This window comes from Ancylomarina longa (assembly GCF_003996985.1).
Taxonomy (GTDB): Bacteria; Bacteroidota; Bacteroidia; order Bacteroidales; family Marinifilaceae; genus Ancylomarina_A; species Ancylomarina_A longa.
The window spans coordinates 1-57,671 of the sequence record NZ_RJJX01000023.1 but is presented as its reverse complement, the minus strand read 5'-3'; the positions used below and the strand labels follow the sequence as shown (position 1 = coordinate 57,671).

Sequence of the window (57,671 nt, the reverse complement as noted above, 5' to 3'; positions counted from 1 at the left end):
AATTGACGACCATGAATTAGCTTTTGATATAGTGATGAAATTTTACGAGATTATATGACCAATTTAGAATTGGTTTTAAATATGCAGGCAACGGACATATCGAAAGAAAACAAACAAGGTTTAGACGAAAACGAGATATAGCAAGAAAAGGTGGAAATGAAACGATAACTTTAGACAATAAAATATGCTAAATGAAAACACACACCCTTATTTTAATCCTAATTTTATTTAATCTTTCGTCACTCGCACAAAATAATTTGAACGATTCTATTGCTGCTTTTTTTTCTACAGAGAAAATTACTTTGGATGGAAATCTTGATGAATCGGTCTGGAAGAAAGCAAATATCATTTCCAACTTTACACAAAGGGAGCCCAATTTTGGGAAACCTGCTACCCAAAAAACACAAATTGCAATCTCTTATTCATCCTCTGCAATATATTTTGCAGTCTGGTGTTATCAAAATTCAGCCACAAGCATTTCGGCCAAATCATTACAACGAGATTTTGATTTTGAGGCAGAAGATAATTTACGAATCGCAATAAACCCGTATCATGATGGAAGAACGGGCTATGAATTTGTAGTTAATCCATATGGAGCAAGAACAGACTTATTAATAACATCGAGCGAGGATGCATCTGATGATTGGAATGGAGTGTGGGATGCAGCAGCAGTAATTACCAGTGAAGGTTGGTTTGCCGAAATTGAAATCCCATTTAATACCTTGAAGTTCAAAAATAGCAAACAACAAGTTTGGTCAATCAATTTTGAACGAAATATAAAAAGCACAAATGAGATTGACCGCTGGCAAGGTTGGTCGAGAGATTTTAGTTTGGAAAATTTTTCTGTTGCAGGAACATTAACCGGATTGCAAAATATTGCTTACACTCAAAAATTTGAATTAAAACCTTACTTGCTTGGTGGATGGGATTTGAAAGATGATAAAGTCTCCTATAAAGGGATTGGTAAAGTTGGGGCTGATTTAAATTACAATATCACACCCACATTAAAATTGAATTTAACTGCAAATACCGATTTTGCTCAAGTAGAATCTGATGTTATACAAGTTAATCTTTCACGCTTTAATTTATATTATCCCGAAAAGAGAGATTTTTTTCTTGAAGGGGCAAGTAATTTTGATTTCTATATAGGAAATCGAAACAATGTTTTTTATTCACGCAAAATAGGAATTGAGAATTTTCAGAATGTAAAAGTTTTGGGGGGAGCACGCCTATTTGGAAAGATGGGTAAGAGTAATATTGGTTTTCTTTCTCTGCAAACCGCTGCAAATAAAAGTATTCCAAGTATTAATAATAGTGTTTTTCGTTATAAGTTCGATTTAGGAGAGCAGTCTTACATTGGGGGGATTATCACGTCGAAAATAGGTGGCGATCATCAAAATATTGTTGGCGGATTGGATGGGAATTATGCAACATCTCATTTCTTAAAGGATAAAAATTTGAGTGTTGGTGCATTAATCACTGCAAGTAGCACCGATGGAAAAATGAGGAATAATTCTCTTGCCTGGAGACTCTATTGCGATTATCCCAATGATTTAGTTGATAACTATATCGCAATTTCTTCAACTCAGAAAAACTTTTCACCCGAACTTGGTTTTCTTTTTCGTACAAATTTTGAATCGTTTGCTTGGAATCTGCGCTTCACACCACGATGGTTTAATAAGTTTGGCATTCGAAAAATGCTTCTTAAGCCGTGGGAGTTTGTTATTTACAGATCGCAAGATACGCATGAAATAGAATCATACTTTAACGAAGCACGTCCTTTTGGATTTGTTTTGCAAACAGGTGATTCCTTTGAATTTAATCTTCAACAATCCTACGATAGAATTGATAAGTCTTTTGATTTGACAAGTAATATTTCTGTTGACATCGGAAAATACCATATGCATAAAACTGAATTTCAAATTAATTCGTTTCGAGGAAGAAGATTATATACCGAATTGCTGTACAATTGGGGAACGCTTTACGGAGGGAAAATAAAAACAATGGCTGTTTTATTGGGTGTTAACATTAACAAACATCTTAACCTGTCAGAACAGTATGAATATAATAAAATTAAGATAAACACTATAGCAGATAATATTAAGCAGTTAATATCTACAATAACCTATGCTTTTACAACTAAACTTGATATTTCTTTGCTGGGTCAATACAATTCGGAGGAAGATCTATTGCTTACTAATATACGTGTGCATTGGATCCCTAAAATTGGTAGTGATTTTTATTTTGTTTGGAATAACGGTTACGATCCGGTTAAAAGGGTAGATTATTTAAAACCAACAATAAATAATGGGGCTGCAAAACTCGTTTGGCGATTTTCTTTCTAGAGGAAGGTAAATACTTTCTTTAAAAGTAGATAAGCATTAATAAACTGATAAAATGACCACTTGCTAATAACTATGCCCCGCTGGTGCGCGATTTAATCGCGTTCCGTTTTCTATAATAGAACCAGACGAAAGGATTCGTGCGGTAGCGGTGGTAGACTAAAATAGACAACTTTAGATTCGCAATAATTTAGAAAATGATTTACGATAAAACATATAGCAATACAGAAAATGTTTTTGGAATCCATCCGGAAACTATTTTAGAAAAGTATGTCCATAAACTTGAAAAAACAAGACCTGTTTTAGATATTGGAATTGGACAAGGTAGAAATTCGTTTTTTCTGGCAAAAAAAGGGTTTCAAGTTGATGGGATAGATCTTTCTGAAGTGGCAATTGAAAGTGTATTAAGTATTTCAAAAAAGGAAAAATTCCAAATAAAGACTTATCAGAAAAGTTTCCATGAATTTGTTCCTAAGAGTACTCCCTATTCTGCTATTCTGGTATTTGGATTAATCCAGATATTAGATTGGAAATCTATTCATGCCTTAATTGATAGAATTAATCAATGGACTCAAAAAAATAGCTTGGTATTTATAACTGCCTTTTCCATAAAGGATACCTCTTATAAAAAGTATAGTAAAGAATGGAAGGCAATAGGAAAAAATTCTTTTTGTGATAACAATGAAAATTACAGAACTTTTCTGGAACCAAATGAAATTGTCGAATTATTTAAAAATTATAATTCCATCCATCATTGGGAAGGTTTAGGTCCTGAGCATAAGCATGGAGATAGTCCGATTGAGCAACATCATTTAATTGAATTAGTCCTGGAAAAAAAATAGCAAAGGGATTTTAGTAGGAGAATATCAATGGAGTTGGTTACGGTTCTACCGAATAGACTTAGCTGTAAATAGTTTGTTTGAAAACACAGATAATTTAACCTAAAACTATATAGTTATGCAAAATTTTTTATTTGTAATTAACGATGCTCCTTATGGTACGGAGAAAGCATATAACGCTTTAAGAATGGCGATGACATTACAAAAAGAACATGGGGATAGAGTTGAAGTAAAAATTTTTCTACTTGCTGATGCAGTTACTTGTGGACTTCCAAATCAAAAAACACCAAATGGATACTATAATATTGAAAGAATGTTAAAGGGAGTTATTAGAAATGGTGGTGAAGTAAAAAGTTGCACTGGTTGTTCCGAAGCTCGTGGAATTGACAAATTAGCGTTTATTGAAGGAATAAAACTAAGCAATATGAAAGAGTTTACTCAATGGACTGTTGAATGTGATAAAGTTTTGTCATTCTGATAGCGAATAATAACTGATAATTTGTGAGGTCTAAACCGTCAGGAAGAGAGAATTTTGTTATAGACTTTATTTTAGACATGACGTATGTTCGCTCTTCCATAATATGTAATTAAGGATTTTGAAAATAGGACAATTAAATTACTCTGGAGCATATCCTGTATCTTCGGGAAGGTTTGGTTGTTGCGAAGCCATTACAGCCAATTGGTCGGCACGCTCGTTTCCCGGTATATTGGCATGACCTTTTACCCACACAAATTTCACGTTGTGTTTTTTGTATATCTCCAAAAATCGCATCCACAGGTCGGGATTTTTTTTGCCTTTAAAGCGCTTTTGTACCCAGCCGAATACCCATTTTTTTTCTACAGCATCTACCACATATTTTGAATCGGAATAAATGGTTACCTCACAGCCTGGATTTTTTAAGGCTTCTAAGCCTGCTATTACAGCCATTAATTCCATGCGATTATTGGTTGTGCATTTAAATCCTTGCGAAAGATCTTTGCGGTGTTTTCCCGAAATAAGAACCGTACCATAACCTCCGGGTCCCGGATTTCCACTTGCTGCGCCATCGGTAAACATGGTGATTTTTGCTGTCATATTATCGTTTTGTGGTTTTCAAAATCAAAAGTAAGAAAAATAATTGCTTCGATTAATAGGAAACAAAGCTAGAGTAAAAGAAAAAGGATGCCCGAAAAATACGAACATCCTTTTGTAATATGTAGTGAGTGGTTAATTACTTCACAATAGTCATCTCCTCAATCAGGTTGTGTGCACCTGCATATTTGTCGATGGTAAATAGCACATAGCGAATATCAACACAGATACATCTCTGAAGATTTTCTTCAAAATCAATATCTCCTGACATTGCTTCCGAATTACCATCAAAAGCAGCACCAATCAATTCGCCATTCGCGTTAATAACCGGAGAACCGGAATTACCACCTGTAATGTCGTTATTGGTTAGGAAACAAGTGTTCAATTCACCGTTTTTATTAGCATATTGTCCGAAATCTTTTTTCTGATACAATTCCTTTAATTTAGCAGGAACCACAAATTCGGGATTGTTAGGATCTTCTTTTTCCATTACTCCTTTAAGTGTAGTGAAATGCTTATAGTAAACACCATCTTTAGGAGTGTATCCGCCAACTTTACCAAAGGTCAATCGTAAGGTAGAATTGGCATCAGGAGCCATATTTTTTCCTTTGTTGATTTGAAGTAAACCATCTTCGAAAAGGCGTTGTCCTTTTCGTAGGTCGTCCGCATTTGCGGTTAGAGAAGACATTAGTTTTTTGCTGGCTTTCATAACCGAAATACCAGCCTGGTATAATAAATCATTGTCCAGGATATCAGGGCATGGATTCTCCACAAATTCGTTGAATTTTTCTTCGCTTGCAAATACTGAAGTAACATAAGCTTCCTTCGCAAATTGCTCAAAATTACCTTGATATTTAGTGGCAATAGTGTCAAAAATGGAAGGTCGTTTGTTTGCTGCAATATGATTTGCATATATCTTGTATAAACCAGTCATTAATTTCTGATCGGTAGCAGTATTATAGTCTTTATAAAATCTTTTTGCAGACGCTTTTAATCCTTCAATTGATTTTGCAATGGCTACTGTATCTTTGGCTTCGGCTTTTAATAAAGCATAAAGTCCTTTTGCTCTTGCAGCAAATCCTGGAGCTTCAGCACCTCTTCTTAGTGCTTCATTCAAATACGATACTGCATAAGTAGCATCTTTGCTAGCCTCATATGCTTTGGCAATCGTATTTAAAGCCTTGCCATATTTAGCAGCTCTTTTTGGCTTTTGATTAGCCCAATTTAAATACTCCTTTTCAATTTCTGTTTTGTGAGTAGCGGTATTTAATTTGGTTAATGCTATATTTTGTTCGTGAGAATATTTCCAATAGTTGGCACTACCTGCATATTTCGAAGCATATTGAATACGAACCTTAGGATCTTTCACCATTTCTTCCTTCATCAACTTCAATTTAAGCGACCTGATATCGTAACGATTTTGATTAACGATATTCATGGTTTCTTTTAATCCGAAAGAAGTAAGATAACGATTTGTTGTTCCGGGAAATCCCATTACCATGGCAAAATCATTTTCTTGTACTCCTTTAATTGAAACAGGAAGGTGATGCTTTGGTTTCAATGGAATGTTATTTTCAGAATATTCTGCTGGCTTGCCGTCAGGAGCCGTATAAATACGGAACATAGAGAAATCATCTGTATGGCGTGGCCACATCCAGTTGTCGGTATCGCCACCAAATTTACCCATTGAGGATGGAGGAGCACCAACCAAACGAACATCTTTGTAAATTACATATACAAAAAGGAAGTATTGGTTTCCTGCAAACATGCTTTTTACATTGGCTTTATAATAAGTTCCTTCTTCCGCTTTCTTCTCGATGGCGATTGCTGATTTTTCGATTGCCTTATAGCGTTCCTCTTCAGTCATTCCATCTTTTACATCAGCAAGTACTTTTTTGGTTACATCGGCCATGCGAACCAAAATTGAAGCAGTAATATCTTTATTAGTTAATTCTTCACCTTTGTTATATGCCCAAAAACCATCAGAAAGATAATCGTGCTCTGGAGTTGAATGTGATTGAACAGAACCAAATCCACAATGGTGATTGGTTAAAAACAATCCTTGATCAGAAATAATTTCACCGGTACAAAAATGACGGAATGGTCTGCTTTCTGTTCCCAAACCAACAACTGCGTCTTTCAAACTGGATTTATTGATATTGTAGATATCATCCGGGCTTAATTTTAAACCCATTTTCTGCATTTCGGCAGAATTCTTTTTTAGCAGAGATAAAAGCCACATACCTTCATCCGCTTGCACGTTTGTGAAGCTAAGCAACAGGCTTAATCCCAAAATTAATGATGCAAATTTTCTCATTTCTATCGATTTAATTTTTACGTTAACCCAAGATGAAAATCAATATACCTTGGAGTTTAATTGTAAGTATTTAGTTGAAAAGCAAAGTTAGTATTATTCTTTAATTCTGTTTTGTGTTTAAAAAATATGCTAGATCTTGATTTTGTAATCAGCACATAGTCAGTAGATTGAATGGGTGTTGGATTTGGGTTTATTCGATGAACGTTCTGGTTTTCTCGATATAATTAGCCGTTGAATACAATTTAATGAGCTGATTTCTTATAGTTTTAGCTCTAATTGATCGGGTAATAATCCGAAAGTTTTGCGATGCAAATCTGTAATTCCATATTTTCTTATTGCCATTCGGTGCTTTTTTGTAGGGTATCCTTTATTGGTATCCCAGCCGTAATTGGGATATTTTTGATGCAGTTTTAGCATATAATCATCCCGATAAGTCTTGGCTAAAACTGAAGCTGCTGCAATAGATGCCATTTTGCCATCTCCTTTTATAATACAAGTATGGTCAATGGTTGGGTAAGCCTTGAACCGATTGCCATCAATTAATAGGTGCTGCGGAGTAATTTTTAATTGCTGAATGGCTCGATGCATGGCTAGAAAGGACGCATTTAGAATATTGATTTGGTCAATTTCTGCGGCTGTTACAATCCCAACGGCCCAACTTAAAGCTTCTTTTTCAATTACCTCCCTTAAAGCGTATCTGTTTTTTTCTGATAATTTCTTGGAGTCGTTCAGTATTTCATTGGTGAAATCCGGAGGTAGAATTACTGCGGCTGCAAATACAGATCCAGCCAGACATCCTCTGCCTGCTTCGTCACAACCTGCCTCAATTCTGTCGGCTTGTAAGTAGGATTCTAATAAACTCATATTGGATTAATTTCTCACAAATATAGGTAGTATTAATGGTGAGATATAAATTTAAAGAAAGGTTTTCTGGCATAAAATTGGATGACAGGGAGGGTGGATATTTACTTTTTATATCTAATTTCTCGGGCAGGATCGATAAATTCTGATTTTATACGTCTGGGATTATCGATTATTTCGTAAAATTCATCAAAATAATTTAGCGCTCGTTCTTTTTCATTATCTGCCAGATAAGGACAATTGGTATACAAAGCATAAAGCATCTTCTTTTTCATTCTGAACTCCCGAAAGATGTATTCCAGTTCTTGGGGAGTTCTTTTGTATCCGCGATATAGTCTTTCATGGATGGTTTTAATATTCAGTTTTTCATTAGGAATTGCGTAGGGAGCATTAACCAGACTAGCCCAATCAAAATCGTAGGGTACAGCAATAGTGCGAGAATTAGGAGTTTTGGAAATAAGTTTGATATTGTGAAGGGTGGGAACTCCCCAGTCGGTATTTCCGACCATATATTCAAAAATAGCTAATTTGGTAATCATATTTAGCAAAGTATGATTTTGATGAATTTTTTTATCGTATCTGGCAATCATTCCATTTCTATTGGCCATTTTTTCAAAATCTTCTATGAAAAAAGCAAACTTCACAAGAGATTTCATCTGATTTTTGCTGTCTTTATAAGTTATTTTTGCCAATCGAACACGAAAACTTTCGGGTGTGAATATATTGTATGCCTTATAAATAAGATATTCCTGGATTAGCATTTGTTCATATCTATCATTACGATTTTGACAATGCGTAACCATTTTTAGTTTATCCTGATCATGAAAAATGGAATAGCTGGAACCAGCTTTATTGAATTTTATGCGAATAGGAGGAAAAGCACAAACACTTTTGTCTTTTCTGAAATTTCCACGGGTTTTAAGATCCACAGACATGGTAACAATGGAATCTCTAAGATGATAGGAAAGTCTCCCTTTATGATACTTCCTTTTTCCTCCTGTATCCTTAACTAAATCTTTTAAATCTGTAGTGATCGAAAGCTCAATCAAAGAATCTGATTCGAAAAGATCTGGAGCACGATAAATACTATTCTTAACTGGCTGTTTTGTTTGTCCTATCGCTAAAGTGGTGCAAAACAGAATTAGAATAATTGGTAGGTTCTTTCGTGCCATTTGTCGCAAAAATTAAATTCTTAATCAAGACTTTTATCGCTAAGCTCAGCATCTGTTAAAATAATAGAAGAAGAATCTTCCTTATAGAAAATGGTTAATCTGGTACTATTTTTTGTGAAGTCGATTTGCCCGATTTTAAAGTGATCGATTTCTAATCCTGTTCTGTCTTTAATATCAGCTTTTAGCAAAGCATGCTTGGATGGATGAATCAAATCAAGCCGATCGTAAATGATTGTTCTTCTGGCTTTTTGACGACGCATCCAAACTTTTTCCATTACCCAGGTTGTAACCATTAGGGCAACATTTGTGAAAGCAATATCTGTAAAACTAACGTCCCTTCTGGCTAATGCATTGATTACCGATATGGTAATTACCAAAAAGAGGTAAGTCATTTCGCGGATAGGAATAGTGTCTGTTCTGTAGCGAATGATTCCAAATATTGCAAAAAGGCCTAAAGCGAAACCCAATTGCAAATCAATACTTCCCAACAAAAAACAAAGGAAAAATACCGTGGTACTGATCATGATAAATGTAAATACATAGGATCGCTTACCGGTAGTTTTAAAATACACATAGTTGATAACAAATACGGTAACGACCATATTTAAGCAAAATCGAACAAGCATGTCCAGGATACTACTGGAGGATAGTATGTCGACAGACAAAGTGGATAAGTTTAACAGATGTGTGAGTAATACCATGTTTTTTTTCTTTATCGTAATCGTTCTTTTTCCTTATGTGTAAATATCCTATAATATTTTTGATTCTCAATCAATAATCCCTGGGTAATAAATTGAGGATCTCCAATTGGAACATCCATTGCTATTAATTTGAAAGAATAAAATGGATATACACGAGTTACTGGCGTATGTCCGAATATTATAACAATGGCTTTGTAAAAATCTAAGGTTTTTATAACGTCTTGTAATGATATACGATCGTAATTTGGGGTTCGGGATAAATAACCACGATACCATAACGGACTTTCTGAAGATAAGAATAAATCTACTAATGAAGTGTCTTTTAAAGCCGTATAATTGTTTAAATGATACCTCATTTGTTCGTTTATCGTAGAAATGGACATTTTTTTCTCCAAAAATTTAGGTGAAATTCCACCATGTACAAACAATTGATCACCAATTCGAAGCATGGTATTATTAGAGCGTAACCAGAGTCCTAATACCGAATGTTTGTCAAAAAAATGCCCATATCGATAATGTAGAAAGCGTGCGGCATGCAAATATTTATTTTGAACATATCTGTCGTCAAATAAAAGTGCCATCATTTCATGATTACCAAAAAGAAAATGAACAGCACCACCTTGTTTACGTGCTTCTATTTCGAGCCGATAGATTAACCATAGGCATTCGGGTACCTGATTCCCACGATCAAATATATCGCCGGTAAAAACAACATGTCCTTTTCCAAAAATCCATTTGTTTTGATTGTTTATAACATGATTGTTTTTTAGGATAGATAATAGGGAGGTAAATTCACCGTGGATATCGCCTAAAACTATAATTTTATCAGCAGGTGGGTAAATATTCCGATCGGGATGTATTTTTTTAGGAATAATATAGCGTAGTGTATCCTTGTCGGCAAATCCTTCAAAAACAATGGTGTCATGTTTGAAACGAAAGGATTTTTGAATTTTTTCCGTTGTGTTTTTCAGACTATCATGCTGAATGTAAAAGACATCAACTCGGTTATTGCTGATGTACCTAATGTGTGGGCCTTCTGTATAATTGGAGACCAAAAGTGTGTCTGTCAGATTACTTTCTTTTTGTGCATATATTTTTTCTGATGATAGTGTGATGCATAAAAGGAGGCAGAGAATATAAAGAGGATGTTTCTTTCGCATAAAAAAATCTTATTTAGAGTAGTTGAAGATAAGATTATTTCCGGATTCTCATTTTTGATGAATTTAGGCTTTGAGGAAACATTTTAGGCCTAGATATCTTATTTTTGTTGCAAAAGGAATATTACATGTATAGCAAAGAAGAAGCAAAAGAGTTTCGGATTCGTTTCTGGGATGGATTTAAACGATACTCAAAGAAACAGGGAAGAAAGATGACCTCATGGGTTTTAAGGGGAACACAGGTGAAAGGCACTCAGTTAAAATTTGACTTAAACGACCATGGAGCTTTTGTAATGCTTCAGATTGATAATAAGCTAGATCAGGTGCGTTATCGAATTTTTGATCGTTTTGTAAAGTATAAGCCCGTAATTATGGAAACCTGTGGTGCAGAATTACTTTGGGAAAGAGATTATTTTATAGATGATTTTAAAGAGGTAAGTAGGATATATTTTCGTTTGAAAAAGGCTGATGTTTACAATGAAAAGGATTGGGAGGAGTATTATCAGTTTCTGTTCGGTAAAATGACAATTTTGGAGGAAGCATTTTTGGATGTAAAGGAAGTAGTACAAAGTATGTAAAAAATATTTCATCTATATCTTCGTGATTAACAGGTAGTAGATATAGCGAAGGGCAGATTCTGTGGATGCAGAGCTGAATTTTTATTCCTGAAATTTTGTTTTCGATTAAAAGGCGTTTATCTTTGCAACCGCAAATCGAGAGATATTATTCTTACAATATATTGCGGGGTGGAGCAGTTGGTAGCTCGTTGGGCTCATAACCCAAAGGTCGTTAGTTCGAGTCTGACCCCCGCTACTAAGATTTAAGCTTTGAATTATTCAAAGCTTTTTTTTAACCGGAAGTGATTTGTAAGAAGATTAATAATCAAAAGATATATTGCGGGGTGGAGCAGTTGGTAGCTCGTTGGGCTCATAACCCAAAGGTCATCAGTTCGAGTCTGGTCCCCGCTACTAAGAGAAAAGCTTGGGAACTTCCCAAGCTTTTTTTATTCCCCTATTTTAATTGGCGAGCGAAAATAATTTCCGCTATTTCTATTACCTTTGCGTAAATATTTTAGATTCTTTCATTATGAGTCATTTAAAAGAGAAAACTCCTTTAATTGAGAAATTAAAAAATAAATATAGGCTTACCATTTCCAATGAAGCATCTTTTGATGAAGTCTTATCCATTCGCCTTTCGCGCCTTAATGTATTTACTGTTACAGGGCTTTTTTCTATTGTATTAATCGCTTTAGTTACTTTGTTTATCGCATTTACTCCTCTTCGAGAGTATATTCCTGGTTATCCTGATGGTGAAATGCGTAAAAACATTGAGAATAATGCCGTATTAGTAGATTCTCTCAGTCATGAGTTAGAAAAACGAGATCGTTTTTTTCAGGGAATAAGAAATGTAGTATCGGGAAATGACTTCGATAATATTGCGCAGGATGCTGCTGATTCTATTGTAGATCCACGCTACAAAAACTTGAAATTCACAAAATCTACTACTGATTCTATTTTTAGAGAGGAGCACGAGGCTGATGAGAAATACAATCTGTCTTTAGGAAGTGCGTCTAAAAGAAGAGGATTGTCAAATACTCATTTCTTCCCGCCGATTAAAGGAATGGTATCCAGTCATTTTGATACTAAGCTGGAGCATTACGGGACAGATGTTGTAGGAGGAATGAACGATAGAATTTCTTCCGTATTAGATGGGACGGTTATTTTTGCAGAGTGGACATTAAATACTGGATATGTTATTCAAATCCAACATGCCAATGATTTACTGTCTGTATATAAACACAATTCTGAATTACTTAAAAAAGCAGGAGAACATGTGAAGGCTGGTGAGGCAATTGCTTTACTGGGGAATTCAGGAGAACTGACAACCGGACCTCACCTGCATTTCGAGTTGTGGCGCAATGGCCATCCTTTAAATCCGGAAGATTATATCAAATTTTAAACAAAAAACTCTTTTTAATGAGTAAACACATAGCCATCTTGGGATCGACAGGTTCCATTGGAACGCAAACTTTGGAAGTGGTAGAGGCTAATCCTGATGAATTTATTGTTGATGTTTTAACGGCTAATAATAATACTGATTTATTAATTAAGCAGGCTAAAAAATTTCAACCCGATGTAGTTGTTATTGCTTGCGAAGATAAGTATTCTCAATTATCAGATGCACTGAATGATTTGCCAATAAAAGTTTACGCGGGAATAGATGCTATTGCTCAAGTTGTGCAAATGGGTTCAATTGATGTGGTTGTGACCGCCATGGTTGGATATTCTGGTTTATTACCAACTATAAATGCTATAAAAGCCAGGAAAAATATAGCTCTGGCAAATAAGGAAACGCTGGTAGTTGCAGGAGAAATCATTCAGAAATTAGCTTTGCAATATGGTGTGAGCATTTATCCTGTTGATTCAGAACATTCCGCGATATTCCAATGTCTTATTGGAGAGTTTGAGAATTCTATTGAAAAGATTTATTTAACTGCTTCAGGTGGTCCGTTTCGGGGTAAGGATAAGAAATTTTTAGAGCAAGTAACCTGTTCACAAGCCTTAAAACATCCTAATTGGGATATGGGTGCAAAAATCACAATTGATTCTGCAAGTATGATGAATAAGGGATTTGAGGCCATTGAGGCCAAGTGGTTGTTTGACTTAAGGTCGGATCAAATAGACGTAATCGTGCATTATCAATCCATCGTTCATTCTTTGGTTCAGTTTCAAGATGGATCTATGAAAGCACAAATGGGATTGCCAGATATGAAATTGCCAATTCAATTTGCATTGACTTATCCAAAGAGATTAAAGACAAATTTCCCTCGATTTAATTTTATGGATTATCCTGAATTAAGTTTCGAACCTGCAGATCGGGAAAACTTTAAAAATCTTTCACTAGCCTACGAGGCGATGAATAAAGGAGGTAATTTACCATGTATTGTAAATGCTGCCAATGAAATTATGGTGGATGCATTTCTAAAAGAAAAAGTAGGCTTTTTGCAGATGAGTGACATCATCGAAAGCTGCATGTTCAAGGCAGATTTTATTAAAAATCCCAATTATGAGGATTACGTTTATACGGATAGAGAAGTGCGAAAAATGGCTTATTCTATGTTGTAAAAAATACTTACCTTAGGCATCTTTGAATTTATCAGACTGAGCTGATAAAAAGATCAAATTTATAATCGAAATTGAATGGAAATATTAGTTAAAATAGGACAGTTTTTACTGAGCTTGTCAATATTAGTGGTTTTACATGAGTTGGGGCATTTTACATTTGCCAAAATATTTAAAACCAGAGTGGAGAAATTCTACATGTTCTTTAATCCTGGATTTTCCTTATTTAAATTTAAAAAAGGAGAAACAGAATATGGTATCGGATGGATTCCTTTAGGCGGATATGTGAAAATTTCAGGAATGATAGACGAATCTATGGATAAGGAGCAGATGAAATTGCCTCCTAAACCATATGAATTTAGATCCAAACCAGCATGGCAGCGTTTATTTATCATGATTGGCGGAGTCCTCGTAAATTTTGTGTTGGCTTTTTTGATCTATACATCGGTGCTTTATACCTGGGGAGAACAATATCTTCCAGCAGAAAACGTAAAATACGGCGTTGTTTGCGACTCACTGGCGCAAAGCATCGGCTTACAGAATGGTGATAAAATTGTAGCCTTAGACCATCAGAAGATAAAAAAGTACAAAGAGATTGTACCCAATATCATTTTGAATAATCCGAAGACCATTCAGGTGGTACGTAATAATGAAGAAAAAACGATTGAGGTTCCTACTTCATTTGTGCCTGAGCTGTTAGCTCATAGTAGTAAGGGTTTTAGTATGTCTTCAACCATTAGCTTACGATATCCATTAGATAAATTGTCGGTAGGTAGACTGCAAAAAGATTTCCCTGCAAAAAAAGCGGGTTTTAAAGTTGGAGATAAAATTGCACTAGTAGATAGTTTATCCTTTCAATATTACGATGAATTTCAGTCCTATTTATTGAAACACCGGAGCCAGAAAGTTACAGTTGTTTTAAATCGAAACGGACAAGAAGTAAAGACAAATTTAGAATTGACAGAGGAAGGCAAAATGGGATTTAATGTGCAAGAATCTGAAAAAATATTTGAATTTAAAACCATAAAATATGGCTTCTTAGAATCTATTCCTGCAGGTATTGGAAAAGGTATTCATTCATTAGATTCTTATCTGAAACAATTTAAACTGATCTTTTCTTCTAAAACTAAAGCCTATAAATCTATTGGTGGTTTTATCACTATTGGGAATATTTTTCCAGGAGTTTGGGATTGGCATGTGTTTTGGAATCTTACTGCTTTTTTATCCATTATTTTAGCTATAATGAATATTCTACCAATACCGGCTTTAGACGGTGGTCATGTATTGTTTCTTTTATATGAAATGATTACAGGAAGAAAGCCCGGTGATAAGTTTATGGAATATGCTCAAGTTGCTGGCATGATTATACTCTTTGGTCTTTTGATTTTCGCAAATGCGAATGATATCATCAAATTGTTTTCTAAATAACTAGGGAACAGTTAGGAGTATTTGCCTTTTTAATTTGTTAAAAAATAGTAAATTAGCATTGTTGAACAAAAAAATCAAAAGATATGAACCTGTTTGTATTAGCTGGAATTATTGGCCCTTGGCAGATTGTTATTATTGTTTTCGTAATTGTACTTTTATTTGGTGGTAAAAAAATTCCTGAACTAATGAAAGGATTAGGAGAGGGAATGAAAGAGTTTAAAAAAGCGACAGATACTGACGAAAAAGAAAAAGATAAAAATTCGAAAGAAAAATAATAATCTTAGGCAGGATTTTACCTGCCTTTTTTTTCAATAAATTTGTTGTGTTGCAATATGCTTTGATTTTAGATTCCTTGATTATTTATTGAGTTGGAGAGAATAGTCACAGGGGAATGGTGAATTGCAATCTGGTTAGAAATGATTATCGAGAATTCTGATTCTTTATTGCATATTTGGTTTTGATTTTTTTGTAAAATAACTATCTTCATTTCGTTTAATTTTACGAAATTTAAAAGTATTTTATTGCTGTCTTGTATGAAGAAACATCTACTTTTTATTCTGATCTTCTTTTCATTAACTGCACATGTTTCGGGGCAATTATCATTTCATATCCTTCATAAGGAAAAGCCTGAGAATCCTAATGAAATAAATCAGCGATTGATCTATTTTACTGATGAGATCATGAGTAAAGAATTGCCGGAGAATCAAATTCTTGATGCCAACTTCATCCCGGTATTTTCTGATGATATTTATAAGACAAGATTAGAAAAATTAGATGAACAAACACCAATAAAGTTAGATTTCAAACCTATTGTCCGAAGGTATATAGATGCGTACGCCATAAAGCACCGTGAGAAAACGGGACGAATTATTGAACGGTCAGAATTATATTTCCCCATTTTTGAAGAGTATCTCGATAAATATGATTTGCCATTGGAGCTAAAATATTTAGCTGTGATTGAATCAGCATTGGATCCTAAGGCAAAATCACGTTCTGGAGCTGTTGGCTTATGGCAATTTATGTACAATGCAAGTAAGATGTTCGATCTAAAAATCACATCTTACGTGGATGAACGGATGGATCCTGAAAAATCTACCGAAGCTGCATGTAAATATTTACAATATCTGTATCGTATTTTTGGAGATTGGCAATTGGCTTTAGCTGCTTATAATGGAGGACCGGGAGTTGTTCGGGATGCCATACAACAATCAGGAGGTAAAACAAATTTTTGGGAAATATCTCCTTATCTTCCTCGCCAGACTCAGAATTACGTTCCAGCGTTTATTGCTGTTAATTATATTATGAATTACAGTCGCCAACACAATATCATTGCCGGTAAAAATAATTATCCATATTTTCGGATTTCACCGGTCACAATCGATCATTCTATTTATTTTAAGAGTGTTGCTAAGATTTTGCAATTGCCTTTGGAGTCTGTTCGAGAATTGAACCCGACTTATAAAATGGATTTTATTCCAGAAGGGGAATTGCCAGCCAAATTGGTTTTGCCGATTGAAAAAGTAGGTCAATTTATAGATCATGAAGATGAAATTTATGCAATGAAAAAGGAAGAGAAAAAGTATTTGGATTTGCAAAAAGACTTGACATCTACAAAGGGAAAGTATTGTGTAATTCACCAAGTGAAAGCTGGAGAATATTTTCATAAGATTGCGATGAAATATGGATGCACTATTCACAATATTAAGGAGTGGAATGGAATGGATAGTCAGGATGTCTATGTTGGTCAAAAATTAAAAATATGGGTTTATCCTTCGGATACTTTAGCACAAAAGCCTAAGCGTGACCCTCTTCTTCGAAAGAGTAAATTTTTGCTTTATAAAGTCCAGGATGGAGATAGTCTTCAGTCCATCGCAAATCGATTTAAAGTAAAATCACTAAATGATCTGGTGGATATAAATGGTATGGATAAATCAACTTCCGTGGAACAGGGAATGATTTTAAAGATAGTACAATATGAGTAAAATATTTCAACTCTTATTATTCAAATTATGAAAAAAATAGTTCAAATTATTAGTTTGTGTGCATTAATAGCAATAAGTACACTCTCATGTAAGAAAACCACAAAGGGGTTAAGACCTGTTGTTACAGGAAAATCAGGTGAGGTTTTGGTTCTGGTTAATGATGCCTTATGGGATGGAGCTGTAGGGGATACTTTAAAATCAATATTGCATGAAACTCAACTTGGAATGCCTCAGGATGAACCAGTATTGGATATATTACATATAACGCATAATGCTTTTGGACGAATGTTTAAAACTCATCGTAGTATTTTAGATCTTCGTATATCCTCAAAAATTTCTGAGGATAAAATTTCTGTAAAAGACGACATGTATGCAAAAACACAAGCATTCATGAGAGTTGAAGCAGGAAGTAAGCAAGGAATGATTAAATTACTTGATGAGAATAGAAATAAAATTGTTGGTTACTTTTTATTAGGGGAGAGGAAACGGAAAATTAAAGTTTTCAAGAAAAATGTTGTACAGGAAATTTATGAAAAACTTAAAAAGGATTTCGATTTTACCTTGTCATTTCCTGCTGGCTATGTGATAAATAAAGAGGCTGATAACTTCGTTTGGATTAGTAATGAAACTCCTACTACAAGCCAAGGGATGTTCATATACTCCTACGATTATAAATCAGAAAATGCTTTTACCAAAGAGGAAGTAATAAAAAAGAGAAATTTTTTGCTAAAAGCAAATGTGCCTGGACCTAAAGCAGGTAGTTATATGTCAACAGAAAAGGGATTTCCAATCTCATTTCGTCAATTCGAATTTCAAGGGAATTATGCTTTTGAAACTCGTGGCTTATGGAAGGTGGAGAATGATTTTATGGGAGGTCCATTTGTTAGTATAAGCTTTCTGGATAAAGAAAGCAATCGCGTGATCTGTATGGATTCGTACGTTTATTATCCAAACAATAAGAAGAGGGAGCTATTGCGTGAATTAGAGGCAATTATGTATTCTTATGAAAAGGTAAAATAGTTAGAACTATTTTTTCCTGTATTTAAAATTCAGAGCATGAATGTACCCGATTTCAATAATTTGAGTATTGAAACATATCGAAATCGAAAAGAGATTATTAGGCAAGTTGCTGCTCAAATTGAGAAAGATTTTGCCCAATTTGGTATGGAGGTTCAATTTTCAGGAGAAATGGACTACGCGTACCAGGAGATTTTTTCTCAACTACGAGAACACCTAATATGGTTGTTGGATCGGGATTATCACCGTTTGGTTTTGTTATTGTATCAAATTGATTTGAGTGAGAAACAAATTATGAAAGCAGAACTGTCCTATCCGGATGTGCCACAATCAGATCTTTTAGCTGAACTTGTAATCTTGAGGGAATTGAAAAAAGTTTTAATCAGAAATTATTTCAAGGAAAATCCTGATAAATTGTAAATATAACTGCAGATTTAATCTGCGGTTTTTTTTATTCTTGTTTGAAAAATAGTTTGCGAATTCATTTTACTATTTTTATCGTGACTTACGGTATAGTTTATTTTGTTATAATACTTTAAAAACTAAAATATTATGAATATAAAATTGATAAAATCAGGTTCACTCACAGGCAAGGAAAATGAATTTTATTTTGTCTCGCAATCAAAATATGAACAACTACCAATCTCATCGGAAGAAATGGCTTATTTAAAAGCAAAATTAGATGGTGATGTGGAGATAATTGAATTTAACAGATATTCTCACAAGATTTTTGTACATGTTTCGAAATTACAGGAATGCACAGATAAGAATTTAGAAGGCACAAGACAATTAGGATACAAGCTTCATGGAATATGTCAGGAAAATAGAATTACATCCTTAATTATAAAAGATGAATTTGATTCAGATCAGTTTTTATTAGCCTTAATCGAGGGTTTGGTTTTGTCTAACTACCAATTTATAAAATACCTTAGTGATACTAAGAAAGTAAAGTATTATTTGACTCATCTTCAGCTCGAAAGTAAAACACTAACCAAGAATCAAATTGAGGAACTGGTAGCATTAACAACTGGAGTAAAATATGCTCGTGATTTGGTAAATGAGCCTAATAGTTTTCTTACTGCTAATCGACTAAGTGCAGAGTTTAAACAAATGGGAGTCGATGCAAATTTCGATGTAGATATTTTGGAGAGACAGCAAATTCAAAGTTTAAAAATGGGAGGATTGCTTGCTGTTAACAAAGGCAGTATTGAAGATCCTACTTTTTCAATTTTGGAGTGGAATCCACTGAATAAAGTAAATAGTAAACCTATTGTTTTTGTTGGGAAAGGTATAGTTTATGATACTGGAGGATTGAGTCTTAAGCCAACAAAGGATAGTATGGATTTGATGAAATCGGATATGGGTGGAGCTGCTGCCGTTGCTGGTGCAATGTATGCTATCGCTAAATCAAAAATCCCGGTTCATGTTATCGGATTGGTTCCGGCTACAGATAATCGTCCCGGAGGAAATGCCTATGCTCCTGGTGATATCATCAATATGTTCAACGGTATAAGTGTGGAGGTGCTAAACACCGATGCAGAAGGTCGTTTGGTTTTGGCAGATGCCTTAACCTATGCAAAAAAATATGATCCTGAGTTTGTGATTGATCTTGCAACATTAACAGGTGCAGCAGCTGTAGCTATAGGCAAGTATGGTGTCGTTGCTATGGGTAATGAGAATGGTTTGGAAAAAATGGATAGTTTAAAAAAAGCGGGAAATACTGTTCATGAACGAATCGTTGAATTTCCATTTTGGGAAGAATATGATGAATTGATTAAATCGGATATTGCTGATTTAAAAAATATAGGAACTCGTGATGGAGGTGCGATTACGGCAGGGAAATTTCTGGAACACTTTACCGATTATCCTTGGATACACATTGATATTGCAGGACCTGCATTTTTAAGTGCTAAAGATAATTACCGTGGTAAAGGAGGAACAGGGGTTGGTGTTCGCCTGCTTTTTGAATTTATCAAAAAATATCAATCATAAGGAATAGTTGGAATCATGCTGCCTAATAGCATATTCTTGTTATTTTTGTAATCATTCATAAAGAGCTCTTATTTACACCGAGATTAAATTCTGAAAATTGATGAGTTGATAAATAAGTGGCTGGAATTGAAAATCTAATAATTAGAACATGAAGGATATTAAAATAAAAGTTGGAATAACTCACGGTGATATTAATGGAATAGGTTATGAGGTTATCATGAAAACATTGATGGATAACCGTATCTTTGAATTGTGTACCCCAATTATTTATGGTTCCCCGAAAGTAGCTGCTTACCATAGAAAGGCACTTAATATTGACAACTTTAGTCTCAACAATATAAATGAGGCTAATGAAGCTCATCCTCGACGAGCCAATATCATAAATTGTGTGGATGAAAATATAAAAGTTGAATTAGGGAAATCAACAAAAAGTGCAGGAATGTCTTCATTTCAAGCTTTGGAGTTAGCAGTATCTGATCTTAAAAAAGGTGATATTGATGTGTTGGTTACTGCTCCGATCAATAAAAAGAATATTCAATCTAAAGATTTTGATTTTCCCGGTCATACAGAATATCTGGAGTCTAAGCTGGAATCGGGTAAATCTTTAATGTTATTGATAAGTAATAAATTGAGAGTCGGTGTAGTTGCAGGTCATGTACCCATTTCTAAGGTGCCGGAGAAAATTACCAAAGATAATATCTTGAGTAAGTTGGATGTTCTAAATGATTCTTTACTAAGAGATTTTGGGATTCGCAGACCTCAAATTGCTGTCCTTAGTCTAAATCCGCACGCAGGAGACAATGGTTTAATTGGATCAGAGGAAGAAGAAATTATTATACCTGCGTTAGAGGAGGCCCGCAAAAAGGGAATTATGGCTCTTGGCCCGTTTCCTGCAGATGGATTTTTTGGTTCGGATGCTTACTCGAAATTTGATGCCATCCTTGCGATGTATCACGATCAAGGATTAGCACCTTTTAAAGCTTTGGCCTTTGATTCGGGAGTTAATTTTACAGCAGGGTTATCAAAAATAAGAACTTCTCCCGCTCATGGTACTGCTTATAGTATCGCCGGACTTAATAATGCTTCCGAAAAATCTTTCCGCGAAGCTTTATATTTAGCACTTGATGTTTATCGCAGCAGAGCAGGATATGAGGAGGTGAGTAAAGATCCTTTGAAATTATCTGATACAGCCAAAAATTCATAAGTAGAATATACTAATCGAAAAAGGGCGATTTGATAAAATCGCTCTTTATTTTGTCTCTTAAATATATTTACTGATTTATTTTGAAAATCTATTTTTAAGAGGAGTTCCGATTATTAATATTGCATATTTTTACATATTTTAAGTCTTTCAATTCAGAATCAATCAATTTAGAATTTATGTTCGAATATATTAAAGGAGATTTGGTAGAGCTTAACCCAACTTCAGTAGTGGTTGACAATAATGGGATCGGCTATTTTTTGAATATTTCTCTAAATGCTTACTCAAAATTATCGGGACGTAAGAATGTGATGTTGTTTCTACATCAGGTAGTTCGTGAAGATGCGCATCTTCTGTTTGGATTTGTTGATGCTGCTGAACGCCAGATATTCAGATATTTAATCTCAGTTTCTGGGGTGGGAGTTAATACTGCTCGAGTAATGCTTTCATCTCTTTCTCCTTCCGAAATTCAAACAGCTATTTTGTCCAATAATGTAAAAACTTTGCAAAGTGTGAAGGGGATTGGAGCAAAATCTGCACAAAGAATTATAATTGAATTGAAGGATAAATTGAGTAAGGATTCTGATATTATGGAATTTTCAATTCCACAGGACAATACTACCAAAGATGAAGCGTTATCTGCTTTAGTGATGCTAGGCTTTTCTAAAAATCCAGTCAGTAAAATAGTAGATAAATTATATATGGCCAATCCATCTTCAAGTGTGGAAGATTTAATAAAAATGGCCTTGAAACAATTGTAAAGGATCAACGTAATTGCTTTACTAACCTAAGGTAATCATCAATCATTGAAAAAACTATTAAAATATATAATATCCCTTTGTTTTGTTGTACTGTGCAGCGCTCTTAATAGCGAGTTTTCGTTGTTTGCTCTTAATGGCGATATTGCTAATTTAAATGGTGTAATACAACAAAGAGATACAAGTAGTATCTCTAGAAATTCGAACAGTCGAATTGTTAATAAAAAATCTCCTTTTTATAACGACAATCCAAATGCAAAGAATGATTCTTTGCGATATCCTTTCGATGATGAGAACGAAAATCAGGAATATGGAGCATCACAGAAATCTCCCTTATTTCTAAAGGATCCAAGTAATATTCAATCAACTATTAAATACGATCCGGAAACAGGGAATTATATTTTGGTTAAAAAAATTGGGGAGATGAATTACCGTCGTCCGATTTCTATGACGGTTGAGGAGTATAGAGCATATAACGCCCAAAATTCTATTCGTGACTATTGGATGGAAAGAAGCCGAAATGAAGGTTCTAATTCTGGCAACGAATTGGTGCCGGATTTAAAACTGGGCGGACAATTTGTTGATAAAATTTTTGGAAGCAATACCATAAAGATTAAACCACAGGGATCTGCAGAACTCACTTTCGGTATTAATACAACAAACGTTGAAAATCCAACTCTACCTGAGAATTTGAGGAAAACTACAAGTTTTGATTTTGACGAGAAAATTCAAATGAATGTTACCGGAACGGTTGGGGAGAAATTGAAAATGGATGTGAACTATAATACGGAGGCTACATTCGATTTCGAGAATCAAATGAGATTGGAATATACTGGAGATGAAGATGAGATTATTAAAAAAGTAGAAGCAGGTAATGTTTCTATGCCTATTTCAAATACTTTAATAACGGGTGGTCAAAATTTATTTGGTGTTAAAACACAAATGCAGTTTGGAAAATTATCCGTAACCTCTATTTTTTCTCAACAAAAAGGGGAAACAACGGTTGTGGAAATGGAAAATGGTGCGCAGAAAAATGAGTTTGATATACCAATTGATCAATACGAAGCCAATCGACACTTCTTCTTATCTAAATATTTTTACGATCATTATGATGAGGCACTTAAGAATTTGCCTGTAATCAATTCGGCAGTTTCCATTAATAAGGTTGAAGTTTGGGTAACAAATAAAACCTCAAATTTTCAGGACTCAAGAAATCTTGTTGCTTTTGTTGATTTAGGTGAGGATGCAAGTAATATTTATAATTCTTTGTTTTCGCAGACAGGAACAGGAACATTACCTGATAACGACTTAAATGATGTTTATCAGCAAATGACAATAAATTTTTCTGGTATTCGGGATATTAACCAAGTTACCAGCACACTTTCTCCTTTAACTCCAGGTTTTGTCAGTGGTACTGATTACGAGAAAGTAGAAAATGCAAGGAAATTGTCAGAATCTGAATATACTGTAAATGAAAAACTAGGTTATATTTCTTTAAACCAGGCATTGAATGCGGATGAAGTTTTGGCTGTTGCATATGAATATACTTATCGAGGTCAGGTTTTTCGAGTAGGTGAATTTACATCCGATGGGGTAAGTGCTCCGCAAACTTTGGTCATGAAGTTGTTAAAAGGTACTAATTTGAGTCCTCAAATGCCTACATGGGAGCTGATGATGAAGAATATTTATAATATCGGAGCCTTCCAGGTGAATGCTGATGATTTTGTTTTGAATATCTTATATCAGAATGATAATGCAGGTACTGCAGTTAATTATTTGCCCGAAGGAGATGTTAAGAATGACATCTTACTTAAAGTATTGAATTTAGATCAGTTAAATTCACAGTTGGATCCTGGTGCTGATGGAATGTTCGACTTTATTGATGGAATTACAATATATTCAACGAATGGAAGAATAATATTTCCGGAGATTGAACCATTTGGCAAGTATTTGCGTGGTAAAATTGGTAATAATGTTATTGCTGATAAGTATGTTTTTGAGGAATTGTATAAGAAAACTCAAAATGAGGCTCAGCAAATTGCAGAGAAGAATAAATATTCCTTAAAGGGGAGTTATAAATCTTCAACTAGTTCAGAAATTTCATTGAATGCCCTGAATGTGGAACCTGGTTCGGTAAGTGTAAAAGCAGGTGGACGTGAATTGGTTGAGAATATTGACTATACAGTTGATTACACACTAGGAAGAGTGAAAATTATCAATCAAAGCTTATTGGAATCAAGTACTCCTATTACGATTTCATCAGAAAATAATTCTCTTTTTAATATCCAAACAAAAACTTTACTTGGTGTTCAGATGGATTATCAAATTAACGATGATTTTAATTTGGGTGCAACGGTAATGCATCTTTCCGAACAACCATTAACACAGAAAGTAAATATAGGAGATGAACCTATTTCCAACACAATTTGGGGGTTGAATGGAAGTTATCATACAGAATCGGAGTTTTTAACCCGAATGATAGATAAAATTCCATTTATTGAAACTAAAGAACCTTCCTCAATTTCCGTAGAAGGTGAATTTGCACAATTGGTTCCAGGACACAATAAAGCTATTGGAAGTTCCGGTACAGCTTATATTGATGACTTTGAAGGAACAGAAACATCTATCGATTTAAAAAGCTTAAGTTCTTGGGTACTTGCAAGTACTCCCCAAAATAACGATGCGCAATTTCCCGAAGGAAATTTAAATAATGATTTAGCTTATGGCTATAACAGGGCAAAACTAGCATGGTATGTTATCGATCCACTCTTTTTAAGAAATAATGCTGCTACTCCCGGATATATTAAAGCCGACAAAGATCAGCAATCGAATCATTTTGTGCGGGAAATATTTGAAGAGGAAATTTGGCCCAATAAAGAAAGAGCCTCTGGTGTACCTACCAATATTTCAGTTCTTAATTTGGCCTATTATCCTGAAGAGAAAGGCCCTTATAATTATGATGTTGATGGTGAGCTAGGGATTTCTCAGGGAATGAATGAGGATGGCAGCCTAAAGGTACCTGAATCTCGCTGGGGAGGTATCATGCGTAAAATTGAAACCAATGATTTTGAGGCGGCAAATATTGCTTATATCGAATTTTGGATGATGGATCCCTTCGTTTATGACCCAAATCGAAATGGAGGAGATATCTATTTTGATCTGGGTAATATTTCAGAAGATGTTTTGCGCGATTCCAGAAAATCATTTGAGAATGGATTGCCTATTGATGAGAATGTAACTCTCGTAGATAGCACAAAATGGGGACGTGTACCTTTGGTTCAATCTTTGGTAAATGCATTTGATAATAATACTCAATCCCGAAAATTTCAGGATGTAGGTTTGGATGGATTAGATGATCAAGATGAGCTAAGCTTTTTCAAGGATTACATTCAGGCGATAAGCTTTTCTTCTAATTTAGGAACAGGTTCTGCTGCATACAATATGGCAGTTCAAGATCCATCTAGTGATGATTATCATTATTTTAGAGGTAGTGATTACGATGCCGATGAGGTTAGTATTCTTGAAAGGTATAAAGCTTATAATGGACCGGAAGGAAATTCTCCAACTTCTGACTTGTCTCCGGAAAGTTATCCAACTTCTGCGACAACCTTGCCTGATGTTGAGGACATTAATCACGATAATACCTTGAGTGAAAGTGAGGCTTATTATCAATATAGAGTTCATCTTCAACCTGATGAAATGAAGGTGGGGCAAAATTTTATTGTTGATAAAGTTACAAGTAATGTTGATCTGGCAAATGGCACAAAAGGGAGTGTAAACTGGTATCAATTTAAAATTCCAGTAAGCGAATACGAAGATAAATTTGGAAATATAAACGACTTCACATCTATTCGATTCATTCGGATGTTCATGAAAAATTTTGATGAGGATGTGATAGCCCGTTTTGCTACTCTGGATTTGGTTCGTGATGATTGGAGAAAGTACGAACAAGCAATTAATGAAGATGTTAATAATAGCTTTCCATCTGAAGCTGCTTTCGATATCACAGCCATTAATATTGAAGAAAATGCAAGTAAAGAACCTGTAAATTATGTTTTACCTCCGGGAATCGACAGAGTAGTTGATCCAAGTAATCCACAATTAGTGCAATTGAACGAACAATCTATCTTGCTTAAAATTAACAATTTGGAAGATGGCAAGGGAAAGGGAGCATATAAGACATTAAATATGGATGTTCGAAAGTATGGTAAGTTAAAAATGGATGTTCATGCGGAAGAAATTGATGGTTTTCCTCTTCAGGATGATCAGGTGAATGTGTTTATTCGACTAGGTTCAGATTATCAGGATAATTATTATGAGTATGAGATTCCGCTAAAATTAACACCTCCTGGTGTATATAATGGGGATAATCAGGACGATCGTTTGAGTGTATGGCCAGATGAAAATAGATTTGATTTTAAACTGCATTTATTTCAAACTATAAAGCAATTGCGTAACGATGCAATGCGTGCGGCAGGTTCAACTATTGATTATACCACAGTTTTTGATATGAAGGTTGGTGATTTGTCTAGTAATGCTGATCCTCTGCAGGCGGAGCAAATCGTTCGAATCAAAGGAAATCCAAATCTTGCTAATGTACGCACGGTGATGATCGGAGTAAAAAATCCTGAATCAGATGCTACGGGAATTGATGATCAATTGCCTAAATCTGTTGAAGTTTGGCTGAATGAACTTCGCTTATCCGATTTTGATGAAAATGGTGGTTGGGCTGCAAATCTTAGATTAACAACTAAACTTGCAGACCTTGGGACTGTTACTTGGGCGGGAAGCAAAGTAACCTCAGGTTTTGGAGGAATTGAGGATGGTGTGAATGATCGATCCAAAGATGATATTTTTCAATATGATTTATCGGCTAGCCTGGAATTAGGTAAATTCTTTCCTGAAAAATCAGGAATACGTATTCCCATGTATTATGCTATTTCTGAACAAACTGTAAGTCCGGAATATAATCCTTTGGATCCGGATATTCCTTTAAATGTTGCCTTAGATAATGCTGATTCCAAAGCAGAAAGAGACTCTATCAAAAATATCTCACAGGAATATACCAAACGGAAAAGTTTCAATCTCACCAATGTTAGAATTGAAAAAATTGGTGGAAAATCTAAGTTGATTGATGTTTCCAATTTGGCTTTAACTTATTCCTTTAATGAAACCTATTCACGGGATGTAAATACAGCTCGCGATTTAGAGAAAAATTACAGGGGAGTTTTAAGCTATAATTATACGAACCGTCCGAAAAATGTTCAACCTTTTAAAAAGGTAAAAGCATTTCGCAAACCTATTTTTAAATTGATAAGAGATTTTAACTTTTATTACTTGCCAACACAGCTGTCGTTTCGTTCCGATTTACAAAGATATTATAGGGAAATAGAGAAAAGAAATATTGAAGAACCAGACTTGAAAATAGAACCTACTTTTGATAAAGATTTTATTTGGTATCGTTACTATGATTTAAAGTATAACCTCACAAAAGGGTTGAAATTTGATTTCTCGGCAACCAATACTTCCCGTATTGATGAACCGGATGGGATAGTGGATAAAAACAGAGATAGAGATGCATATAATATATGGAAGGATTCTATTTGGAATAATTTGATGGATGGAGGAAGAAATATAAAGTACCATCACAATTTTAATATTACCTATACGGTACCAATAAATAAAATACCTTGGTTTAACTGGACTTCTATTACAACTAGGTATTCCGGTGCATATGATTGGAATGCTGGTGCAATTACAGCAGATACAATTGAATTGGGTAATACGATACGTAATTCAAATAATGTTCAGATGAATGGGCAATTGAATATGGTGAATTTGTATAATAAAATAGGATTTCTGAAAAAAATTAACCGAAAGTATAGCTCCAGCAGAAAATATAAGAAGAAGACAAAAGCGTATACTACCCTAAATTATGAAGGTACATTGCCAGAACTAAAAAAGGGAATTCCTATTTCAATCTATCATAAATTGATGACGGAAGATATTAAAGTAAAGGTTTACGATAAACAGGGGCGTGAGGTGAAAGTACATGTCAAACCTGTAACTGGCAATCGGGCAAAAATTACATCTGCTAGGAGTGTAAAGGATGTGAGGGTTAGGGTTACCGGTAAAATATCCGAAAAGGAAGGGGTTTTTACACTTATAGGAGAGAATTTTTTAAGAACCTTAATGAGCGTGAGAAATATTTCGATTAACTACTCTGAAATTAATGCAACCACTCTTCCTGGCTATTTACCACAAACCAATTACTTTGGTGGAGAATCTTATAATGGTTCTAAAGCTCCAGGATTTAATTTTCTTACTGGTGGGCAAGATAAGGAGTTTGCTCGTAAGGCAGCTGAAAGAGGTTGGATTACAACGGACCCTACTTTAAATGAACCATTCGCTATGAGTCATACTCAGAACTTCACTTTGCGAAGTACAATTGAACCAGTTAAAGGGCTAAAGATCGATATCACTGCAAACCGGAACTATTCCAGAAATAGAAGTGAATATTATATTTATAATACTGATAATAATCATTTTGATGCGGAAAATCTAGTGAAGTCAGGAAATTTTAGTATGAGTTTTTTGAGTTTAAAATCTGCTTTCTTCACCTTAGGAAATACTGGTGATTATGCTTCCAAATATTTTGATGAGTTTTTGGAAAATAGAAAAACTGAATCTTTAAGATTGGCTCAACAACGCTATGGTGACAATTATGAAAATGAAGCCAGTACCGATGCCGAAGGTTTCTTTAATGGCTATGGCCCCACTTCCCAGGAAGTTCTGATACCTGCTTTTTTAAAGGCTTACGGTAATGGTGGTAAGGGATACAATAAACTATTCCCTGGGATCTCAAGTATGCAACCCAACTGGAGAGTTAACTTCGAAGGTTTGTCGAAGATTCCATTTGTAAGGAGATATTTTAAATCGATAAATTTGAGTCATGCCTACACTTCTACCTATGATGTGGGATCTTACAATACAAATCTAACCTATGAAGAAGGTGACGATGGTTATAGTTTGATTAGAGATATGGCCGATAATTATTTGCCATTGTATGAGGCGAATTCTATATCTATTAACGAGCAGTTTAATCCGCTTATTAATGTGGACATGATTTGGAAAAATAGCTTTTCAACAAGCTTTGAAATTAAACGTACAAGGAATTTAATTTTAAGTCTTACAAATACCCAATTAACAGAGGTAGCATCGAATGAAATGATTTTTGGATTGGGATATCGTTTTGATGATTTCGGGATGATTATTGGATCTGGTTCACGTCAAAAGAAATATAATAGTGATTTAAATTTGCGGGCAGATCTGTCCATTCGCAAAAATAGCACTATTATCCGCAAAATAGTCGATGAAGTAGATCAGCTAACATCAGGACAAAAGGTAGTAACACTAAAGTTTAGTGCAGATTATGTCTTGAGTAATCGATTCAATCTTAGATTGTATTATGATCGGATTGTAAACACGCCTTATGTTTCTTTATCTTACCCTACCAGAACAACAGAATTTGGAGCAAGTGTGAGATTTACCCTTGCAAATTAGAATAGATAATGTGTGGATGGTAGGATTATTGGATTTTTTAAAATTAAGCTGTAAAACATGGTTTTCAATATGGGGTGGTATCTTATAATTGAAAAAAAAATGTAAATTTGAGGCAAATTAATTAACCTCTTTTAAAACAACATACTATCATGAATGTACCTGAAAATTTAAAGTACACTAAAGACCATGAATGGATTCGTGTCGATGGTGATGAAGCATTTATTGGTGTTACTGATTTTGCTCAAGGCGAGCTTGGGGATATCGTATTCATCGAAGTGGAAACAGAAGGTGATGAATTAGATAAGGAAGAAGTTTTCGGAACTATCGAAGCTGTTAAAACTGTTTCTGACTTGTTTATGCCTGTTGGTGGTGAAGTATTGGAATTTAATGAGAAATTAGAAGATGCTCCTGACTTGGTAAACTCTGATCCTTATGGAGAAGGTTGGATTATCAAGGTAAAAGTTGCAGATAATTCTCAATTAGATGAATTATTAAATGCTGAGCAATATAAAGCATTATTGTAATTTTTTATAAGAAATAAATAGTGCCCTTCCAGCTTTGGCTGGAGGGGCTTTTTCATTATAAGAATCTTACGTCTTTAGAATAGAGCAAAAAAAAGCAAGCTGTAACAGCTTGCTTTTTTGGTAAAGTATTGTGTGTTATTACAATTTCTTTTTCACTTCGGTTTCTTCAAATGCTTCTACCATGTCGCCAACTTTTATATCGTTGAATTTTTCGATATTCAAACCACATTCATAACCTTTATTAACTTCTTTGGCATCATCCTTAAATCGTTTCAATGATCCAAGTTCTCCGGTATATATTACAATTCCATCTCGAATTAAGCGGATTCTTGAACTACGCTTAATTTTTCCTTCACGAACAAGACAACCTGCAATAGTACCAACCTTAGTAATGTTGAAAGTTTCTATCACTTCAACAGTTGCAATAATTTCTTCCTTAATTTCAGGAGAAAGCATTCCTTCCATTGCTGATTTTAATTCTTCAATTGCATCGTAAATGATAGAGTATAAGCGAATGTCAATTGCTTCCTTCTCTGCTAGTTTTCGTGCGCCAATAGATGGTCGAACCTGGAATCCAACAATAATAGCGTTTGAAGCAGTTGCAAGCATTACATCAGATTCTGAAATTTGTCCTACTGCCTTGTGAATTATATTTACCTGAATTTCTTCAGTTGAAAGCTTAATTAAGGAATCAGAAAGGGCTTCGATAGATCCATCCACATCACCTTTCACAATAACATTCAATTCTTGGAAATTACCAATAGCAATTCTTCGTCCAATTTCATCCAGAGTAATATGTTTCTGAGTTCGAAGTCCTTGTTCACGTTGTAATTGCTCTCTTTTGTTTGCAATACCACGAGCGTCTTTCTCACTTTCCAGAACATTGAAGTTATCACCTGCTTGAGGGGCTCCATTTAATCCTAGAATCAATGCAGGCTCTGATGGACCTACAGCTTCGATTCTGTTTCCTCTTTCGTTAAACATGGCTTTCACGTGTCCTGTATAACTGCCTGCAAGCAGAATATCTCCCACTTTCAGTGTACCTGCCTGAACTAAAAGGGTGGTAACATATCCACGACCTTTATCTAAGGAGGATTCAACAACAGAACCAATGGCACGTTTATTTGGATTTGCTTTTAGTTCTAAAAGTTCAGCTTCTAAAAGTACTTTCTCCAATAAATCTTCAATGTTCACACCATTTTTGGCTGATATTTCCTGACATTGATATTTTCCACCCCAATCTTCAACAAGATAATTCATGTTGGCAAGAGCTCCTTTTATCCTTTCTGGATCAGCTCCTGGCTTGTCTATTTTATTGATTGCAAAAATAATAGGAACTCCAGCTGCACTAGCGTGATTAATTGCTTCAATTGTTTGAGGCATCACATTATCATCCGCAGCTATTATAATAATTGCAATATCTGTTACCTGTGCACCACGAGCACGCATTGCGGTAAATGCTTCGTGACCTGGTGTATCCAGGAATGTAATCTTTCTTCCATCTTCAAGTGCCACATTGTAAGCTCCAATGTGCTGAGTAATACCTCCAGCTTCTCCTCCAATTACATTGGCATGTCGGATATAGTCAAGTAAGGAAGTTTTACCGTGATCAACATGACCCATCACGGTCACAATTGGAGGACGATCCAAAAGATCTTCTTCCTTATCTATTTCCTCCTCAATAGATTCCTGAAGTTCAACACTTACAAATTCAGCTTTATAGTTAAATTCGTCAGCAACAATAGCAATAGTTTCAGCATCTAACCGCTGGTTGATCGAAACAAATAAACCTAACCCCATACAGGTTGCAATAATGTTTGTTACAGGAACATCCATCATGCTTGCAAGTTCGTTTACTGAAACAAACTCTGTCAGTTTCAAAACATTCTTGTCTGCTGCAATTTGTTCAGCAATTTTCTCTTGTTTGGCACTGGCCATTTCACGTTTTTCACGACGGTGTCTGGCTCCTTTTGATTTACCTCCTTTTGAGGTTAATCTTGCAAGAGTATCTTTAATTTGTTTTTGAACATCTTCTTCGCTAACTTCTTTTTTAACAGCCTTTTTCTTTCTCAGCTTTTTGAATTTGGAAGGAGCGTTACCCGGTTTTTGGCGGTCAGTATGAGGCTTAGCCTGCCCTGGAGTATTAGCTACATTTACTTTCTCACTATCCTTTTTAATTCTTTTGCGTTTTTTACGCTGCTGATGGGCTGCTTTATCCTTATTATCTTTAGAAGGTTTCTTCTCAACTGGAAGTTCAATTTTACCAACTACTGTAGGACCAGATAATTTCTGCCTGGAAGATTTGTAAATTTCTTCTTTAGCATCTGTTTTTCCCGTTGCTGATTGCTCCTGCTTTTGAGGTTTATGAGTTGAGGCTTTCTGCTTTTCTCTTCTCTCTATCTCCTTTTCAGCTTTTGTCTTTTTTGCCGGACGTGTTTTCTGATTTAGGGCATCTAAATCAATTTTACCGACTACCTTAAACTCTTCCTTGCTTTCCTGTTTAGAAGCTGGAGTTTTTTCCTCTTTTTTAGGACCTTTCATTTTAACAGTTTGGTCATCTTGAACAGGCTTCATAGCTGGTTCGGATGGTTTTTCAGTAACTTCTTCTTTGGCTTGAACAGGCTCAACCTTTTTAGGGATTTTAACCTCTTTAACGGGTTTCGTTTCGACAGGTTTTGTTTCCTTAGGTTTTGACTTTTCAACTTTTTCCTGTTTTTCTTCAATTTTAGGTTGATTTGCTTTTGGTTTTAATGCATCCAAATCAATTTTACCAACCACTTTCACAGGATTTTTAACCGGAATTTCTAATTCCGTTTTCTCAACAGTTTCTTCAGGGGTGCTCTCTTCTGAATCGATGGAAATAGTTTCTTTCTTTTCTCTGGTACTTTTTAGATTAACTTTTTCCGATTCTTTTTTCAGATTAATATCTGAGCTATACTCTTTTGCAAGGATATTATATGCGTCCTCTGAAACTTTAGTATTTGGATTTGTATCAATCTGAATACCTTTTTTGTTCAAAAAATCAACAATGGTAGATATCCCAACATTGAATTCTCTTGCTAGTTTACTAAGTCTTATATTTTTATTGACTTTTGCCATATTTTGAAGTTAACTGTTAAAATGTCCTGATTCAATAATAATAGTAAAGAAATAAAAGAACTTGATTATTCGAATTCGGATCTGAAAATATTTAATATTTCATTGATAGTCTCAATTTCAAGATCAGTTCTTTTTTCCAACTCTTCAGGAGAAAGTTCTAATACACTTCGAGCTGTATCGCAACCAATTTTCTTTAACTCATCAATTACCCATGCTTCAATTTCATCAGTAAATTCAGATAAGTTAACATCTTCTTCTCCTTCGTCTGCAACTTTTTCGCGATATACATCTATTTCGTATCCGGTAAGCTGACTGGCTAATTTGATGTTTAAACCACCTTTACCAATAGCAAGTGATACCTCTTCCGGATTTAAATAAACATCAGCCTTGCCTTCATCTTCTAATATTTTAATAGAGGAGACCTTGGCAGGGTTAAGTGCTCTTGTAATAAATAATTGCTTATTGGTTGTGTAATTAATCACATCAATATTCTCGTTTTTTAATTCACGAACAATACCATGAATTCGAGATCCTTTCATTCCCACACAAGCTCCTACGGGATCAATTCTTTCATCGTAGGATTCAACAGCTACTTTTGCTCTTTCACCTGGAATACGAACAATTTTTTTAATGGTAATTAAACCATCAAAAATTTCGGGCACTTCCAATTCAAACAATCTCTCTAAGAATACAGGGGAAGTTCTTGAGATAACAATAAGCGGACTGCTGTTTTTTACTTCAACACGAATTACCACTGCACGAATTGACTCTCCTTTTCGAAAATAATCCGAAGGGATTTGTTCTGTTTTAGGAAGAATTAATTCATTGCCCTCATCGTCGAGCACCAATATTTCTTTCTTCCAGATTTGATATACTTCACCAGTAATAATCTCCCCAACTCTATCTTTGTAGCTATTGAAAATATTATCTTTTTCTAATTCTAAAATCCTTGCAGAAAGATTTTGGCGTAAGGTTAGGATGGAACGTCTTCCGAAATCTTTAAACTTAACTTCGTCAGTAACTTCTTCTCCAACCTCATAATCTTCATCAATCTTTTTGGCTTCAGAAAGGGATATCTGAAGATTGGTGTCTTCTACTTTCCCATCTTCTACTATTTCTCTGTTCCTCCAGATTTCCAGGTCACCCTTGTCTGGATTTATAATAATATCAAAGTTCTCGTCGGTACCATAGTTTTTCAACAGAAGATTTCTGAAAACATCTTCCAATACGCTCATCATGGTAACGCGATCAATATTTTTTAATTCCTTAAATTCTGAAAAGGTCTCAATAAGATTCATGTTATTTCTGCTATTTTACTTGTTAAAAAGTAATAATGTCTTTGGTTGATTTAATTTGATCGAAAGTAAGAGAATGAATCTTCTGAACGATTTGCTTCTTCTTTTTACCTTCCATCTTTATTTTTTCTTCCACCTCAATTTCAATTCCATTCTCACCAATGGTGAGCAATTTACCTTTAAGCTTGATGCCTTCTTTTGTTAGCACTTCTACCTCTTTACCAATATTCTTATGGTATTGTTGAATTACCTGAAAAGGCTGGCCAATTCCTGCTGATGCAACTTGAAGTTCAAAATCTTCAACCTCTCGGTCAAAGTTTTTTTCGATAGCACGGCTTAATTCTATACAAGTACTAATAGGTACTCCATCCATGCTATCAATCATTACTGAAATTGCATTTCCAATTGATACACCAAGATCTACTAAAAACAGATCTGTTCCGGCGATTTCTTTTTCAACAACTTCACGTACAATTTTTTTATCAATCATATACCAGTTGATGTCAATAAAATAGGGGACTTCTTGCCCCCTAAAGTACACGTTTTTCTTACTTTTCGATGCAAAATTAGAGATAAATGTTTTAAAAAACAAATGCCATTGCTCTAAATTATTGTATTCTAATTGCTAAAGAAAATATTTTCTGAATATTTTGACTTTTGCAGCTTATTTGAAAACCAATTAAGCTGGTTTTTACTTGAATATGAATTTTTGGGTATTTCTAGGATAGAATTTCTTTATTGATGGGATCGAAATAGTCTTTTCCACTTGCTTTTTCTATTTTTGGGAATATGAGAAAGTTCAATGATCTGTAAGAAATATTGTTATTCATTTAAAAGAATTGCAACTACTTGCATGAGGTATAGATACATGGAATGAGCGTGTGGAAATTTAATCGATAAAATCACGCTTAGTGAAATGATTAAATTTCGCCTCAAACTGCCAGATGTCAAATAAAAATCAAGTTATAGACACATGAAATATCAATCGGGCTTAAAAAAGAAAATTGTAAATGATCCGGTTCACGGATTTATTCATATTCCTGCTGGCATATCCTATGATCTTGTAGAGCATCGCTTTTTTCAACGTTTGCGTCGAATAAAACAGTTGGGATTAACTTATTTGGTATTTCCTGGTGCATTTCATAATCGTTTTCAACACGCTTTGGGCGCAACCTATTTAATGGGACTTGCCATTGAGGTGTTGCGGTCAAAAGGAAATGAAATAACGGATGCTGAGGCGGAAGCTGTTAATGCCGCAATTCTTTTACATGATATTGGACATGGACCTTTTTCTCATGCATTGGAATATAGTATTGTTAATGGTATTACACATGAGGAAATCTCAGATTTGTTCATGAATCGGCTTAACGATCAGTTTCATGGAAAGTTGGATTTGGCAATTCAGATATTTCAGAATAAATATCCTAAACGATATTTAAATCAGTTGGTGTCGAGTCAGCTGGATATGGATAGATTGGATTATTTACGTAGGGATAGTTTTTTTTCAGGGGTTACAGAAGGAGTAGTTGGTTCTGCAAGAATCATTAAAATGCTGGATGTGAAAGACGATCGTTTGGTCGTTGAGGCGAAAGGAATTTATTCCATCGAAAAATTCCTGATTGCAAGACGTTTGATGTATTGGCAGGTTTATTTGCATAAAACGGTGATCGCTGCAGAGGAAATGATGGTTTATATTTTGAAACGTGCAAAATATTTGGCCGAAAAAGGAGACGAATTATTCGCTACTCCTGCACTGCGTTATTTTTTATATAATAAAATTGGTCTGAAAGAGTTCGAAAACCCGGAGAAGGTATATAATGGTCGCAGTGCACTGGAAGTGTTTGCTGATTTGGATGATGATGATATTATGGTATGCATAAAAGTGTGGGCCGATCATCACGATGGGGTGCTAGCTTATTTGTGTAAGTGTATTCGCGACCGACAACTGTTTAGAATTGAGATGCAGAAAGTCGATTATAGTCCGGAATATGTTGATCAGATTCGGTTGAAAATTAAAAACCATTTTAATTGTTCTGACCATGCATTGGATTTTTTAGTGATTGCCGGTTCTATAAGTAATCATGCTTATCGTTCGGAGGATGATCGTATCAATATCCTGTTTAAAGATGGAACACAAAGTGATATCACTGAAGCTTCGGATATGCTGGATGTTAGCGTTCTGTCCAAAAAGGTGGAAAAATTCTATTTGTGCTATCCAAAAATTACAGTCTAAGTACATTATTACTGGCTTGTAGCAGGAACTTTATTACTTTTTATAGCTTGAAGATCTATCCATGAAAAGGAAAAAAATTTCATGTACATGAAATAATTGTTAGATTTGCAGAAATTTTTTTCTTATTAATCAGGTACATTAGCGTATTTTCGCTCCATTATTAATCCTTTTTTATTTAGGATTATTCTAAATAAAAATAAGCTTTGTTACCTGATAAAAAATTGAATGAATGAATTTTACAGCGCAAGATATAGCAGAATTCTTAAATGGGGAAGTGGATGGTGACGGAAGTGTTGCAGTAAATAGTGTTTCCCGAATTGAAGAAGGAAAACCCGGAACGCTATCCTTTTTAGCAAATCCTAAGTATGAGCATTTTTTATATACAACCCAATCGTCGATTGTATTGGTAAACAAGACTTTTAAGGCAGAGCATGAAATAGCTACTACTTTAATTCGCGTGGAAGATGCTTATCAATCTCTGGCCAGCTTGTTGGAGATGTATGAACAAAGCAAACCGCAGAAAATTGGGATTGAGGAGCCTTCTTATATTAGTAAATCTGCAAAGCTTGGGGAGAAAATTTACATTGGGGCTTTTGCATATATCGGTAGTAATGTGAAGCTTGGCGACAACGTGAAGATATATCCTCATGTTTATGTAGGAGATAATGTGGTAATTGGCGACAATACTACATTAAATTCAGGGGTTAAGATTTACGAAAATTGTAATATTGGAGCGGATTGTATTTTTCATTCAGGAGTTGTGATTGGTGGTGATGGCTTTGGCTTTGCTCCTTCCTCTGCTAATGATTACAAAAAAGTACCTCAGGTTGGTAATGTGGTGATTGAAGATCATGTGGAGATTGGTGCAAATACTTGTGTGGATCGTGCTACTATGGGATCAACAATTATCCGTAAAGGCGTGAAACTGGATAACCTGATTCAGGTGGCGCATAATGTGGAAATCGATGAAAATACGGTGATTGCCTCACAAACAGGAATTGCAGGAAGTGCCAAAATTGGTAAAAACTGTATGATTGGTGGCCAGGTTGGTATTGTAGGACACCTTAGTGTTGCTGATGAAGTGAAAATTGCTGCTCAATCGGGAATAGGCCGTACCATTAAAAAAGAAGGAACCGTCCTGCAAGGCTCGCCAGCATTTGATTATGCACCTTATCAAAAATCATATGTTTTGTTTAAAAATCTTCCTAAGATGAGAGAACAATTATTTGATTTGGAAAAAAGATTAAAAAATCTGGAAGAAGAATAGACCGAAATTTATTTTTGGAATATGATATAGAAATTAGAAAATATTGATGTCGAATTATGGCGGATAAGCAGAGAACTATAGCAAAAGAATTTACGCTTACGGGTAAAGGATTACATACAGGAAAAGAAGTTTCTATCAAGTTTGTACCTGCACCAGAAAATCATGGATATAAATTTAAGAGGGTTGATATGGAAGGTCAACCGGTTTTGGATGCCAGTGCCGAATTTGTAGGAGATACTTCCAGAGGGACAGTATTGCAAAAAGGAGATTTTAAAGTTCAAACCATAGAACATGCACTTTCTGCATTGTACGGAATGGGAATCGACAATTGTATGATAGAATTAGATTCTCCGGAGCCTCCTATTTTGGATGGTAGTGCTAAGTTTTATGTAGATGGCATTGAAGAGGTTGGTATTGTAGAGCAAAATGCTACCAGAGAATATTTCGTTGTAAAAGAGAAAATCACTTATAAAGACGAAACCAAAGGGGTGGAGCTAAGCTTACTTCCTGATGATGAATACTCCTTGAATGTTATGATCGCTTTTGATTCTAAAGTATTGCGGAATCAATTTGCCACTTTAAATAGCATGAAAGATTATAAGAAGGAAATTGCCATGTGTCGTACTTTTGTATTTGTACGAGAGTTGGAATTTCTTTTGAATAACAACTTGGTGAAAGGTGGCGATTTGGATAATGCCATCGTGATCATGGATCAGATGATGGAGCAAAAAGAGCTCGATCGTATAGCTGATTTGTTTGATCATCATCGGGTAGAAGTAAAGGAAGGTATTCTTAGTAATTTGGAATTGTATTTCGACAATGAGTGTGCCCGCCATAAGTTATTGGATGTGATAGGTGATTTTGCACTCTGCGGCAAATTTATAAAAGGAAAGGTTATTGCTTCCTGTCCTGGTCATGGACCGAATACTAAAATGGCAAAATTATTAACCAAACAAATAAAAAAACAAATGGGAAAAGATTCTGTTCCGGCTTACGATCCTAGGAAAGAGCCAGTTTTAAACATTAATCAGGTAATGAAATTATTACCTCACCGCCCTCCATTTTTGTTGGTTGACAAGATTATCGATATTAAGGAGGATGTTATTATAGGAGTCAAGAATGTAAGTATGAATGAGCCATTTTTTGTGGGTCATTTTCCTGAAGAACCAATTATGCCAGGGGTGCTTATTGTTGAAGCAATGGCTCAGTGTGGCGGTATATTGGTATTAAATCAGGTGGAAGATCCTGAAAATTATTCTACTTACTTCCTTACTCAAAACAACATTAAATTTAGAAAGAAAGTTGTGCCTGGAGATACGCTTATCTTGAAGCTATTATTTCTTTCACCAATACGTAGGGGAGTTGCTAACATGCGCGGTTTAGCTTTTGTTGGTGATACCGTTGTTGCCGAAGGTGAGTTTATGGCTCAAATTGTAAAAAATAAATAATTTAATTGTAACTACTGCTACGCAAACATGCCTATACACATGGTTTGCATGTATCGAAAATAAATAGAAAATGAAGCAACCGTTAGCATATGTGCATCCCGAGGCAAAAATCGCAGATAATGTGGTTATCGAGCCTTTCGTAACGATTGATAAAGATGTGGTAATTGAGGAAGGTACCAGAATTGGTTCCAATGCCACAATAATGGAAGGTACCAGAATCGGTAAAAATTGTAATGTTTTTCCTGGTGCTGTAATTGGTGCTGTTCCTCAGGATATGAAATTTAAAGGAGAAAAAACAACTGTTGAAATTGGTAACAATACTACCATTCGCGAATGTGTTACCATTAATCGTGGTACTGCATCTAAAGGTAAAACTATTGTTGGTAGCAATTGTTTGCTGATGGCTTATGTGCATGTTGCCCACGACTGTGTTGTTGGTGATAATTGTATCATTGGTAATGCTACTCAGATAGCTGGCGAGGTAATCATCGATGATTATGCGATTTTGAGTGGTTTGGTTGCAATTCATCAGTTTGTACACATTGGTTCTCACGTGATGGTATCAGGTGGATCATTGGTTCGCAAGGATATTCCTCCATACGTAAAAGCTGGTCGCGAGCCTGTTTCCTATATTGGAGTAAACTCTATTGGTTTGCGTCGTAGAGAATACAGCAACGAAAAAATTCGCGAAATACAGGATGTGTATCGTTACTTGTATCAAAAAGGCATGAATAACTTTAATGCCTTGGAAGCTATTGAGGCAGAAATGCCTGCTTCTCCGGAGCGTGATGATATTATTCTTTTTGTGAAGAATTCGAAACGTGGTATTATGAGAGGATATTTCCCTGAATAATTAAGCAATTAAGAAATATAATAAAAGTGAGATCTTCGAAGGAGGATCTCACTTTTTTTGTATCAATCTGTATTTGGTATGGATTACTCCTTAATCGGATTCCAACCCTGAGCTTGCAGTTCAATTTCCACATTATCGCGGGTAACCAAATAATTTCCTTTCGATGCCTCGGTGATATGGCCGATTACTTTCACATCCTCTATTTTTTCTACTGCATCAAATTTGTCCAATGGTACGGTGAATAGCAATTCATAGTCTTCGCCACCGTTGAGGGAGAAAGTACTGTAGTTCATATTTAATTCTTCGGCCATTTTATGAGTTTCGAAGTCTACCGGAATTTTCTCCTCATAAATCTGGCAACCAACTACTGATTTATCGCATATGTGCATTAAATCTGAAGATAAACCATCCGAGACATCAATCATAGATGTAGGAACAATATTGGCTTCTTTCAGACGTTCGTAAATATCTTTACGGGCTTTGGGTTTTAATTGGCGTTCCAAGATATAATCGTGTCCCGTTAAATCGGGCTGCATATTTGGATTGTTGTCGTAAATTCTTTTTTCACGCTCCAATAATTGTAATCCGGCATAAGCCGCTCCCAGATTACCGCTTACGCAGATCAGGTCGTTTACCTTAGCACCGCTGCGATAGGTCAATTCTTTTTCATCTGCTTCGCCAATGGCAGTAACCGAAATGCATAATCCCGTTAAGGAAGATGTGGTGTCGCCACCAACCAAATCCACTTCATAATTTTCGCAGGCAAGTTGTATTCCTGCATAAATTTCCTCCACAGCTTCGAGGGTAAAACGTTTCGAGATGGCAATGGAAACCGTAACCTGCTTTGGACAAGCATTCATGGCATAAACATCCGAAACATTTACTGCGATGGCTTTGTATCCCAAGTGTTTTAGCGGAGTGTACATTAAATCGAAATGAATGCCTTCCAGCAACAAATCAGTAGTTACTACTGTTTTTTTATTCTGATAATCGATTACTGCAGCATCGTCGCCAACGCCCAGATTGCTGCTGCTATGTTTTAATTTGATATTTTTTGTAAGGTGTTTTATCAATCCGAATTCTCCTAAAGTAGCAATATCGGTTCCTTTTGCCTTGTTATCCTGCATAATATTAGCTCTATGTTTATGGCTGCAAAGGTAGAAAATTTATTAGACCTGAAAGGTTTTTAAAACCAGTCAGTTCTAGACATTAAACTGGCGATTTATATCGGTTGTGTTGCCTAAACCTGAACGATTTTGGTGATTTTAGGTTTAACTATAATATTTTAAGCTTTTTGTTAAAACTTTTGACCAATAAGGTGGTTCGATGTACGTTGTACTGTGGTTCGATACACATTTTTTTTAAAAGTTTTAAGTGGAATCGTGGTTCGATACACGATACAGGGTGGTTCGAAGCATGACATATCGTGCCTCGATACACGCTGTGTCGTGGTTTTTTTAATCAGCATCGTTCTTCGATACTCGATTTTGGTGCTTAAATACTCGATCGAAATTAAAAGATGTGTGAATATTGTGTTTGTAGGGGGGAGTTGTTGTTCTTGAAAATAGGGTGGGCGATAAAAGCGGAACCGATGGGTGTGGGTTCCGCTTTGTTTAGGGTTTTAGTTTTCTTCTTTTGCACCGTTCTTATGATGGGGGAAGAATTTTTTTAATTCATTGTACAGTGGCATGGCTTCCTGATTGTCTTCGTTGGCAAAGTAGCGAACAGAACGATAAAAAGCCATAACATCCTGATAGTTGTCGTTATCCAATAAAATTTTGGTGTCGCTTAGTTTTCGTTGAATCAAATCTAATTTCCGTAGCATTTTCTCGATTTCTTCTCTGGCTACAAAATCTCGTTCAAACTCGTCCATATCAATAAAAGCAGGAAGGTATTTCGGGTTTTCCTGCATAATTAGCTTTCCTTTATTTACCAAAAGCTTGTTGGTTTCGTTAATAGAGCCAAATTCAGAACGCTGCTCGGCAGTTAATCCCGGAGCATATTTATTCGCTAATGATAGCATTGCATCCAGATGTGCATTGTTTTCGCTTAGTTCTTCTGGTTCGAAAACTACTTGAATTAAATCGTTGTTTTTCATTTTGATTAGTTTAAAATGTTAATAAAAAATAGAAATCTATATTAGTTGGTTTTGTATTTCACTTTTGGGTAAAAATATTCTCTTTATAATTTGGTGATGAAATGAATACCGAGTTCAGAAATCACTTCGTTTCCGCCATAAGTGTTAAAATGTAAACCCAGCTTGTGCCTGTTGCTAAGTTTGTAGTTAACGTCAAGCAGAAAAGGATTCCATTCCATAGAATTCCACGTGCTATGTGTAATCCAATAATTTCCATTGTCCTCTGAGGTTTCCTTGATGTCGATTCCGCTTTTATAGCCATAGCCAAAACCGACAGCAATATCGATTTTGCCTTGTTTATGCAGAAGAGCCAAGGGTTTAAATCGTAGATTCAGATCTATTCCTAGCTGACTATTTGCCGATTTCAGAAAATTGGAATTTCCTAATTCGTTTGATTTTCCACCATAGGAAATAGAGGCTGAAAAATCAGGGTAATACCTGTATCCAAAATCGGTTTCGTAATTAGGATGCATTTTGGAATAAGCAACCGCAGGTGAAATTTCTATAAATTTGCCTATCCCGAAGGGTAACTCCATATTAAATCCTACTCCGTCGATTCCTGCATTAAGCATTACACCTGCACCTACTCGTAAATTGGTTTGGATCTTGTTTTCGCTTTGTGCAATACTTGTTGAAATACCTATTGTACTAAGAAGTAGCATTAAGTACAATTTTTTAATATTCATGATTTAGTAGTTTAATTTTAGCTGTGTTTATTGTAATGGAAAATCCAGACTGATCATTATTTGTCGTGGTCGAATTCTATAACTGTTTTCGATAGATGCTATGCTATTACTGTAATAGGAGGTAATGCGTTTATCATCGAAAAGATTGTAACATTTTAATTCAAAAATCATTTTTGTGTGCTTTGGTTTCCAGGTATATTTTATGTTGGCAAAATTTGTTTTGTTATTGCTGTAATCTGATTTGCTGCTGTAATATTCCAGCTCTAAACCAATAGAATGTCCCGATACAGGAAATATGTCGAGATTAAAAAGATGATTGTTGTTGATGAATTTGCTTATGCTTCCCGAAATATGTTGTTGGTTCTGCGAATATTGATATTTATAATCGAAACTCATCCATGTGAATTTGCTGATGCTTAGTCTTGGCTCCAGCAAATAGAAATCATTCTTCACTTTGGTTAATACCGCATTACTTAGCAAGCTGCTTTGGGTGTATTGGTATCTGGCATTAAAAAAAATGGTGGTGCCAAATTCGGAAAATAATTTGCTTCCCTTAAAAAACAATAGGCTGCGCTGACTGTTGTTATCTTGTAACGAGGCACTGATTTTACTGCTGCCATCGGGTGTTATGCTTTGATCTAATAAAATATTTTGCGTGGTGTAAGTTTGGTTGAAGTGAATAGATGCAAACCAACAGGATATCGGGTTGGTATATTTAATTTGAGTGCTGTAGCTGCAATTTTCACGCTCTTCAATCGGGATATCGCGAATGGATAAGCTGCGGTAATTGCTCATCAAATATCCATAGTGTATATCTGTACTGCTACCAAAAGTGTTGATATAACTTGCAGATACATCGGAAGTGAAATATCCGCTTATTTTGTAGTTCAGATAAAATCCGGGATTGAGGATGATTTTGCTCAATGCTTCTGTTTTTTGTAAAGCATGGTCATTTATTTTGTAGTTGACCTGCCTTATCGGGATCTCTAAACTGATATTGAGGTTCGGGGTTTCGTAGCGGAAATTTTCGGTGAAATAGGAGGAAAAATACTTCCATCGCAAATTATTTCGAAACTGGTTCTCCTCTTTTTTCTTATTGTTTATCTCCATAAAGGAGAGGAGCTGTTTGTTTTGATATTCAATGCCGATTTCATTATCGAAACTCCAGCTTTTTTTATTCAGGGTAAAACTTAACGAATTCTTGCTGGTGAAATTCTGTAGTGTGATATGTTGTTGCACATCATCGTAATTTTCTGATCCATTAAGAGTCTCCTGAAAAACACCTGGTTTAATATCTAAACTTTGTGGCGTTTTATTATAGCTCACATCCGATTTAATCGTGACAAGATTTCTGTTTATGGGAAGAATCCATTTCAGATGATTGTTGAGCGCGTTAAATGGTGTTTTGGCGAATTGCTGAATAGCAGAATTTTCATTTTGTACGTTACCTCTACTCTTGTCCCAATGCTTGCTCCAACTTAGTTTGTCCTTTATATATCGCTGCTTAGAGTTATTGGTATAAATCAAATCGCTATTAAATCTGTTCAGCGATAGATTGTTTTTGGTGACTTCGTAGGTAGATATTGTATCCGCAGGTAAGTAATAGTTATTTTGAATTGCTCCCTGCTGTTGTTGATAATCGTTCACATACGAGGTGTTTATTTTAAGGCTTGCATCTTGATTTAGTTTTAGGATGTGATTGTAGGTGAGCAGGTGAATGTTGTTATCCAGATAGCGATTTTTAGCGATGGCGGGAGGAGATAAGGCTATTATGCCAAGAAGCTCTTCTTTGGGCTCATTTTTCATTTCACTGAAATAATGCGGAAGGAGCTGTTCCGCGATATCGTCGCCAATATTATTGCTTTGATAGGAGACAATGGCTTGCTGTTTTTTATTGAAAAACATGGGTGTGAGGTTGGCATCCCATAAAAGAGGTTTTGCACCAATGCCTAGTTTCGCCTTCCCTGCCACACTAAGCTTCTTCTTCAGTCGGATATTTATTGATGTTTTGTCCGAAAAAACCAGCGTGTCGAGCAGTTTTATCGGCTGATGATTTTCTAAAACCTCCACCGTGCGAACAGCTTTGTGAGATAAATTTCTATTCGCAATTCCGTATCGTCCCTCTAGCAAATCGAGCCCTTCGATATAATATTTCTCGATTTTTTTTCCCTGATAGCTGATTGAGCCATTACGCTCTACTTCAAATCCCGGTAGCTTATTAATTACATCTCCTATCGATCGATCGTTTGCTTTCGCAAAGCTTCCCACATTATAAACGATAGTATCCTTCTTACGAAATATAGGATCTGCTTTTACCAATACTTCTTTCAAATCGTGGATTTCAGACTTTAAATCCAAATTAATAGTCTGATTTTTATTGCATATAAATAAGCTTGTGTCGGCATAGTTTACCGAACTGGTAGTAATGCAAAGTGAGTCGAGAGAAGTTTTCAGCTGAAGCTGAAAACTTCCATCAAGCTGGGAAATTGCAAACGCCAGAAGTGCGTTCTTGTTTCCTGCCGGATGTGCTAATACACATATTCCGCTTACTTCTTTTTTGTTGTGAAATAATTTGCCTTTTATAGTGCTCTGTCCGAGCACACAGAAGGGTTGTAATAAGAGGATGAGGATTGCTATTTTATTCAATTTATTGGAGTTCTATGGGATTATTCTCGTTTAGTATTCGCTTGGTTGTTTTTTCTACTTTGTCGGGATCGTTGGCAAACCACATTTTTGCTAATTCAATTACTCTTAATTGGTAACTCCGAAGTGCTTTTTTTAATTGCTTTGGAGTCATTTTAATAGTTTTCTCATTTTTTACAATCATGTCAAACTTTTGTTTTTGTATGTTTTTCAGTTCAAAAACGTGAGTGTTTTGAAGATCGCCAATTTTAATGATGAGACCAGGTAACCCAAAGAATTTATAAGGACCATAGGGCATAGGAATTTCAGGAGTGTACCATGCAGTATAATTACGCCCGTGAAAGCTTGTGTGCGCGTTTTTGCAATAATAACCATTAATCGTATCTGTTTCGTTTCCTAGTTTCCAGTTAAGCTGAACATTCTCTACGCTTGCCCAAGTTCCTTCGGTTGTAGATTCAATTGTTTTTATTTCAGGAGTGTTGTGTTTTTGGAGGATATGATAGTTAGGACCTGGAGAATAATACTGTGTGAAACCTGCCGAAACCTTTTCTTCCGAAACAAGCCCTTTTGATTTTAAATAGAGAAGGGAGTCGATATAGTAATTAAATTCGCTTTCGAAATAGCTGTTTTTCGATCCAATCTGCAGGAACATATAAGCTGTTCGTTCCGATTCCTTACGTAAGGAGTCTAAAGTGTATTGATAACTGTAAGTGCATTTGTATATCGAAGTATCCAGCACTGTAAATTCACTATTATTACTATCTGTTACTTTGATTTTGTTTTGTGCTTGTGTTGAAATTATAGCAAGAAGAATTAGACTAACTAAAAGGAGGTGTCTCATAAGTGAATAATTATTTATTAATACATAGGTTCGGAATTGCTGACAGCACTACTGTGCCAGTAAAAAACTTCATTCGGTAAATTCTGTAGTGAATTTATCAGGGTAATGGGAGCTAGGTTTAATCTTAAATGGAAAGTTTCGGTTGGTAATGATATTTTCAATTTCTACAAAATTTAAAGATTAATAAATAAAATAACTTTAATTTTGCCCTTGTCTCCTCGAACGAGATCTTGGGCTTTGAGTTTTGAATGCGCATTATTTATAAACTCGAATACTAAGTTATGAAAACCCACCGCCACAATTCGGCGATGGGTTTATTTTTATTAAGTCTAATTTGGAGAGCTGGAAAGTTTGCTTCGTCCTGTAATTATTGATGCTTTGAGTGTTCTGAATACTGAATATTTATGATTGATTCTAAATAATCATAAAAGAGGAACGTCAAATATTAATTACCAGGATAATGTTGGAGACAAAAGACATAAGTTTAATTGTAATGGTTAAGCTAAATTTCAATTGCTACCTGTTTAAGTACGTAGGATTGTTTTGAAATGGAGTATTCAATCGGATAGCCATTGTCTTTTAATGCCTTGATGATACGGGATAAGCTACGCTCTGATATGTCTAGTTTTATTGCTAATTCTTTGGGTGTACCCGTATTCTCTTTTGCTGCAAGTTCTTTAATATGTTCCGACTTTTGTAGGAGGAGTGAAAAATTCATATTCTTAAATAATTTGGTTGTTACTTATTTGACAATTGTTAATTGTCTTCATCCCTTAATTCTGAAAATATTAAAAAGGTAACCCTAAAATTGTGTTAAATTTTAAAAAATGTTTGTTTTTCCTTAGGTAGGATATTCGAATTATGTGTGAAAAATAGAATACTAATAGGGATGAGGTGGAATTCAATAATAAGGTGTCTTTTTTGTTTTAAATCAAGGGATAAAGAATCGATTTACAAAAGGTACTACAAATCGTAATTCACGAAAGTGTAAAAGCGAAAATTTAGGGTAGAAAAGATGATTTATTATTGGATTTTGTAAAGGCGTTTGAGAATAAATAGGGACGACTCAAAATCGGCTCCATGGCTTCATCAAAACTTTCTATGGGAAACGTATCCTTTCGTGTTACATTACGTTTCTTCTATTAAGGACTTGAAAGTATTTTATTCAGGGTATATCCTTAAGATATTTAAATACTTTCTATATATTTGCACTTGATTTCAAAAGGGCTGTTGAACTGTGATTCTCAATTCCTTTTTTCTGCTTCGCATTTTTTTCTTTTCGTCCAAAATTGAAGGGATGGAAATTAATCGTAAACAGAATGGAATAAGAATGATAAAACAGACCAAAAGTCAATTAGGGGTATAGAAATCAGTCAGTATCAAAAATTTTGTGTTATGGCTAAAAAAGAACAAGATAAAATATTGGATGAGGTTACAAAAAGCGATTATAAATATGGCTTTGTAACCGATATTGAAACGGATATTATTGGCAAAGGCCTGAATGAAGATGTGATTCGTTTGATCTCGTCTAAAAAGAAGGAACCAGAATTCATGCTCGAATTCAGATTGAAGGCGTATCGACATTGGCAAACGATGACGATGCCCAAATGGGCTCATTTGAAAATGCCGGAAATCGACTATCAGGATATTATTTACTATGCCGCTCCGAAACAAGAGGCTAAATTAGAGAGTTTGGATGATGTGGATCCGGAGTTGTTGGAGACTTTCAACAAATTGGGCATTCCTTTAGATGAGCAAAAACATTTGGCAGGTGTTGCTGTGGATGCGGTGATGGACTCATCATCCGTGAAAACTACTTTTAAAGAAGTATTGGCCGAAAGGGGAATCATATTCTGCTCTTTTAGCGAAGCAGTGCAGGAACATCCTGATTTGATTCAGGAATACTTGGCATCGGTTGTACCTATGCACGACAACTATTTTGCGGCCTTAAATTCGGCTGTATTTTCTGATGGTTCTTTTGTTTATATTCCTAAAGGAGTTCGTTGTCCAATGGAATTATCTACCTATTTCCGGATTAATGCAGCAAATACCGGTCAGTTCGAGAGAACTCTGATAATTGCAGAAGAGGAATCTTTCGTAAGTTACCTGGAAGGATGTACCGCCCCTATGAGAGATGAGAACCAACTGCATGCGGCAATTGTGGAGATTGTAGTAAAAGGTAATGCCGAAGTAAAATACTCAACAGTGCAGAACTGGTATCCTGGGAATAAGGAAGGAAAGGGAGGTATCTTTAATTTTGTTACCAAACGAGGTATCTGTGAAGGTGAAAATGCTAAGTTAATGTGGGCTCAGGTGGAAACCGGATCTGCAATTACCTGGAAATATCCCTCTACCATATTAAAAGGAGATGGCTCCTCTAGTGAGTTTTATTCTGTAGCGGTTACGAATAACTATCAACAAGCCGATACCGGAACCAAAATGATTCATATTGGTAACAATACAAAGAGTACCATTATCTCGAAAGGAATATCGGCAGGAAAAAGTGATAATTCCTATCGTGGATTGGTGAAAGTAACCAAGAACTGTGAAGGAGCTCGTAACTTTTCTCAATGTGATTCCTTACTATTAGGTGATAAATGTGGCGCACATACCTTCCCATATCTCGAAATTGGAAATAAAACTGCCAGAGTAGAGCACGAGGCAACAACTTCGAAAATTGGGGAAGATCAAATCTTCTATTGCAACCAACGTGGTATTTCTACCGAAGATGCAATTGGTCTGATCGTTAATGGCTATGCCAAGGAAGTGATTAATAAAATGCCTATGGAATTTGCTGTTGAAGCACAAAAACTGCTTCAAATCAGTTTAGAAGGATCTGTAGGATAATTCAATATATAAGTTCAATAAATACCCTAACGCGAATTCGCGTCAAAATAAAAGTGAAATGTTAAGCATTAAAAATTTACATGTTTCCATTGATGGAAAAGAAATTCTAAAGGGAATCAACCTGGAGATTAAGCCAGGTGAAGTTCATGCTATTATGGGTCCTAATGGTGCTGGAAAAAGTACATTGGCTGCCGTATTGGCAGGTAGAGATTTGTATGAAGTAACCGAAGGCGAAATCACCTTTCAAGGTAAAAATCTTTTGGAAATGGCACCCGAAGATCGTGCAAAAGAAGGTATTTTCTTGGGTTTTCAGTATCCAATCGAGATTCCGGGAGTTTCTACGGTGAATTTCATGAAGACTGCTGTAAACGAGCATCGCAAGCATAAAGGTCTTGAGCCTTTAAAAGCTTCCGATTTTCTGAAGTTGATGCGCGATAAAAAAGCCTTGGTTGAAATCGATTCTAAACTTACCAACCGTTCGGTAAACGAAGGTTTTTCGGGTGGCGAGAAGAAGAAAAACGAGATTTTCCAAATGGCAATGCTGGAACCTAAATTGGCAGTTTTGGATGAAACCGATTCTGGCTTGGATATCGATGCGCTTCGTGTGGTAGCAAATGGGGTAAACAAGTTAAAAACAGCCGATTCTTCAACTATTGTAATTACTCACTATCAGCGTTTATTAGATTATATCGTTCCTGATATTGTACACGTTTTATATAATGGTCGTATCGTGAAAACTGCCGGCAAGGAGTTAGCGCTCGAGTTGGAAGAAAAAGGATACGATTGGATTAAGGATGAAAACAAAAAATAGTTGATGCATTGCCCTTACGATATGGAACGGAATAGCGTTTGATATCATTTGGGGAGAAATCAGATAATAGTGCATTCTATCATCTGATCTCACCTATATAAAATCTTTAAAAAAAATGGCCGACATTAATACAATAAATAAGGATTTCGCCGATCTGTTCAATCAGGGAAAGCAATTGCTTATGGAAGGTTCTTCAGAAATAATGAATGAAAACCGTAGCAAAGCATTTCAGGATTTTGAGCGATTGGGCGTGCCAACTCGTGCCAACGAGAATTATAAATACACCAACCTGATTCCTGCATTCGATCATCCTTACAATGTCAATCTTCGTTATCTGAAGGTGGATGTAGATTTGAATGAGATTTTTCAATGTGATGTGCCCGAACTGGATACCAATATGGTTTTATTAACTAATGGTTGGTTCTACGGAAACAATAAACAACTTTTGGAATTACCCAAAGGTGTTATTGTTTGTGGTGTTCAGGAGGCTGCTCAAAAATATCCGGAAATATTCAATGCTCATTACGGTAAATATGCAAAGCCCGGGGAGGATGGAATTGTTGCTTTAAACACTGCATTGGCGAAGGATGGACTTTTCATTTACGTACCAAAAGGTGTAGTGGTTGAGAAGCCAATTCAAGTGGTGAATTTATTGCGTTCCGATCGTGACCTTTTGGCTACGCAAAGAAACTTATTTGTGATAGAGGAGAATGCCCAGGCGAAAATTATTGTTTGTGATCATACTCTAACACATCATAAATATTTAAGCAATTCGGTTACCGAGATAAACGTGGCTGAAAATGCCGTATTCGATTTGTACACCCTGCAAAATCAACATCTCAATTCGGTAATATTGAATTCAACTTTTATCCGTCAAGATGCACATTCCAATGTGTTAACCAATACAATTTCATTGTATGGTGGCACTATTCGAAACAACCATCATGTGTTGCTGGATGCAGAATATTGCGAGAACAATACCTATGGTATGTATCTGATGGATCACAAGCAGCATGTGGATAACTTCACCTGCATTGATCATGCTAAACCAAACTGTGTGAGCAACGAGCATTTTAAAGGGGTGATGGATGATGAGGCTTCCGGAGCTTTTTCCGGAAGAATCAATGTTCGTCGCGATGCGCAGAAAACAGAAGCTTATCAGTCGAATAATAATTTGTTGCTTAGCAACGAAGCTCTAATTAATACCAAACCTCAATTGGTTATTGATGCCGATGATGTAAAATGTAGTCATGGGGCAACAGTAGGTCAAATGGATGAAGATGCCTTGTTTTATCTTCGGGCCAGAGGGATAGATGAGAAAGAAGCTCGCCAGATGTTGATGTTTGCTTTTGCTCACGAAATTATCGAGAAAATCAGGGTAGAAGCCCTAAAGGAAAGAATCGATGAGTTGGTGGATAAAAGATTAAGAGGGGAGATTTCGAAATGCAACACTTGTGCTGTTGCTTGCAACCATTAGAATGAATAATTGAAAATGGTAATTTTGTAAAGACGTAGCATGCTACGTCTCTATAATATGAAAAAACAATGACGCTAGATATAAATAAAATACGAAAGGATTTTCCCATTCTAGAGGAGCAAGTGCATGGAAAACCACTTGTTTACTTCGATAATGCGGCTACTACCCAGAAGCCACGTCAGGTTATCGACGAAATGGTGAAGTACTACTATAAATACAATTCAAATATTCATCGTGGGGTTCATTATTTAAGTAATAAATCCACCGATGGAAACGAGAATGCCAGGAAAATCGTTCAGGAATTTATCAACGCAAAGCATCTTCATGAGGTAATATTTACCCGGGGAACTACCGAAGCAGTTAATTTGGTGGCAAATTCTTTTGCCGAGCGTTTTATTCAGGAAGGTGATGAGGTGATTGTTTCCGAAATGGAGCATCATTCCAATATCGTGCCTTGGCAAATGGTTTGCGACAGGAAAAAAGCAATTTTAAAAGTGCTTCCTTTCGATGATAATGGCGAGCTGATGCTGGAAAAATTAGAAGGTTTGATCACGGCTAAAACAAAGATACTGGCAGTAAATCATATCTCTAATTCTTTGGGAACCATCAACCCAATTCGCGAAATCATTAAGATTGCACACGCAAAAAATGTTCGCGTTTTAATTGATGCAGCACAATCGGTTCAACACAAAAAGATAGATGTTCAGGACTTAGATCCGGATTTTTTGGTCTTCTCAGGTCATAAAATTTACGGTCCTACAGGAATCGGGGTTTTGTACGGTAAGGAAGATCTGCTCAACGAAATGCCTCCATGGCAAGGCGGTGGCGAAATGATTAAAGAAGTGCATTTCGAAGGAACTACTTTCAACGAGCTTCCTTTTAAATTCGAAGCCGGAACTCCAAATTATATTGCCGCAATCGGACTTGGTGAGGCAATCAAATATGTCGAAGCGCTTGGATTGGAAAATATCAATGCCTACGAGCAGGAACTATTAGCCTATGCTACCGAAAAATTAAGCTCTATCGAAGGGTTGAGAATTTTTGGTACCGCCAAACAAAAGACTTCTGTAATTTCATTTTTAGTGGAAGGAATTCACTTTTACGATATGGGTATGTTGCTCGATCAAATGGGAATTGCAGTGAGAACTGGTACACATTGCACCGAAACGGTAATGCAACACTTCAACATTGATGGAACCGTTCGGGCATCTTTCGCTTTCTATAATACAAAAGAGGAAATCGATGCTTTGTACAAGGGAATCTTGAAGGTTTGTAAAATGTTTGTACATTAAGCCAGTTTTAGAATATTTTAAGGAAATCGAAATATGACAATAAACGAAATTCAGGAGCAGATTATTGAAGAATTTGCTGGCTTCGAAGATTGGATGGATAAATATGCCTATCTGATTGAATTGGGAACCGATCTTACTGGTATGGATACAAAATACCATACCGATAGCAATCTTATTAAAGGATGTCAATCGAAAGTGTGGTTTAATGCAAGCTTGGAAGACGGAATCGTGAAATTAGAAGCCGATAGCGATGCAATCATAGTAAAAGGAATTGCAGCTTTATTACTTCGGGTTTTCAACAACCAAACCCCTGAAGATATAATGAATTCTAATCTGAAATTTATCGATGAAATAGGATTGAAACAACATTTGTCGCCTACCCGCTCCAATGGTTTGGTTGCAATGGTAAAACAAATTAAAATGTACGGATTAGCTTACCATCACGTAAGTAAACAATAAAATACAATGGGGAAAAAGGAAACAGAATCAATAGTTGTAGAGGTTTTAAAAACCATTTACGACCCCGAGATCCCAGTAAATATTTACGACCTGGGACTCATTTACGAATTGGATTTTTATGAAGAGGATGAGCTAAAAGTATTGATGACTCTTACCGCTCCCAACTGTCCAATGGCTGATCAGATCCTGGAAGAGGTGAACGAAAGGGTAAAAGCTTTGCCGCAAATCGAAGATGTTACGGTGGTATTGACCTTCGATCCGCCTTGGGATAAGGATATGATGAGCGAAGAAGCAAAACTCGAACTTGGGTTTTTGTAAAAATATTGAAGGGCTGTTTTAGCCCTTTTTTCATTTGTATTTTTGGGTTATCAAAAGTAGGAGCCTAAATGGCTTGAGTTGAAAAGTAACAATTGAAATGTAGTTTGTTAATAAACAAATCATATAAAAACGGGTCTTTAGCATGATAGGTATCTTTTAAGGTATACATTATTTCCTTGAGTCATATTTTTTAATTTTTTATAGGGCGTAACCCTGCGGGTCGGGTCTTCCGCTATATCTTTTGCTCCGTTCCTCCGCAAAAGGATGCCGCTACACTCTCTTACGCAAAGGCAAAACAAATAGGTCGTTTTAATTTATTCTTCCATTTGCCTATTTTTAATCCCATAAAACGAGCATTTAAATTTAATCGTTAAAATTTCACCCTTTGGAAGGTTTAAATTTACTTGCATCTTTCAGTGACCTTAACCAGAAAATTAGAAACACATGAACCTTACCCTTTCTGCAAAATCGAATCTTATTAAAGATAAGGCTTACGAATTGGGCTTCGATTTGTGCGGTATCGCTAAAGCGGATTTTCTGGCAGATGAAAAGGAACATTTTCTTTCATGGCTAGGGAAAGAGTACCACGGCGAAATGGGATACATGGCAAACAATATCGAAAAACGTCTCGATCCTCGTTTGTTGGTCGAAAATACGAAATCCATCGTTGTTGTCGGACTCAATTATTATCCCGACAAGGTGCAAACCGATCCCGAAGCTCCTGTAATTGCAAAATATGCCTACGGTAAAGATTATCACTTTGTGATGAAAGATCGCTTGAATCAATTGCTGGATTTTATCAATACCGATATTGGAGAAATTCAGGGGTGTGCCTTTGTCGATTCTGCTCCGGTGCTCGAACATGCCTGGGCAAAACGAGCTGGCTTAGGTTGGATTGGAAAAAATTCCTTGCTACTCAACCGTAAAATTGGCTCCTTTCTTTTTTTAGGAGAATTACTCATCGATATGGAATTGGAATATGAGAACCCTGTTGATGCAGATTTCTGTGGTGGATGTAACCGATGTGTTCGGGCTTGTCCTACCGGTGCAATTACAGAGCCCTATGTGGTGAATGGGAGTAAATGTATTTCCTATTTCACCATCGAATTAAAAGGTGATATTCCTTCCGAAATGAAAGGTAAATTCCAAAACAGGGTTTTTGGTTGCGATATTTGCCAGGACGTGTGCCCCTGGAATCGCATGGCTAAACCGCACAATATAGACGAGTTTACTCCTAATCCCAACTTACTAGCTCTTTCCAAATCCAATTGGTATCAGTTAGATGCACATCAATTTGGGGAGATATTCAAAAAATCCGCAGTTAAGCGGACTAAATTCAATGGGATTCAACGTAATCTCGATTTTTTATCTTCCGAAGAGTAAACTCTACTTCTCAGATTTCTATTTTTTAGCTAAAAAACTTACAAACCAAAGTAGATAACGCCGAAACGGAGGTCGAAGACATCGATTTTGCGATACAGTACCGCAAAACTGAGACAGAGAACATGAAAACCAATATAGCTAACCGCCATTCTGTCTGTAGTAACACCGAATCTAAGAGTGATGATCGCCAATCTGTCATAGATAACGCCGAAATTAAGAGGGAGAACATCGTTTTTACGATACATTACCTTAAAGCAACGTGATTTTAAACCAATAAATCTCAAAACCAGCGCAGAGAAAATTAGCTGCTGCGACATCCGCTTTGTTTACTTGGAACAGAATCAAACAGGAATTATAATATTTCTTCAAGTGGAGTTCATTTTTCTTTTTACATTTAAGCTTATTATAAATAGTTTTAAAAACCAGCTTTAAATTCCTTATTTATGCAGCATCAAATTTTGCATTTCAATTTCACTGAGCATAGTAATTTGTTTGCACAGATCTGGCAACCCGATGAAAAACCAAAGGCAGTGATTTGTTTGGTTCATGGAATCGGAGAACACAGCTCCCGGTACTGGGCTTGGGCCGAAAGATTTGTGAATGCAAACTTTGCAGTACTTGGTTTTGATCAACGTGGTCATGGTTTGTCTTCCGGAAAAAGGGGAGTGATCTCTTCTTATCAGGATTTAATGAATGATATTGATTTTGTTTTGGAGGAAATTGCAGCGCGTTTTAAGGATGTTCAGGTATTTCTATATGGTCATAGTATGGGGGGAGGAGAGGTTTTGAATCACTTGCTTACCCGAAAATCCAATTACCTTGCTGTGATTTCCACCTCCCCATGGATTATTACGCAAGCAGCTCCACCAAAATTTATTATTCCGCTTATTCGCCTAATAAATAGAATTGTCCCAACAGTCAGTGTCACCACCAAATTTGATTCGTCTATGTTATCTTACGATGAGCAGGTGGTTCGGAATTACGAAGAGGATGATTTAGTGCACCACAAGGTTTCATTCGCTTTATTCACCGGTGCTTATGATGCGGGTTATAAAATATTACACTGCGCTGATAAATTGAAAAAGCCACTTCTGCTTCTTCATGGTTCCGATGATCAGATAACCAGCCCGGCAGCAAGCAAATCATTTGCGGAAATGCATAAGGAAAACTGTACCTTTAGGTTATGGAATGGCGCATTTCACGAATTACACAATGAGCTAATAAAGAATCAGGTATTTGAATTTGTATTAGATTGGATGAATCATATTCTTGAGAAAAATTAAACCGTATGGAAATCTTTCGAACCGTAGTGGATATTCCGGAATCACCGGAAAAATTATCTTATCATTCTAGTTTGTTTCTTATGGGCTCTTGTTTTGCCGAGAATATCGGGAAAATACTGGCTGAGAATAAATTTAATTTGAGTATCAACCCTTTTGGTGTAATCTATAATCCCATTAGTGTTGGCAATAGCCTTAAAATATTAATGGAGGGAAAGGTTTTTACACAAGAGGATTTGAATTTATCGAATGATTTGTGGTTTAGTTATGCGCATCATGGCAAGTTCTCTAATCTAGATGCTGACATTTGTTTGGAAAATATCAATTCTCAAATGCAAAAAGCTTCTCTGGAATTGGCTAATGCCGATATTCTCTTTCTAACTTTCGGAACTTCCTGGGTGTATGAATTATTGGAAACCGGTGAAATCGTTTCTAATTGTCACAAACAATCATCTAAATTATTTCACAGATATCGCTTGGATGTTGATGAAATAGTAAAGCTTTACAAAGAGTTAATCGTTTCCTTATCTCTTTACAATCCATCCTTAAAGATAATTTTTACTATAAGTCCAATCCGGCACTGGAAAGATGGTGCACATGGTAACCAATTGAGTAAAGCCACACTTCTACTTGCCGTTGATCAGTTGGTTCAGCTCTTCGATCAGGTTTCCTATTTCCCATCCTACGAGATCGTAATGGATGAATTGAGAGACTATCGTTTTTATGCCGATGACATGATACATACAAACACACTGACTGAAAAATATATTTGGTCTCGCTTTGTCGACACCTACATGGAAAAAGACACCTTAACTTTGATGAAAAAAGTTAAGAAAATTATCTCCGCAGCAAACCACCGCCCCTTTAATCCCGACTCCGAAAGCCATCAGCAATTCATTACCAAGGTCTTATTGGATATGTCAGATCTGGAAAACCAATTCCCAAGTATAGTCTTTGATTTGGAAAGATCCAGGATGAGGAAAAATCTATTGATTTAGAATGGACTTTCTCCTTTTTATTTTGTAATTTGTTTTTCCCTTTCCTCTTAAAAAATAGCTACTGAGTATCAGGCAGCTATTTATTTTTGCAAAAAAACTACAGGAATTGATTAGGAAATGGGGAAATAAATGATTTATCTTTGCACCGCTTTAAACGTAAGGCGGGGGTTTTGAAAGGGGTTAAAGATGCAGATTGGAGGCGCTGATTAGGGACTAAAAAAAAACTTAAAAAAACTTTGACAAAAGCTTAGGAAAA

General features: G+C 35.7%; 44 protein-coding genes and 2 tRNA genes. 31 read left to right on the top strand and 15 right to left on the bottom strand.

What is annotated here, in order from left to right; translation table 11 throughout:
• Positions 1-191 precede the first annotated feature (191 nt).
• The 3 genes from DLK05_RS13700 to DLK05_RS13690 all read left to right on the top strand — a co-directional run bounded on the left by DLK05_RS13700 (position 192) and on the right by DLK05_RS13690 (position 3,659).
• Positions 192-2,345 carry a carbohydrate binding family 9 domain-containing protein gene (locus tag DLK05_RS13700; protein ID WP_127344577.1) on the top strand — a complete coding sequence of 718 codons (2,154 nt, stop codon included), beginning with the start codon at positions 192-194 and terminating at the stop codon, positions 2,343-2,345.
• Positions 2,346-2,539: 194 nt separating this feature from the next.
• On the top strand, positions 2,540-3,184 hold the full coding sequence (locus tag DLK05_RS13695) for a class I SAM-dependent methyltransferase (protein ID WP_127344576.1): 645 nt from the start codon (positions 2,540-2,542) through the stop codon (positions 3,182-3,184).
• 115 nt (positions 3,185-3,299) lie between these two features.
• The gene (locus DLK05_RS13690) at positions 3,300-3,659 is read left to right on the top strand and encodes a DsrE/DsrF/TusD sulfur relay family protein (protein WP_127344575.1); all 360 of its coding nucleotides are present in this window, start codon (positions 3,300-3,302) and stop codon (positions 3,657-3,659) included.
• Positions 3,660-3,797: 138 nt separating this feature from the next.
• Here DLK05_RS13690 and rnhA read toward each other — a convergent pair whose 3' ends face one another.
• From rnhA to DLK05_RS13660, 6 genes are all read right to left on the bottom strand, one after another.
• Positions 3,798-4,256: a ribonuclease HI gene (gene rnhA, locus DLK05_RS13685; RefSeq protein ID WP_127344574.1), complete on the bottom strand. Its 459-nt coding sequence runs from the start codon at positions 4,254-4,256 to the stop codon at positions 3,798-3,800.
• Positions 4,257-4,392: 136 nt separating this feature from the next.
• Positions 4,393-6,570, bottom strand: coding sequence for a S46 family peptidase (locus DLK05_RS13680; protein WP_127344573.1), 2,178 nt, complete (start codon positions 6,568-6,570; stop codon positions 4,393-4,395).
• 258 nt (positions 6,571-6,828) lie between these two features.
• Complete coding sequence (gene rnhB / locus DLK05_RS13675; protein WP_127344572.1) at positions 6,829-7,434, bottom strand: ribonuclease HII; 606 nt, start codon at positions 7,432-7,434, stop codon at positions 6,829-6,831.
• 101 nt (positions 7,435-7,535) lie between these two features.
• Positions 7,536-8,603 carry a hypothetical protein gene (locus tag DLK05_RS13670; RefSeq protein WP_127344571.1) on the bottom strand — a complete coding sequence of 356 codons (1,068 nt, stop codon included), beginning with the start codon at positions 8,601-8,603 and terminating at the stop codon, positions 7,536-7,538.
• Positions 8,604-8,623: 20 nt separating this feature from the next.
• Positions 8,624-9,304: a DUF4956 domain-containing protein gene (locus tag DLK05_RS13665; protein WP_127344570.1), complete on the bottom strand. Its 681-nt coding sequence runs from the start codon at positions 9,302-9,304 to the stop codon at positions 8,624-8,626.
• Between the two features lie 11 nt (positions 9,305-9,315).
• A complete protein-coding gene (locus tag DLK05_RS13660; RefSeq protein ID WP_127344569.1) occupies positions 9,316-10,464 on the bottom strand; it encodes a metallophosphoesterase in 1,149 nt (382 codons plus the stop codon).
• Positions 10,465-10,589: 125 nt separating this feature from the next.
• Between DLK05_RS13660 and DLK05_RS13655 the strand changes: the two genes are divergently transcribed.
• From DLK05_RS13655 to gcvH, 15 genes are all read left to right on the top strand, one after another.
• Positions 10,590-11,039 (top strand): DUF4268 domain-containing protein, encoded by a 450-nt coding sequence (locus tag DLK05_RS13655; protein ID WP_127344568.1) that lies wholly within the window; start codon positions 10,590-10,592, stop codon positions 11,037-11,039.
• A gap of 162 nt (positions 11,040-11,201) precedes the next feature.
• Positions 11,202-11,274, top strand: a tRNA-Met gene (locus DLK05_RS13650).
• A gap of 82 nt (positions 11,275-11,356) precedes the next feature.
• Positions 11,357-11,429: transfer RNA gene (locus DLK05_RS13645), tRNA-Met, on the top strand.
• Positions 11,430-11,547: 118 nt separating this feature from the next.
• Complete coding sequence (locus DLK05_RS13640; RefSeq protein ID WP_127344567.1) at positions 11,548-12,420, top strand: M23 family metallopeptidase; 873 nt, start codon at positions 11,548-11,550, stop codon at positions 12,418-12,420.
• A 17-nt stretch (positions 12,421-12,437) separates the two neighbouring features.
• Positions 12,438-13,586: a 1-deoxy-D-xylulose-5-phosphate reductoisomerase gene (locus DLK05_RS13635; RefSeq protein ID WP_127344566.1), complete on the top strand. Its 1,149-nt coding sequence runs from the start codon at positions 12,438-12,440 to the stop codon at positions 13,584-13,586.
• 75 nt (positions 13,587-13,661) lie between these two features.
• Positions 13,662-15,011, top strand: a complete 1,350-nt coding sequence (gene rseP, locus DLK05_RS13630; protein ID WP_127344565.1) for an RIP metalloprotease RseP — start codon at positions 13,662-13,664, stop codon at positions 15,009-15,011.
• 83 nt (positions 15,012-15,094) lie between these two features.
• Positions 15,095-15,286, top strand: a complete 192-nt coding sequence (tatA, locus tag DLK05_RS13625) for a twin-arginine translocase TatA/TatE family subunit (RefSeq protein ID WP_127344564.1) — start codon at positions 15,095-15,097, stop codon at positions 15,284-15,286.
• A 258-nt stretch (positions 15,287-15,544) separates the two neighbouring features.
• Positions 15,545-16,993 carry a lytic transglycosylase domain-containing protein gene (locus DLK05_RS13620; RefSeq protein ID WP_127344563.1) on the top strand — a complete coding sequence of 483 codons (1,449 nt, stop codon included), beginning with the start codon at positions 15,545-15,547 and terminating at the stop codon, positions 16,991-16,993.
• Between the two features lie 27 nt (positions 16,994-17,020).
• Positions 17,021-18,013: a DUF4837 family protein gene (locus DLK05_RS13615; RefSeq protein WP_127344562.1), complete on the top strand. Its 993-nt coding sequence runs from the start codon at positions 17,021-17,023 to the stop codon at positions 18,011-18,013.
• Positions 18,014-18,049: 36 nt separating this feature from the next.
• Entirely contained in the window at positions 18,050-18,430 is a 381-nt protein-coding gene (locus DLK05_RS13610) for a hypothetical protein (RefSeq protein WP_127344561.1), read from the top strand.
• Between the two features lie 132 nt (positions 18,431-18,562).
• Positions 18,563-20,002 (top strand): leucyl aminopeptidase family protein, encoded by a 1,440-nt coding sequence (locus DLK05_RS13605; protein WP_127344560.1) that lies wholly within the window; start codon positions 18,563-18,565, stop codon positions 20,000-20,002.
• 148 nt (positions 20,003-20,150) lie between these two features.
• Positions 20,151-21,206, top strand: a complete 1,056-nt coding sequence (gene pdxA / locus DLK05_RS13600; RefSeq protein WP_127344559.1) for a 4-hydroxythreonine-4-phosphate dehydrogenase PdxA — start codon at positions 20,151-20,153, stop codon at positions 21,204-21,206.
• A gap of 176 nt (positions 21,207-21,382) precedes the next feature.
• Positions 21,383-21,964 (top strand): Holliday junction branch migration protein RuvA, encoded by a 582-nt coding sequence (gene ruvA / locus DLK05_RS13595; RefSeq protein ID WP_127344558.1) that lies wholly within the window; start codon positions 21,383-21,385, stop codon positions 21,962-21,964.
• Positions 21,965-22,009: 45 nt separating this feature from the next.
• Positions 22,010-29,524 (top strand): T9SS outer membrane translocon Sov/SprA, encoded by a 7,515-nt coding sequence (sov, locus tag DLK05_RS13590; RefSeq protein ID WP_127344557.1) that lies wholly within the window; start codon positions 22,010-22,012, stop codon positions 29,522-29,524.
• 149 nt (positions 29,525-29,673) lie between these two features.
• Complete coding sequence (gene gcvH / locus DLK05_RS13585; RefSeq protein ID WP_127344556.1) at positions 29,674-30,048, top strand: glycine cleavage system protein GcvH; 375 nt, start codon at positions 29,674-29,676, stop codon at positions 30,046-30,048.
• A 138-nt stretch (positions 30,049-30,186) separates the two neighbouring features.
• Here gcvH and infB read toward each other — a convergent pair whose 3' ends face one another.
• From infB to rimP, 3 genes are all read right to left on the bottom strand, one after another.
• A complete protein-coding gene (gene infB / locus DLK05_RS13580; protein WP_127344555.1) occupies positions 30,187-33,147 on the bottom strand; it encodes a translation initiation factor IF-2 in 2,961 nt (986 codons plus the stop codon).
• 65 nt (positions 33,148-33,212) lie between these two features.
• Entirely contained in the window at positions 33,213-34,445 is a 1,233-nt protein-coding gene (gene nusA / locus DLK05_RS13575; RefSeq protein WP_127344554.1) for a transcription termination factor NusA, read from the bottom strand.
• 22 nt (positions 34,446-34,467) lie between these two features.
• The gene (gene rimP / locus DLK05_RS13570; RefSeq protein WP_127344553.1) at positions 34,468-34,932 is read right to left on the bottom strand and encodes a ribosome assembly cofactor RimP; all 465 of its coding nucleotides are present in this window, start codon (positions 34,930-34,932) and stop codon (positions 34,468-34,470) included.
• A 483-nt stretch (positions 34,933-35,415) separates the two neighbouring features.
• Between rimP and DLK05_RS13565 the strand changes: the two genes are divergently transcribed.
• From DLK05_RS13565 to lpxA, 4 genes are all read left to right on the top strand, one after another.
• Positions 35,416-36,675: an HD domain-containing protein gene (locus tag DLK05_RS13565; RefSeq protein ID WP_127344552.1), complete on the top strand. Its 1,260-nt coding sequence runs from the start codon at positions 35,416-35,418 to the stop codon at positions 36,673-36,675.
• 229 nt (positions 36,676-36,904) lie between these two features.
• The gene (gene lpxD / locus DLK05_RS13560; RefSeq protein ID WP_127344551.1) at positions 36,905-37,942 is read left to right on the top strand and encodes a UDP-3-O-(3-hydroxymyristoyl)glucosamine N-acyltransferase; all 1,038 of its coding nucleotides are present in this window, start codon (positions 36,905-36,907) and stop codon (positions 37,940-37,942) included.
• A gap of 56 nt (positions 37,943-37,998) precedes the next feature.
• Positions 37,999-39,390, top strand: a complete 1,392-nt coding sequence (locus DLK05_RS13555; protein ID WP_127344550.1) for a bifunctional UDP-3-O-[3-hydroxymyristoyl] N-acetylglucosamine deacetylase/3-hydroxyacyl-ACP dehydratase — start codon at positions 37,999-38,001, stop codon at positions 39,388-39,390.
• 70 nt (positions 39,391-39,460) lie between these two features.
• Complete coding sequence (gene lpxA / locus DLK05_RS13550) at positions 39,461-40,243, top strand: acyl-ACP--UDP-N-acetylglucosamine O-acyltransferase (protein ID WP_127344549.1); 783 nt, start codon at positions 39,461-39,463, stop codon at positions 40,241-40,243.
• 83 nt (positions 40,244-40,326) lie between these two features.
• On the opposite strand, the gene thiL is transcribed toward lpxA, so the two are convergent.
• The 6 genes from thiL to DLK05_RS13520 form a co-directional block, all read right to left on the bottom strand.
• Positions 40,327-41,370: a thiamine-phosphate kinase gene (gene thiL / locus DLK05_RS13545; protein WP_127344548.1), complete on the bottom strand. Its 1,044-nt coding sequence runs from the start codon at positions 41,368-41,370 to the stop codon at positions 40,327-40,329.
• A gap of 494 nt (positions 41,371-41,864) precedes the next feature.
• A complete protein-coding gene (locus DLK05_RS13540; protein ID WP_127344547.1) occupies positions 41,865-42,341 on the bottom strand; it encodes a hypothetical protein in 477 nt (158 codons plus the stop codon).
• 83 nt (positions 42,342-42,424) lie between these two features.
• Positions 42,425-43,066, bottom strand: coding sequence for a hypothetical protein (locus DLK05_RS13535; protein WP_127344546.1), 642 nt, complete (start codon positions 43,064-43,066; stop codon positions 42,425-42,427).
• Positions 43,067-43,093: 27 nt separating this feature from the next.
• Entirely contained in the window at positions 43,094-45,712 is a 2,619-nt protein-coding gene (locus DLK05_RS13530) for a hypothetical protein (protein WP_127344545.1), read from the bottom strand.
• A 1-nt stretch (position 45,713) separates the two neighbouring features.
• Positions 45,714-46,550: a GLPGLI family protein gene (locus DLK05_RS13525; RefSeq protein ID WP_127344544.1), complete on the bottom strand. Its 837-nt coding sequence runs from the start codon at positions 46,548-46,550 to the stop codon at positions 45,714-45,716.
• A gap of 502 nt (positions 46,551-47,052) precedes the next feature.
• The gene (locus DLK05_RS13520) at positions 47,053-47,268 is read right to left on the bottom strand and encodes an HTH domain-containing protein (protein ID WP_127344543.1); all 216 of its coding nucleotides are present in this window, start codon (positions 47,266-47,268) and stop codon (positions 47,053-47,055) included.
• Positions 47,269-47,945: 677 nt separating this feature from the next.
• On the opposite strand from DLK05_RS13520, the gene sufB reads away from it, so the two are divergent.
• The 9 genes from sufB (at position 47,946) to DLK05_RS13475 (ending at position 57,415) form a co-directional block, all read left to right on the top strand.
• Positions 47,946-49,397: a Fe-S cluster assembly protein SufB gene (gene sufB, locus DLK05_RS13515; protein ID WP_127344542.1), complete on the top strand. Its 1,452-nt coding sequence runs from the start codon at positions 47,946-47,948 to the stop codon at positions 49,395-49,397.
• Positions 49,398-49,455: 58 nt separating this feature from the next.
• The gene (sufC, locus tag DLK05_RS13510) at positions 49,456-50,208 is read left to right on the top strand and encodes a Fe-S cluster assembly ATPase SufC (RefSeq protein WP_127344541.1); all 753 of its coding nucleotides are present in this window, start codon (positions 49,456-49,458) and stop codon (positions 50,206-50,208) included.
• A gap of 115 nt (positions 50,209-50,323) precedes the next feature.
• Complete coding sequence (sufD, locus tag DLK05_RS13505; RefSeq protein WP_127344540.1) at positions 50,324-51,685, top strand: Fe-S cluster assembly protein SufD; 1,362 nt, start codon at positions 50,324-50,326, stop codon at positions 51,683-51,685.
• A gap of 68 nt (positions 51,686-51,753) precedes the next feature.
• Entirely contained in the window at positions 51,754-52,977 is a 1,224-nt protein-coding gene (locus DLK05_RS13500; protein ID WP_127344539.1) for a cysteine desulfurase, read from the top strand.
• A gap of 33 nt (positions 52,978-53,010) precedes the next feature.
• Complete coding sequence (locus DLK05_RS13495) at positions 53,011-53,436, top strand: SufE family protein (RefSeq protein ID WP_127344538.1); 426 nt, start codon at positions 53,011-53,013, stop codon at positions 53,434-53,436.
• A 6-nt stretch (positions 53,437-53,442) separates the two neighbouring features.
• Complete coding sequence (locus DLK05_RS13490) at positions 53,443-53,754, top strand: metal-sulfur cluster assembly factor (RefSeq protein ID WP_127344537.1); 312 nt, start codon at positions 53,443-53,445, stop codon at positions 53,752-53,754.
• Positions 53,755-54,198: 444 nt separating this feature from the next.
• A complete protein-coding gene (queG, locus tag DLK05_RS13485; protein WP_127344536.1) occupies positions 54,199-55,137 on the top strand; it encodes a tRNA epoxyqueuosine(34) reductase QueG in 939 nt (312 codons plus the stop codon).
• Between the two features lie 443 nt (positions 55,138-55,580).
• On the top strand, positions 55,581-56,420 hold the full coding sequence (locus tag DLK05_RS13480) for an alpha/beta hydrolase (RefSeq protein ID WP_127344535.1): 840 nt from the start codon (positions 55,581-55,583) through the stop codon (positions 56,418-56,420).
• A 5-nt stretch (positions 56,421-56,425) separates the two neighbouring features.
• Positions 56,426-57,415, top strand: a complete 990-nt coding sequence (locus DLK05_RS13475; protein ID WP_127344534.1) for a GSCFA domain-containing protein — start codon at positions 56,426-56,428, stop codon at positions 57,413-57,415.
• Positions 57,416-57,671 lie beyond the last annotated feature (256 nt).

Coding starts and splice junctions, on each gene's coding strand:
- sufD (WP_127344540.1), top strand. CDS start 50,324: ATGGCCGACATTAATACAATAAATAAGGATTTCGCCGATCTGTTCAAT.
- infB (WP_127344555.1), bottom strand. CDS start 33,147: ATGGCAAAAGTCAATAAAAATATAAGACTTAGTAAACTAGCAAGAGAA.
- nusA (WP_127344554.1), bottom strand. CDS start 34,445: ATGAATCTTATTGAGACCTTTTCAGAATTTAAGGAATTAAAAAATATT.
- pdxA (WP_127344559.1), top strand. CDS start 20,151: ATGAAGGATATTAAAATAAAAGTTGGAATAACTCACGGTGATATTAAT.
- DLK05_RS13540 (WP_127344547.1), bottom strand. CDS start 42,341: ATGAAAAACAACGATTTAATTCAAGTAGTTTTCGAACCAGAAGAACTA.
- DLK05_RS13610 (WP_127344561.1), top strand. CDS start 18,050: ATGAATGTACCCGATTTCAATAATTTGAGTATTGAAACATATCGAAAT.
- DLK05_RS13555 (WP_127344550.1), top strand. CDS start 37,999: ATGGCGGATAAGCAGAGAACTATAGCAAAAGAATTTACGCTTACGGGT.
- queG (WP_127344536.1), top strand. CDS start 54,199: ATGAACCTTACCCTTTCTGCAAAATCGAATCTTATTAAAGATAAGGCT.
- DLK05_RS13535 (WP_127344546.1), bottom strand. CDS start 43,066: ATGAATATTAAAAAATTGTACTTAATGCTACTTCTTAGTACAATAGGT.
- sufC (WP_127344541.1), top strand. CDS start 49,456: ATGTTAAGCATTAAAAATTTACATGTTTCCATTGATGGAAAAGAAATT.
- ruvA (WP_127344558.1), top strand. CDS start 21,383: ATGTTCGAATATATTAAAGGAGATTTGGTAGAGCTTAACCCAACTTCA.
- DLK05_RS13480 (WP_127344535.1), top strand. CDS start 55,581: ATGCAGCATCAAATTTTGCATTTCAATTTCACTGAGCATAGTAATTTG.
- DLK05_RS13690 (WP_127344575.1), top strand. CDS start 3,300: ATGCAAAATTTTTTATTTGTAATTAACGATGCTCCTTATGGTACGGAG.
- DLK05_RS13680 (WP_127344573.1), bottom strand. CDS start 6,570: ATGAGAAAATTTGCATCATTAATTTTGGGATTAAGCCTGTTGCTTAGC.
- rimP (WP_127344553.1), bottom strand. CDS start 34,932: ATGATTGATAAAAAAATTGTACGTGAAGTTGTTGAAAAAGAAATCGCC.
- DLK05_RS13665 (WP_127344570.1), bottom strand. CDS start 9,304: ATGGTATTACTCACACATCTGTTAAACTTATCCACTTTGTCTGTCGAC.
- DLK05_RS13525 (WP_127344544.1), bottom strand. CDS start 46,550: ATGAGACACCTCCTTTTAGTTAGTCTAATTCTTCTTGCTATAATTTCA.
- DLK05_RS13660 (WP_127344569.1), bottom strand. CDS start 10,464: ATGCGAAAGAAACATCCTCTTTATATTCTCTGCCTCCTTTTATGCATC.
- tatA (WP_127344564.1), top strand. CDS start 15,095: ATGAACCTGTTTGTATTAGCTGGAATTATTGGCCCTTGGCAGATTGTT.
- DLK05_RS13670 (WP_127344571.1), bottom strand. CDS start 8,603: ATGGCACGAAAGAACCTACCAATTATTCTAATTCTGTTTTGCACCACT.
- rnhB (WP_127344572.1), bottom strand. CDS start 7,434: ATGAGTTTATTAGAATCCTACTTACAAGCCGACAGAATTGAGGCAGGT.
- DLK05_RS13495 (WP_127344538.1), top strand. CDS start 53,011: ATGACAATAAACGAAATTCAGGAGCAGATTATTGAAGAATTTGCTGGC.
- DLK05_RS13615 (WP_127344562.1), top strand. CDS start 17,021: ATGAAAAAAATAGTTCAAATTATTAGTTTGTGTGCATTAATAGCAATA.
- DLK05_RS13695 (WP_127344576.1), top strand. CDS start 2,540: ATGATTTACGATAAAACATATAGCAATACAGAAAATGTTTTTGGAATC.
- rnhA (WP_127344574.1), bottom strand. CDS start 4,256: ATGACAGCAAAAATCACCATGTTTACCGATGGCGCAGCAAGTGGAAAT.
- DLK05_RS13565 (WP_127344552.1), top strand. CDS start 35,416: ATGAAATATCAATCGGGCTTAAAAAAGAAAATTGTAAATGATCCGGTT.
- rseP (WP_127344565.1), top strand. CDS start 13,662: ATGGAAATATTAGTTAAAATAGGACAGTTTTTACTGAGCTTGTCAATA.
- lpxD (WP_127344551.1), top strand. CDS start 36,905: ATGAATTTTACAGCGCAAGATATAGCAGAATTCTTAAATGGGGAAGTG.
- DLK05_RS13655 (WP_127344568.1), top strand. CDS start 10,590: ATGTATAGCAAAGAAGAAGCAAAAGAGTTTCGGATTCGTTTCTGGGAT.
- sufB (WP_127344542.1), top strand. CDS start 47,946: ATGGCTAAAAAAGAACAAGATAAAATATTGGATGAGGTTACAAAAAGC.
- lpxA (WP_127344549.1), top strand. CDS start 39,461: ATGAAGCAACCGTTAGCATATGTGCATCCCGAGGCAAAAATCGCAGAT.
- thiL (WP_127344548.1), bottom strand. CDS start 41,370: ATGCAGGATAACAAGGCAAAAGGAACCGATATTGCTACTTTAGGAGAA.
- DLK05_RS13520 (WP_127344543.1), bottom strand. CDS start 47,268: ATGAATTTTTCACTCCTCCTACAAAAGTCGGAACATATTAAAGAACTT.
- DLK05_RS13635 (WP_127344566.1), top strand. CDS start 12,438: ATGAGTAAACACATAGCCATCTTGGGATCGACAGGTTCCATTGGAACG.
- DLK05_RS13700 (WP_127344577.1), top strand. CDS start 192: ATGAAAACACACACCCTTATTTTAATCCTAATTTTATTTAATCTTTCG.
- DLK05_RS13500 (WP_127344539.1), top strand. CDS start 51,754: ATGACGCTAGATATAAATAAAATACGAAAGGATTTTCCCATTCTAGAG.
- DLK05_RS13490 (WP_127344537.1), top strand. CDS start 53,443: ATGGGGAAAAAGGAAACAGAATCAATAGTTGTAGAGGTTTTAAAAACC.
- DLK05_RS13620 (WP_127344563.1), top strand. CDS start 15,545: ATGAAGAAACATCTACTTTTTATTCTGATCTTCTTTTCATTAACTGCA.
- DLK05_RS13605 (WP_127344560.1), top strand. CDS start 18,563: ATGAATATAAAATTGATAAAATCAGGTTCACTCACAGGCAAGGAAAAT.
- gcvH (WP_127344556.1), top strand. CDS start 29,674: ATGAATGTACCTGAAAATTTAAAGTACACTAAAGACCATGAATGGATT.
- DLK05_RS13640 (WP_127344567.1), top strand. CDS start 11,548: ATGAGTCATTTAAAAGAGAAAACTCCTTTAATTGAGAAATTAAAAAAT.
- DLK05_RS13475 (WP_127344534.1), top strand. CDS start 56,426: ATGGAAATCTTTCGAACCGTAGTGGATATTCCGGAATCACCGGAAAAA.